The sequence below is a fragment of the Nonomuraea sp. NPDC059007 genome (assembly GCF_042740555.1).
Classification (GTDB): Bacteria; Actinomycetota; Actinomycetes; order Streptosporangiales; family Streptosporangiaceae; genus Nonomuraea.
The window spans coordinates 17,245-74,915 of sequence record NZ_JBHYJD010000048.1 but is presented as its reverse complement, the minus strand read 5'-3'; the positions used below and the strand labels follow the sequence as shown (position 1 = coordinate 74,915).

The following is a 57,671-nucleotide window of genomic DNA, read 5'->3' as shown; positions in this document are numbered from 1 at the left end:
AACGGTACACGGCGCTTTTGGCCGCTCTCGAAGAGCTGTCGACTCGAGGGCCCATGTCGAGTCTGGAGGAAATCACGGCGCAGGTGCGCAACGTCGGATTTCACGATCCGCTGCCGGAGCCGGAGTTGCGGGAGACGCTGGATCAGCTCGCCAAGTGGGGGTTCGCCGAGCCGTTTCGCGACTACACGGCCCCCGTGCGCAACTACCAGGGCCTGATCGTCCGACGGGAGGCCTGGGCGCTGACACGCAAGGGACGCGGCATCGTGGCCGCGGTCCGGGCGGCTGTGGTCGATACGCGACGGGCGCTCCAACTTCCGAGCAGGCTGCTTGACAGCGTCGAGTTGACCATTCGCAAACTCATCGATCATTTGACGGATCAGAGCGGCATCCTGCCCATGGATCTGGACGACGTGCGGACTCGAATTGAGGAGCTGCAGCGGGTCACCGCTGATTTCTACACCGCGTTGGCGCAGATGGTGCAGTCGGACGTGACCGATGACGAACTGTTCGGCGACAACCGGGACCGGGTGATCGAGGCTCTGCGACAGTTCCCGCGCGAATACGGGCGTGCCTTGCGGCGAGTGGAAATTGCGCTGCTCGACCTTCGCGGCGCAGGGCATCGGCGGATCGTCGAGGCGGCCGTCGCACACGCAGGACTGATCGATGTTCGTGACCAGCAGTACTGGGTCGAGGAGCGGGTGCGCTGGATATCGGATCTGGAGGCTTGGTTCGCGCTGGACGGCACCGTTCACCGGCTGATCTCCTCTGCGACCGGGGCAGTGTACACGTTGCTGGTGGCCATCGAGCGCCGCTATTCGGCGCGCCGCCGGGGCTCGGATCTCGGGCTGGACTTCCATGTGCTCGCGCGGAGTCTGTTCAGGCAGCCGAGCGACGAGGAGGCCAGGCGTGTCTTCGCGGCGGCCTTCGGCGACTGGCCGGCATGGCACGCAATGGCAGGATGCCTGGAGGAGGACGTGGCCCACGGCACCGCAGCGGCCGCAGGCGACTCCCCGTATCGAGTCGAAGTGACGTTGCGCGAGCACGAGCGGCAAGGGCGCGCCAGCGGGCGCCCGCGCAAGGTGGCCGACACGTCGGCGGCGCGCGCAGCCGCGGTGACCGAAGCCGCCGCCGAAGCCACCCGGCGACGCCGTCTGGCCGCGTTCCTGGTCACGGATGGAGAGGTAGGGCTGGATCATTTCGCGGGTCTGGAATCGGAGACCGCCGCCGTGCTGCTGCGGGCGATCGAGATCGCGCTCGCACAGTTCAACCCCAGGGAAGGTCGTGGAGTGGTGCCTGTTGACGGCGCGAATGTCCTGGTCGAGGTGCGGCCAGGTGTCGCCGGCCGCACTGTGACGATCGAACTGGCCGAGGGACGGTTGACGGGTCCGGATCTGAGAGTGCGTGTTACCTCCATCGATTCCGGCACCGCGGCTGGAGCGTTCCGTCCGGCGGGCGAGCAGGACGGAATGGTCGCATGAGCGGACTCTATCTCGACGCCGATCTGTGTGAGGCCGCTCGGACCCTGGCCGCGACCGGGCGGCTTCGTGCCGAGTGCGATCCCGAGTACTACCGAGCTGCCGTCAAGGGGCGCCATGATCTGGCCGCGTTCTTCCGGCACCAGTTCGGTTGGACCTTGGAGGTCTTGGAGGTGGCCGAACTGGTCCGTCTCCACAAGCGACGTGTGGATGTTCCCGCCGATCGAGGACCACGGTTGGAGCGTGGACGCGGCGATGGCCCCTTGGCGCCCAAAGACGTGCTCGTATGCGTCGCGCTGGTGTGCGAGCAGCTCTGGCGACGCTCCCGGATGAGCCTGCGGGAACTGCTTCAGGCGATCGCGCACGTCTGCGCATCGGAGGCGCGGCAGGGCACGCTCCCCGAGTTCCAGGTCGTGGCTCCGGACGGTGTCGGTAAGCAGGCGGCACGGCGGAACCGGCAGCACCTTGTGGATGCGCTCAAGCTGCTGGTGGCTGAAGGAACGATCACGGTGGACGCCGACCTCGATCATGCCGTGGACGATGAGGACAGTGATCTGGTGGTCACCGCGGCCCGGGATCGCTTGGCCGCCAAGTTCTCCTCTCTGTCCCCGGTGTTGCTCGGCTTGGACGCGCTCCCGCCCGAGCGGCATGTCGCCGCCCTGTCGGCGCGATCGCTGCTGGATCGGGAGGACGTCACCGATGCGGGTACGCCGCCGAGCTTGGAGGATCGCAGGTTGCGAATGATGCGCCGGCTCGTCGATGACCCGGCGACCGATCCCAGCGACGATCAGACCGAGGGTTCGCCGTACCTGCACACTTTGTCGGGCCGGGAACGCGCCCTGAATGTCATCGGCTCCCTCGGTTACGCAGCCGCGGTCAGGCGGGACTGGTGGCAGGTCACCGACCCGACGGGAGTCGGAACCGGCACCTCGTTCCCGAACGGTCGCCGCACCGAGCGGCAGGCCGCCCTAGCGCTGCTTGCGGCTCTCCCCCACCGCGAGGATCCCATGGCGCCGCTGCCCGTCAGTGAAGTGCTGGGCGTGCTGGAGAAGGCTCGTGAAAAACTGCCGCGGTGGGCTGCGGCCTATTCCGGGCGGCTGTCGGCCCTCGCCCGCGCCGCGGCCGCTGAACTGGTCGCAGTGGGGCTGCTCCGCGAGGACCGGGAAGACCCCGGTATCTGGCACCCAACCCCTGGAATTCACCTGTGGCGAGTACGAGTCCGCCCCAGTGCCACCACCAAGGCTCAGGGCGAACCATCCGATGCCGGGCTCGCGCAGGATCCCCTTCCTCTCACCGCCGAAATCCCAGGAATCCCGTCATGACGAAGACCGAGCATCCAGCACACCTGCTCGCCGCGGGCGACATAGCGACGCTCGGAGTCCCGGGCACCGATGACCGGTGGCAGCCCACGCGGGCCGGCATGGTCAACTCCTGGGCATGGGCCGACGAGACGCTGCTGTTCGCCGATGGATGGCTCGCCCTGGCCGGTCCCAACGGCTCGGGAAAGTCCTTGACCGCGTCCATGCTGATCACCCTGTTGCTCGACGCCGAAACCTCCCAGACGGCTCTGTCGGTTTCGGGTAAGGCAAGCGGGACTCTCACCAGCAGGCACACCGATCGGAACGAGCGCGAGGACCGGACGGGGGCGTGGTGGCTGGAGTACGGCCTGCGCGACAGCGTGAGCGGTCAGACGTCGTACTTGACGACCGGTCTGTGGCTGCGATCGACCGTCAGCGAACTGCAACGTGCGTTCTTCATCGTGCCTGGCCGGGTTGGCCGTGATCTGATCCTGCAGCGCGATCACGAGGCGATCAGGATCGCCGACCTGGCGGAACAACTCGCCACGCTCCAAGGAGAGCTGTTCACCTTGTCGTCGGCCTTGCGCCCGCAGGCGACGGCACATCTGCAATCCGTCGGCGACGAGCGCGGTTACCGGCAGGCCGTCCGGACCCGGTTGTTCGCCCCTCTGGACGAGGTTCAGTTCGAGGCGCTCATCGGTGTGCTTCGGAGCCTGCGTAGCGTCCGTACGGCCGAAGCGATCTCGCCGGTGAAGATGCGTGAGGTCCTCACCGACGCCCTGCCCGCCCTCGAACCCGATCAGCTCAAGCTCATCGCCGAGGCGATGGAACGCATCGCCGAACTTGAGAACCAGCTCGATCGTGCCCGCAGCGAAGCCGGCCTCCTGAAGGACGCGCACCGCCTTTACGGCCGCTATCTCAACGCCGTCAGCCAGCTTCAGGCAGCTGAGCTGTCATCGGCCAACAACGCCTACGACGACCAGACGCGACGCGCCAGGGAGGCGACCGAGCAGCTGAAGGAGACGGAGAGCGCCAAAGCCTCGGCCGAAATCGGGTTGAAGGCGACTCGCACTGCGGTTTCTCGGCTAGAGGGCGAGCTCGGAGCCGCCGACCAGGTTCTCAGCGAACACGCCGGTGCGGAGCTGTCACTCCTGCAGGAAAGAGCCGACGAGTTCACCTTGGCGGCGAGTGAGGCGGACGTACGAGCGGAGCAGGCCACGAACAGCGCATCCGACGCCGCCTACCAGGCTCGGGAGTCAGCCGATTCCGCCTCGGACGCGCAGCGTCACCTTAACGACCTCGCCGACCAGCTACGGCGCGATTCGTCCGCGGCGGGAGCGGAATCGGCTTTCGACCGGCTCTTGGTTGCCCTCCAAAATCTTGCAGTTGGCGAGCCGACGGCTTCGGCTCCTTCGTTGGACCTGCCGCAGCTTTGCGGGACGCCGCTCGCGTGGGTCGAGGCCCGTGTCCGGCAGATTCGCCGAGTTCAAGACGTACTACATAAGCACAGCGAGGCGCAGCACACCGAACAGGCAAGGGCCGAGATCAGGCGCCGTGCGGAGGAGGAAGAGGACAAGGCCCACGGGGCAGCCGAGGATGCCACGCGAGCCGGCCGACAGGCCGAATCCGCGTTCACCGACGAACTCACCGTCTGGTCTGCGACTCTCCGCCACCTCGAGCCCCCGCCCCAGGAGCTCAGTGCTCCCGATCCCATGTCGGCAGATGGGCGCTTGTCACCCGGCAAGGTGAGCGAGTGGCTGGAGCTGGCCGCTGCCAGGACTCGCGACCGTATAGATGTGGCAGGGCACCGCGAACGCGCCACGACCGATGCGGCACTGGCCAGCCAGGCTGCCAAGGTCGCAGCCGACGCCCGGGCCTCACATAGAGCCGAGTTCATCCGCGTGGAGAAGTCCGCTGAACGGCTTCAAGAGGTCGGTGCCGAGATCGAGGCCGAGTCCGTGGTGGACGAGCAGGAATGCTCGCAAGCGTATGAAGATCACGCAGCAGAACGGGCCGCTGCTGAAGCCGAGGTGGCTGCTGCTCGGCAGCGCCGCTCCGATGGTGCGGCCGCTGTCGTCGTCGCCGCAGGCGACTGGCTCACGAAAGCGCACCGCTGGCGGAGTTCTCTGGTGTTCCTCGACCCGGGAAGGATTGCCCTGCCAAGCCCTGCGGCACACATCTCGTCCGCGCAACTCGACGCACTGGATCCCACTGCGATCCGCTTGGCGGCGCACAACGCGTATGCCCACGCGGTCCCTGTTCTTCACGATCGGGTGTCTGCTGCTCAGAACCAGGTGCAGCAGATCGCTGATCACATCGACACCGTCGAGACCAACCTGGCACAGGCTCGGCAGGCAGCCCCTGTTCCGCCCGGGCCTGTGTGGCGGAGCCGGCATCCTGATGACGGCGTCCCGCTGTGGGCCCTGGTCGACTTCGCCGATCATCTGACGCCGCACGATGCCGACCGGCTGGAGGGCGCGCTGCTGGTGTCCGGCCTCCTCGACGCTCTGATCACTCCTGATGGCCGGTTGGCGGCTGGAGACCTCGTCATCACCGCACGGGCACCGGCCGCAGGACGAACACTCGCTGACCTACTCCGTCCCGAAAGCCACCCTGACCTGTCGGTCGGCCAGATCACGCACGTGCTGCGTACCATTCCGGTCGACGCGCATGAAACCAGCCAAGTCCCCGGCACGCTGACCCATGGCGTGCTCACCGCCTCCTGCCCATCCGGCTATCGCGCGGCCTACATTGGGCGGACGGCTCGCGAGCGCGCCCGCCGTCAGCGCGTCAGCGATCTGGAGGAGGAGCTGGCGCGGCTCGAGGGCGACTTCGCCGAGGCCCAAGATGAGCTGACCGCACGGAAACGGGACGTGGAAGCCGCCGCCGAGGAGCGGGACGGCATCCCACCGGACGGTCCTGTCAGCGCCGCCCGCCATCAGCTCGACGAGCTCACCGCAGCCCTCGCCGGCGCCGAGCAGGCGGCCACCCGCCGCACCACTCAAGCCGACCGAACGCTTGCCGAAATCCTGGCAGGTCTGGAGGCCAAATCCGCTCAGCGCTCCGCACGACTGGCCGCGGTGCAACAAGACATGCACCATGCCGAGCAAAGCGCCCTCGCGGCCCATGCCCGGGCCACCGAAGCGGAGATGCAAGCGGCCGAACTCGCCCAGATCGCGGCCGACAGCGATACCGCGCATGCGGAGGCTGCCCGTGCGCAGGAGGAGGCCGATGCTGAACGGTCGGCCTTCCCCCACGTGTCGCTGGCCACCGTGGCAGAGGCACACCAGGCCGAAGATCGTGCTGACGCCACCCTGATCGGAGCGCGCGCCGCCGTCATTGACGCCTGCGAACGACACACACAAGCCACCGACGCCGTCAAAAAGGGACTCCGCACGCTGAACCAGGCGGCGGCTCTGCCCGACGGTTCCCTCTTGCCCACCTCACGGGACACGCTCGACAATCATCTTGAGGCGGTCTCATCCCTGACACGTGTCATCGACGGCTGCTCCGCCGCCGCCCGGCGCTGCGGTGAGCTGATCCAGCTCGCCCAGCGAGATGCCCGCAATGCCGCCGCTCAGCAGACCGCCGCCGCCAAGGCCACCGAGTCCGCCATGAAAGCGGGACTCGCGGCGACGAAAGCAGTCGCGCACGTCGCAAAGATCCGCACGCTGTACGGCACCGAATACCAGGAGTTGCTCGAGGAACGTCAGGATCTGGCCGACCGGCTTCAGAAAGCCAAGAACGCGGTGGAAACGCTGCTTACCGAACGGCAGACCGCTGAGGTGGACGCCGTGCGGGCTCGCTCCACCCTGGAAGGTATCGAACCCCATCGCGCCGAGGCCGAACGTCGCCGAGACCATGCTCTACGTCTGCTCGGCCGCCTGGTCGACGAACGCCTCGCCACGCTGCCGGACGATATGCCGGCCGACGAAGGGGGCCGACCCGCGAACCTGACCACCGGCCTCACCTGGGCCTACCGCTTGCTCGCCGGCAAACCCTCGGGCCCCGAACGCCTGAACACCCTCACTCAGAACCGCAACCGGGCACTCGTCGCGCTGGAGAACAGCGTCCGCACTGCCAGCGCCGCCCTCGCCCGCTTCAACCGCCAGGTCGTCCTCGTCACCGTGGAGGACACCGAATGGCGACGGGCCATCATCGCCGACCCGGACGCCACCCGGGGCGACGACCTCGATCTCGCACTTCAAGCCCTGCACGCGAGCATCGCCCAGCTCGAAGAAGACCTGCGTGACGATGTCAAACAGACCATGAAGACCGGCATGTTCACCAAACTGCGCCGCGACATCCAGGTGCGCCGAGATGCCGCACGCGAGCTGGTCCGGCAGATCCGGGCAACCCTGCGGGAGGTCCGTACCGGGGTGGCCAACGTCGGCGTGCAGGTCGACTGGGATGTCCGCAAGGACGAGGACGCCCAGCACATGATCAGACTCATCACCCAGCCTCCCTCCGAGGCCACCTTCGAGCAGATGTACACGGTCCTGCGGCAGCGGATGGACGAAACGGTCGGCGAACCGTGGCCCGACCGCGTCGCGCACACCTTCGACTATCGGGCCTGGCATGAGTGGGACATCTCCGTCACCCACTCTTCCTTCGGCGACGGCAACAGTGAAGCCTTCCGGAAGGTCTCCTCGCGCTCCAACCCGCTCGAATCGCTGTCTACCGGGGAGCGTCGGCTCGCCACCATGTTGCCGCTTCTGGCCGCCGCGTGGTCGATGTACTCCGGCGACGCCTATCGCGGACCCCGGCTGCTGTCGATCGACGAGATCGACGCCGCCTTCGACGAGCCGAACCTTCGCCAGATTCTCGGGCTGCTTCGATCATGGAACTTCGACGTCCTGGCCACAACGCCGTCCATATCCCCAATGATCAAACGAGAATCCGGCCGCACCATGATCCACGAGGTCATCGCCGCCGGACGGCAACGCATCACTGTCCCCTGGCTGTGGGAAGGACACGGCGATCCGCAACCCCTTACCCTCGAACTGAACAGCCCATCATGAGCCACGGCCTCGACCTGATCGTGCACGATCCCGACTTCGCCCCGCTGTGGGCCGCCCTCCACGACCGCCTATGCTCGGGAGAAGAAGCCAACGCCATCGCCATGCTCAGGGTGCGCCATCTTCCGCCGTCCGCGATCGCCGAACTAAGGTCCTGGTTGGACACCACTACCCGGCGCCGCCGCAGCCGATCGGCGATCCCCATGACCGGCACAACCGCACACGTCCCCATCCGGGAGCTGCTGTCGGTGCTCGAAATCTCTCCACACGAGCTGATCCCACTCACCGAGAAAGCCACCGGCAAGCAGATCGTGAACCGAGCCGCCGCCCGCAGGGACGCCGCTGCGCTGCGCCAGGACCTCTGGGCGTACGCCACCGACCAACTCCCCCGCCTACCACGCTTGGTCGCCCGCATGCGCTCAGCAGGGGTCAGCGACGACGAACCCGCACTCCGCCAACTGATCACCGCCCTAGCCGAAGTCATCAAGAAACTTCCCGCCCAACCTCCCGTCAGCCTGCCCAAACTCGCCCACGACAGCGCCGGCGACCCCCATTACTTCGACCTGAACACCCCCAACGGCGCACGACTGGTCTCGGCCGTCGCCGAATTCACCAGGCAGCCAGAACCCATCCGGCCCGATCTCGTCCGCGCCCTCCTCTCGGACGCTGGCATCGTCGCTGACCGGCTGTCGGCCACAGTTCTCCTATACCGAGTCAAGGTCGTCGGAGACGGCGTTATAGACCGGCGGCTGCGGGAGGCGACGACGCCAGTGGCGGTAACCCTGCTTGATCTCGTCATGCAGCCACCCGTCCTGTCTCAACAGATCCTGACCGTCGTCGAGAATCCGTCCGTTCTCGAAGCGGCCATGGCCTTGGACAGTGACCTTTCCCTCGCCTGCACCAGCGGCCACCTGCGGGGAGTCGATCACGCCCTCCTCCAGCTCGCCTTCGACCAGAACATCGCCCTGCGGTACGCGGGTGACCTCGATGCCGACGGCTTTCAGGTCGCCAACTACATTGCTCAGCACTACGGCGCCGAACTCGTGGCGATGGACGCCGAGATCATCGCCGAGGTTGGACCGACACCCTCCGCGGTGCCACTCGGCCCTCACACTGATCCGACGTTAAAAGCAGCACATGGACTGCCCGAGTACGTCCTCTTCCAGGAACACGACGCCGTTCTCCGGCGCATCTTGACCGACCAGGAGTCGCCCTGAGATCGGAACCGACATGAGCGCTGCACCGCGTCAAGAGCAACCACGACAGCTCCGACCTGTGGTTGACGAGTTTCATACCCGCCGTGAAATCAATCGGGCGGCAATCGGGAGAGCGCCCGACGGTAGCGGCCTGGACCGAACAACAGCTCGCGACCTTCCTGGCCAGCATCGCGCAGAACCGCCTGTACGCCGCTTGGTGGTTGGCTGCACTGCGCCATCTGCAGCGGGCCGAGCCGGGCGGGCTGTGCTGGACGGACATCGACCTGCAGACGGCGGAGCCGACGGTGGCACAGCAGCGGGTGCACGCCGACGGCCAGGTCGTGGTCGGCCCGCATCCGGTGTTCGACGCTCCGGAGCATCCCTATTTACCCTCGACGCAGCCATGCCTGGCGATCTCCACGAGCTCGAAGACTCTTGCCAGATCACCTAGATTCTTAACCGCCTGCGCACGCGAGCAACCTCCTTGGTGAACGCCTTCAATCTACGTTCGTCTACAGATATTTCTAAAGTGATCTCGATATGCCGCGGCGGCGGATTGAGTATCGCGAGCCACGCGGGAATCTCTCCAAATTCCCGAATGACTCGATCCATGAAGAAGAGAATTTGACCTATAGGTTGTCCAAGGATTGCCGATAGCATATCCGCGGCCTGACGAAACTCGTCCGCATAAACTGTTCCTCGGACCTCACTTGCAAGATTGAGAAGGTCTTCGCAAGTGGAGACTATGCGACCAGCGAACTGCACGATGGTACCGACATCACCAGCGAGTCCCGGCGGCCCAAAGGCGCGGACGTTTATGTCGGACGCAAAGATTGCATTTAGTCCTTTCGCTATCAGGAGTTCGTCATTTAATACTCCCTCAAGCTGGGCCAGAGATGACGGCCGGTCTAGATATCTGCCCGTTCGGCGCCCATAACCATTCTGATAGTCACGCCACCTTAGATCTAGAGCGACGCGCCCTTGCAAGAGCACGCCGGCGAAGAGTAGGTATTCCCAGGCGCGTGGCATCTGCTCGATCAGTGCCCGCTGCTCATCCGAGTTTCTGGGCACCCAATTTATTGCCAGCGGCTTCGGCAGAGCGAGCGAGTCCAAGCGCATCATGACATCGTCAAGCTTCTCGGCGACCTCGTTAGCCATAAGATTCGGGAAGAGCTCTCGCAGGCCCTTGAATCGCTGAAGTCTATCCGCAAAATACTCCGGCCCTCGCCAACTTACTTCAATACCAGCGGCATTACCAGCTTGCACCATACTGGCGGCGATATGTTCCGGCATGGGATAGTTCGAAAGGAAGGTCCAGCGCTTTATATCCCAGGCCCGATCTTGCTTGAGCTGGATCGCCTTCTTCAGGTCGCCAGCCATCTTCGTCCTGATCTCGGCGTCAATGCTGCGGTTCTGCGCTCGCTTAAAACAGTGTGCGGCAAACATTCTCCGCTCGGACTTCAAGAAGCCGTCGTTTCCCCTGTCGGGCCGGTCATCATCAATCGGAAGGAAGTCGTCCCCATGCTCTGCCTGCAGAACCGCATTACACAGTCGGACAAAGTCCTGTGGGTTGGTTATGAGCTCAATCTGCGCCTGCAAGTTCACAGGCGGAATTGTACTAACTGAGCCACCAGAGATCTACATCGTTGGGATTTGCGACGCTTGTTCCGCTCGAGAACACGGTTTCGCGCTGCGATCTGGGGTTTTGCTGCGCAAACAGAGCGGCGGCTGCGACCATCGTCAGGCGTTGTTGTCGCTTGTCTACAGGCGGGTGAAGGGCTTGTTCGGCCTGCTGGCGGTGCTGGTACGCGTGATCTGTCCAAGGACGTTGTGGGGGCTTAAGAACTCGAGTACAGCAAACGCAGAGCCCTTCGCCCGGTGGAAGGAAGGGCTCTGAGGCGCCGAATGGCTGGTCCGGGCCACCTGGGATCACGTTCCGTGATCTTGTCGATAGTGGACGCCGTCACCTAGCGTCTGTTGGCTGAGGTGCCCACCTCCAGCTCATGCTGAAACGCCGGTAGCGCTGGGCCCTGACCGCCCTGCCCGACATCGAACCCGTCATTCTGGAGGCCATCAAAGCCTGCCCACCGCCTGGCCACCACTCAAGATTCGGCGCGACGAGCCGCGCTCCATCTCACTCAGGCGAACCGCCTGCGCAACACCCGCCAGCACCAGAACACCTTAATGCCTCTCAGCAGGCTGTCGATCTGTGCGGCGAGCTGGCCCGACTCAACCTGAGTTTCCCCGGCACTCCGGTCACTCGTCCTGAGGCCATCCCCCGATCGAGTGCAAGCCCTGGCTGACGCGTCTGTCGTGGCACAGCGTGAAGGGTGGAGGTGGGACAGATGGCAAAGACTCGTGTGCAAGTCAGCAGGCGATGCGGCTGCGTGAGCGCGGAAACGGGACGTCAGCGAGGGGTGACGTGTCCGCGTCTGCCGTTGGATGACGATCACGACAGCTGGTATTTCGCGGTGCAGGTGCGCGGTCTGGACGGGCAGCGGCAGCGCATCCGCCAGGGTGGCTACGCCGACCCCGAGGAAGCGCAGGCGGCAGGCCGCGCCTTGGCCGCTATCGACCGCGACGGCGCGAGGGCCGGATGCACGCTTGGGCAGTGGCTGGCACGCTGGCTGGTCACCAAGGACGCTCTGCGTCCGTCGACCCGGCAAGGTTACGCCACGCACATCCGCCTCTATCTCATCCCGCAGCTGGGACGGATCCTGCTCCACCAGCTCACCTCCCGCGATGTCAACGGACTGCTCGCGACGCTCGCGTCCCGCCCTTCGCCGACCGGCCGGCAGCTGTCGCCCGCCACCGTGGTGCGGATCCACGCCACCTTGCGAACCGCACTGAACGCCGCGGTCCGCGCCCGGCTGATCCCGGTCAACCCGGCCAACGGCGCCGAACTCCCCCACCCCCGGCGACCGCATCCCGTCGTCTGGACCGCTGGGCGGACGGCCCGGTGGCAGCAGGCTAGAGAGCGACCGGCGGTGGCTGTGTGGACCGCACAACAGCTCGCCACCTTCCTGACCGGCATCGTGCAGGACCACCTGTACGCCGCCTGGTGGCTGGCCGCGCTGCGCGGCCTGCGCCGCGGTGAGCTGGCCGGTCTACGCTGGACGGACGTCGATCTGCAAGGTGCGGAGCTGACGGTGGCGCAGCAGCGAGTACACGCCGACGGCCAGGTCATGGTCGGTCCGCCGAAGAGCGCCGCCAGCTGCCGGGTAGTGGCCCTGGACGCGGAAACCATACAGGTGCTGGCCCGGCACCGCGAGCGCCAAGAGGAACTGGGCGCGACAGCGGATGCAGGCTGGCAGGACTCTGGGTACGTGTTCACCACCGCTACAGGTACGCCACTGCGGCCGGACTATCTCACCGGCCGGTTCCGCCGGCTGGTGGCCGCCTCCGGGCTGCCACCGATCCGGCTGCACGATCTGCGCCATGGCGCCGCCACGCTGGCGCTGGCCGCGCATACCGACCTGAAGGTGGTACAGGCCATGCTGGGGCACGCCAGCATCGTGCTGACCGCCGACACCTACGTCTCGGTGCTCCCGGACGTGGCCCACGAAGCAGCCCGCGAGACAGCCCAGCTGGTGCTGAACGCGGCGTCCGCACTGGGGCGACAGCTCGGGAGCTGACTCAGGATTGCCCCACATTTGCCTCATGCCGCCAACAGACGCGACAGCGTCTGGAGTTTCCGCAGGTGAAGAAGCGCGCCCTGCAGGATTCGAACCTGCGACCGTCGGATTAGAAGGGCCGAGCACGGCGACCTACCCGGTAGGCGTTGCGGGGGAAGTTATCCGGCATGAGAACGAGGCTGACACCTGCGACTCTGACCAGCGCGCGTGCTGAATCGCCCCCACGGCGTGGAGACGAGCACGCAGGCAGCAGGTTCAGCTGGTACTAAACGGATCACCCCACGTGGGGGTGAACCGCAGACCGGCGTCGAGCGCCAGCCCATCCTGTCGAGATCCTCACGCCCGTGGGGGTGAACCGATGTTGCCCGGTCCCCGGCCCGCCACGGTCACGAGATCCCCACGCCCGTGGGGGTGAACCGCAGTGGGGCGCCCGCGCCCCCAAAGAGATCGAGAGATCCCCACGCCTGTGGGGGTGAACCGTCGAGCAGCATCAGCCGCACCCAACCGGCCGCGAGGTCCCCACGTCCGTGGGGGTGAACCGACGCAGTTGTCGCTGCCGAGGTCATCAGTGACGAGACCCCCACGCTTGTGGCGGGAACCGGCGCACAGCCGCTCCGGTTCGTGCGGCTGTGCGAGATCCTACGCCCGTGGGGTGAACCGGACGGTGAGCGGGAGGACGGGGGCGCGTTCCTGAGATCCCCACGCTCGTGGGGGCGAACCGGGTCTAAAGGGCTGCTACTGGAAGCGGACCTCGAGATCCCCGCGCCCATAGGAGTGAACCGGCGAACATGCCCACCCGCATGAAGAAGGTGATGAGATTCCCACGCCCGTGGACGCACCTCGCGCCAACATCGCTCGGATTGAACCATGCACCCGAGGGGCCACGACTCCCGAGTCCGTGCATGTCGATAGGTAGATGCGCAGACGCACCTCAAGGTTTCTGGCCTGCAGGTGATGCTCTTGTCACCCGTCCGGTTGTGGGCTCTCGGTGAGGCTCTGACCCGACCTCAGGGGCGAAGGCCCGATCAGGGGCCGATCCACTCGGATGCAAGGCGGCCTATCGTCCCAAATCGTTTCGCCTCATCTTCCAGGCAGTCATCCTCCTCATACGTGAAATCGCTCTCGCGATGGACGCCTCAACATCGTTTCGCGAAGCTCCTTCGGCCGTACGCACCAAAGCTCCTCCTATGCCTCCTGGCGCTTTAGTTCCGCGCAGCGGGAGCAGCCGTTCTTTCGTCGGGTGACGTGCTTGCGTCCGTCGCCCTTGCTGGCGTTGTTGTGCATGAGCAGCGACGATGGTGGTTCCCAGCCGGGAGGGACGCCGAGACCGTGATGGAGGCCGTCGGCCGGGACCGCGTGCGCGGGGTCCTCGAACGCGGGTCTCGACTTGAGTTCGTCGCCACCATCCCCGTCGCGTTGCCGGAACGAGAGGCCGACGAGGTGCGTGAGCTGTCGCTGCGCGCCTTGCGGGCGATCGGTGCCTACGGCGTCCCGTGTCGACTTCCTCTATGAGGATGACCTGGGACGCCTGTACGCGTTGGAGATCAACACCATGCCCGGCTTCACCTCCCGTTCGGTCTACGTCAGGACGTGGGCCGCGAGCGGTGTCCCCTACCTTGACCTGCTGTGCGGCTTCATCGACCTCGCGTTCGCCAGGAGCGGCCCATGATCCCCATGACGCTGGACACGATCGCGCGGGTCGTCGGTGCCCGCTTGTGCGACGTGCCCGACCGTAGGCGACGGTGACCGCGCCTTCATGCAAGAACTCCATGAACGCCCACCACCGTGGCTCCCGCTGCACCGAGACCCGCGAGCAGCGCTTTCGGCCAGCCCATCCCGTCATTCAGGCACAGTGCCACGGTGATGCCGCCCGCGACCACGGAGCTCAGGAGGATGAGCAGTGTACGCGGCGTGAAGAGCGGTGGCTCGGCGGATGTCAAGAGGCCAAGCACGTTCGGATGGTTATAGGTATTGCCGGGGATGTCCTGCTCTAGGATCCCTTGTTGCACTCCCTGCATCAGGCACATGCGAAGCCGTTCCTCTCTTTGGCATCTGGGGTGACTCCACCAAAGACGACGTATCGCTTGTATGCACTCATGTGTCGCGTTTGTGCAGGTGAGAGCACGACATCCGACTTGTCTGATCGACAACAGGAATCCACCATGGCCAGAACACCGGCGAGCAACAGCGGGAGAAAGCCCGTCGTCCGCAGCGAATACGCGGAACTCCAGCAGTTCTGCGAGTGGTTGTGGCAGCAGATATACGACGTCGGCCTGACCCTTCGCACGCTCGAACCGCTCATGAACCGCGGCAAGGACAGCATCCGCGTCCGAATCAATGGAAGTCAGCGCCCCACGTGGGATTTCGTCGAAGAGCTGATCAGCCACCTGTCGGGCAAGGACAAGAACAAGCAGCGGATATTGCTCGCCAAAGCCCGGGACCTGTGGGAGAAGTCCGATCCACGAACGGCCGCGCCGATGGCCGAGCTGGAAACCTCCGCAAGGCGGATGGATACGTATCGCGCGCAGGCCCAATGCGAGATCGAGCGTCACCAGCAGGTGATCTATGCGTTGATGTATCTGCTGGGGGCCATCAACAGCCAGGCCAAGCGGCTGTGTGGAGAGCACACTCGCATCCAACAGCAGCTTGCGGATGAGCAGGGCAAACGCGAGGCCGCCGAGAGCCGGCTGGCACAACTGCAGGACATCCAGACCCGATTGGACGCGGCCCAGGCCATCGGACAGGAGACAGAGGCCAAGCTGGAGGAGGCGCGCCGACAGAAGCTACTGGCCGAAGAGCTGCGCGACACGGCGACCCGCCGCCAACAGGAGATCCAGCCGCGAACGGACGACGAAGCCTTCGCTGCAGAATCGGTTCCCGAGGAGACCGGCCACCTGTTCATGGGCAGAGACGATCAGCAGGCGGCGGAGCAATACTTGGCTGCCGTTGGCGCGCAACTCGATGACGGAGCCGAGCACCTGCACGATCTCCAGTCTGCTCTCTACGAATCAGACAGTGCCGCGACAACATCAGACAACCCCCAGCCCGACAGCGTCAACTGGCTTCAGGTACGCGAGGCAGACCGCAGGGTCGGCCGCCGGACGCTCCTCCCAGCTAAAGGTGAATCGTCCCCCCGCTCGGTTATCGGCCATTGGCAGGACATCGTTGTCGTGCCGGAGCCCGAGGAGGGCCCCTCGGGCTCCCCGGATCGACGCAAACAGATCCTCGTCGCCTGGGACGACGTCGAGCGCGAGGTGCAACACGCCGCCGACCTGATGGGTATCAACACTCGACGCCAAAGCCGATTGCATTGGCACCGCAGTCTTCGGAGGATCCGCGCGGTCGCGCGTGATCCTCGGTGGTCGGCGATCTCCCAGAGAATCAGCTCGTTGGATATCCGCCGGAAGAGATACGCATGCCGTTCCGCCAATTCCCCAGACGAAGAGGAACTGCACGCGTATACCGATGAAGTCCTGGACGTCTGTGCGCAACTTCGGGCTCTGGCGACCTCACATTCCGAAGCCGTCGCCAAGCGAATGGGGCGACGGGGGCGCTCGCTGTCCGTGATCGCCCGCCGCGGCGCCTGCTGCACCACCATCGTCGCCGCCATTGCCGTGGTCGGCCTGATTCCCACCTCGGCCAAGCTATATCCGCGTCACGACGAGCTCCCCGCGAAGCCCGCGCCCCGGCGCGCCTGCATCAAAGACGACTGTCCCAAGGGGATGGCTGAGGAGTTTCCTCCGGTATGGAGGCTGGCACCCAAGGCAAGCACCACGACCGAGTTCGCGCTTCATCCCGCGGACTTCAGTTTCTCCGCTCCGGCACGGCTCATCGGCGCGCTGAAGATCACCGATGCGTGTCCCGGCGCTCGTGTCGCCTGGAGGATCACGGTCGACAGGGTTCCCGTTGTCATGGGGACGCTGGACGACCACAGACGCGAACAGCCGCTCTGGCATCCGATAGGCGTCCTGAACAGCGGCACGACCGTGTCTGTCGTGGCGGGGCGTGAGGACGGGCGTCCCTGCACGGCGACTATGTCCTGGGAGGCCGCGGGCGTCACCAACATTCCCTCGACCGAGGTCCTTCTGCGCAAGATCGGCTGGGTCGCGGGCTAGGCCGTGTGGGTGCCCGAAACTCGGCCGTGGGGGCTGACCTGGGGTTTGCCGTTCCCGTTCTGGCGGGCATGATCGCTGTTTATGGCGCTGCGGCTGCTTTATCTGATCTTCGTCCGGCTCGTGGGTTGGGTGGTGCTGCTGGCTCGCTCGCAGAGGTCGAAGGACGCGGAGATTCTGGTTTTGCGTCATCAGCTCGCGGTGTTGCGTCGGCAGGTGGCGAGGCCGCGGCCGTCGTGGGCGGATCGGGCGGTGATCAGCGCGCCCGGCCTCCACTCCGGCGCCGCCCGTCCGAGGACTGGGGCGAACGCCCGGATGGTCCGGGAAGCTCTAGCAGGCAACCCCCGGACCATCCGCCTGTGCGTCGCCTTCGCGATAGAGAAGACTAGGGCCGTGGTCAAGTAGCAGCTTGACCGGCCCCGCACGTGCTCCGACCCCAGGTTGGAACATGGTTCTAGCGCCGGATGTCCTGACAGTGATCCTCACTCATCGCACCTGTGGGCAGGAAGAGCCAGGGGTGAACACCCCGCGACTTGTGCCGGTGCGGCGGCGGAGCGCCTTCAATCACGTTCAGCACACGATCACCCACCGTGCTCGTGCTGTCGACCGACCAGGTTGGTGGGACACTGGGCATTTACTGGCCGAGAATCGCCACGCGTTCAGCTTGGCGCTCCAGCGTTCCGGGAGATTGTGTGGTGTTGCCGGGCCATGGGGGCCGAGCTGTAAAACCCAGCCGAGCGCGACCAGCAGGCGGAATCCGCGCACGCGCTCAGCTTCGGCCGGGGTCAGGTCGATGTGGGCCAGGAGCCGGTCGGCGTCCAGGCCGCTGGCCCCATACATGTCCATGCATGGGCGCGAGCCGTGGGGCAGCCGCGCCGACCGTGAAAAGCCAGCGCAGTACGGCACGCGGCTGCGGTGTCCGCGCCCTTTCGGCGGTCGACAGTGCGGGCAATTCACCGCCCGGGCCGCCGGGGACGCTCCTGAGGGGCAGGTCGGCGGGTGACCAAGCTACGCGGCTGTTGTCGTTCCCGTTGGAGGGCGAGCGGCCAGCGGGAGACCTCCCGACCGGCGAGGATCAGTCGGGCGTGCGCCAGTAGGCGAGTCGTTCGCTCGTGCTCTGGACGACGTGTGGCTCGGATACGTCCTGGGGCCAGATCTGCAGGAGATAGCGGTCGATGATGTCGTCTGAGGTGTCCACGTCAGCGGCCTGGTCCATGTTCTGGGCGTGGTAGCGCAGCCGATAGCAGCCCGGTCCCGCGCTCAGGTCAGGCAGTTCATGCGTGTCTCCGTCCCACTCGTGCAGGGATACCTGCCCGGATTCGGATTCGAAGCTGATTTCGACGATGTCTTCGTATCCGTCGATGTCCGCGCCCGGATCGTGGTCGGCCACCGTCACCGAGAAGGCGACCGTCCCGGTGTGTAGTCCGGTGACCAGGAAGGCGCTACCGGCATCGTCGACGCGGATGATCCCGACGGGGTGCACGGGGTGATCGTCGGGTATGCCGTCCGGGCTTTCGGCGTCCTCGGAGTCGTTGACGAGGTAGGCCTGGCCGTAGTGGACGCGCAGGTCGAACGAGGCGGTCTGGATGTCGCTCATGAGCGGTGATCTTACGGTCGGGGGGCGACACTCCCCGGCTGGCCATGGTGGGCCCCCATTCACGGGTGCCGCCGGCGAGCGGTGGCCAAACGCCGGTGGGCGTGCTGGGCGGGGCCGCGGTGCAGGCGTTCGTCGTGGATGTAGGTCAGGGTGGTGCGGGGGTCGGCGTGTCCGAGGCGGGCCTGGACGGCGTCGAGGCCGTGGCCGGAGGTGAGCAGGTCGGTGGCGACGCTGTGCCGGATGGAGTGCAGGGACAGGGTGTGTGGGTCGGGGATACCCGCCGCGCCGAGACGTGTCTCGTTGAGCGTTCCCTATACGGACACTCCGGAGAAGGGATCGTGAGAGCCCGATGAGCGTGATCACCAGAACGTAACTATCGGCTCCCAGAAAACGTGCACGCGATCTGCCCCGTACCGGTTGATGACTGCGGCGGCAAAGGTGGAGTCGCGCGGCGCGACGCCCACTCCAACCTTGTTGATCTCTGGGTTGACGTCGGCCCCCACGATCACGGGGCTCTCCCTCACGCTGCGCCAGAACTCCTCCTCGGAGGCGTATCGGCCAGATTCCCAGAGCGCTTCCCAGCGGGTGATCTGATCCTCGAAGATGATGTCCGCCAGGCGCCGTAGCTCCCGCAAGGTGTAGCGCTGTGCAACCACGTTGAGATGGTCAGGATGGGCGAGCACGGGGCGGACCTGCGCGGCCACCGCAGCGGCGTCACCGATGACGCCGAGACACATCTTCACGCTGCCCTTCGGCTCGGCGGTGTACTCCCACCAGACGCCTCCCAGACGATCAGGATGATCGTCACCCCAGCGCGACAGCTCGGCCATGTCCGACCTCAGCTCCGACCGTTGCCGTAGGGCGGAGTCCGGCCACTCTTGGTACTCCTTCGGCGCAAGCGACGCGCCATCGCCACTCATCTCCCACCTCCAATAGATCCACAGCACCGGTGATGGGCAGGTCGGCCAACAGCGATCTGGACCGGACCTGGCTCAGCTGAGTCCGTCAAGGCCAGCATGCGACTTGAGCCGGCCAACTCCACGGATCTCGGCAGCGGCCAGCCCGGCATGCGAAGCGATCCCGGTGAACGGGGGAGTGAGGCTTGGGCTATGCGCTGGCGGCGGCGTGCCACCGCCGCAAAATGGCGTCGTCGTCGGCGTGGCCGAGCCGGTTTTGTTCCTCGGTGATCGCGAAGGGCAACCAGGCGTCGTAGTCAGGCTCGCCGGGCGCGATGTCGCGCAGGCCATCGATGCGGGTTCCGTCGGGCAGCGTGGCCGTGGTGGGGACGCGGAGCACTCCATCCGGCAGCAAGATCGCGCTCATGTGCAGTGTCTCCCTTCCGTCTCATCGCTCACGTGCTTGTCAGCATAGCTTCCCCCGCGACGCTGGGGGAGAGCACCGATCAGCCGATGCCATAGCGGCCCGACAGCCACGCATAGACCTGCTGGGCCGCGCTCTCCTCCCCTAGGAGCTGGATCAGGCGCCGGGCCCGGCGGGTCAGCAGGCACGCGAAACACTCCGCGAACAGCTCCGCGACATCCTGCCGGTACGGCGGAGCCAGGTGCGCGGCGCGCCGGGCGTGCAACGCCAGCCAGAACGTCTCTTGTGACGCTCTGTCGTCCATGTCGTCGACCGCATGACCCAGCTCGTGGGCGGCGACGCTGACCGAGGGCGAGGGGACGCTCCCCACCCCGATGGCCCGGCGGGCAGGGTCGTAGACCCCGGCGCTGACCTCCCAGGTACCGGCTTGCAGCGGAAGCTCGACCTCGCGCAGATAGGTAAAACCGGGAAGATCGGGAACGGCGCCCGGACCGACGACGATCCCGCCGCTCAGATGGGCGGCCAGCTGCGTAGCCAGGCGGCGGGGAACGGCCGCGATCGTCATGATCGCTAACAGAGATTCCGCGGGCGGGAAGACGCCTGGCTCCCACGCGCGGGTCAGCCGCCCCTCCAAGGGGCCGACGTGCAGCCAGCCGGGCCGTCCTCTGCTGTGGTCGGCCACCCTGTCCCCTTGTCCTGCCACGCTCCTCTGGTGATCACGAACTGTATCGGTCCAGGCCGGGTGATGCCGTCCGTACATCCAGTAGGCCATGCGGCGCCTGCGGGAAAGGGGCCCCGGGGAAGCGGTACAAGGCGCCTCTGACGAGTCCCATGGTGACGTCCAGGCCTGTTGCTTTAGTGGCCGCAGATCCTGGAAGCCTCCGGTCGCCACCTCCACGATCTGGCACGCGCGGCTGAGCCTATGAACCATTTGCCCCAATCATCACTCTCTGTACATTCAATAACTCAATTCTGATCTTGTGGTTTGTCTGCGGAGATAGTTACGATCTGCCCGTTTGGTCTTGGCTCTGAGCCTCCGATGGAGTGGGCGTTGTCCATGTCGGTGAGCAGAGCGACGTCCGGCAACCCCGCTTGTCGGGGCTGCCCCTCGTTGGTTCGGAGTGTGACGGCGCATGCGTCGCTATTCGTCATGGGCTCGTTCCCAGCTTGCCTTGCTGTCGCTGGCCGGGCTGGTGCCCGGTTTGCTGTCATTTCAGGTGCTGCCGGCCGTCGCCAATGATCGTGTCGCTTCGACAACGTCCGCAGATGGACCGATCCAGACGCCCCGGCAGGCGACCGGTACGGCCGCGGGCCTGCCGTCGCTGACTTCTGCCGAGGCGACGCGGACCACCGCGAAGGCGGGCATGCCCGCGCAGGAGGCGGAGCCGCCGAAGGACGCGTTGCCGGAGGAGCAGCGTGAGGGGTTGACGCGCGAGCTGGCCGCGGTGGAGCCGCCGTGCGGGAATGAGCAGCGGTGGCAGTGGGGCGCGTCGTACGCGTACGGTGCGCGGGTGTATTCGGGTGGCCGCATCTGGGCGACCACGATGAACATCCCCGGAAATCTGAACTCGCATCCGCCGCACGAGGATCAGACGGGCTGGCGCCTGATCGGGCCGTGCCCGCCGCCGCCGGCGCCGCAGATGGTATCGATGACGCCGGCCAACGGCGCGTTGCTGCTGACCGAGGAGCCGACGCTCAAGATCAAGGGCTCCACGTGGCAGGGCGCGACGATCAGCTTCCAGTTCGAGGTGTGTGACGGCCCGGCGATGACCGGCTGTGTGACCAAGGACGTGTGCTGCGCCCTGGACGCCGAATGGAAGGTGCCCGACGGGACGCTGTCGTGGGGCCGGCAGTACTGGTGGCGGGTCAAGCTTCACGACGCCTCCACGGTCGGCGGTCAGAACTCCACCACGCCGATCCGGTCGTTCACGGTGGGGGTGCGCCAGCCGACGATCACCTCGCAGCTGGCGACCTCGGGCGTGTCCGGGCAGGAGTTCCACCAGCAGGCCGGTAACTACACCACCAGCTTCACCGATGCTTCGGTGCCGGTGCCGGTGGCCGGCCCGGCGCTGTCGGTGGTGCGCTCCTACAACAGCATGGACACCCGGCGCACCGGCGTGTTCGGGGCGGGCTGGTCCACCCGCTGGGACATGCGCATCACCCCGGAGAACGTTCGCGGCCGGGAGGCAGCGCTGGTCACCTTCGCCGACGGGCGCGAGGTGCGCTTCGCCGACAAGAAGAACGGCAGCTTCCAGCCTCCGCCGGGCCTGTACGCGACGCTGGCCAAGCCTGCCGAGGGCGGCTGGAGGCTGATGGACAAGGCCGCCACCACCTACCTGTTTGATGCCGTCGGCCGGCTCACGAAGATCACCGACAAGCGCGGGCGCGCCCAAACGCTGGAGTACGGTGCCGACGGCAAGCTGGCCAAGGCCACCGGGACCGGCGGCCGGTCCCTGACCTTCACCTGGACCGGCGCCCACGTCACCTCGGTCGCCACCGACCCGGTCGGCGGCGCCCCGCTCACCTGGACCTATGCCTACACCGGCGACGTGCTGGACAAGGTGTGCAATCCGGCCAACGAGTGCACCATCTACGGGCACAATCCCGGGTCGCTGTATCGCAGCGCCGTACTGGACTCCGACCCGATGGGCTACTGGCGGCTGAACGAGGCCTCCGGCACCACGGCCAAGGACCTCGGCTGGGGCGCCGGCGACGCCCGCTACTCCGCCGCCGCGCTCGGCAAGCCGGGCGCCTTGTCCGGCACCCCCGACACCTCGGTCCAGGTGACCAACACCGCCTACGTCGATCTGCCGGCCGACACCGTGCAGAAGGCCGGCGAGTGGGCCACGCTGGAGACCTGGTTCAAGACCACCGCCACCGGCACCCTGATGCGCACCAGCGGCCCGTTCGTACCCGCGCACAAGGTGATGCAGGTCGACGCCGGCGGCAAGCTGGCAGCCTCCTACGAGCCGATCGGCAGCCCTATTGTCTCCGCCGCGCCGGTCAACGACGGCAACTGGCACCATGCCGTGCTGACTATCGCCGGTGACACGCAGACATTGTATGTGGACGGCCAGGTCCAGGGCACGCTGACCGAGCAGGTCTCCAACACCGACTACGTCACCAACCTGGAACTCGGCGGGATCAGCGGGCAGGTCGACGAGGCCGCCGTCTACGACCGGCCCCTGTCCGAGGCCGAGGTCCAGCGCCATTTCGCCGCCCGCGCCGAGGCGCCGCACAAGCTCACCTCGATCACCCTGCCCTCAGGCCGTACCTGGGCGGCCAACGCCTACGACGTCTCCACCGACCGGCTGAAGACCCACACCAGCCAGCACGGCGGCACCTGGACGATCAACGAACCGGTGATCAACCGCAGCACCGGCATGTCCACCGTCACCGTCAAAGACCCCGCAGGCGAGACCATCACCTCGGTCTACGACGCCTGGCGCGGCTACCGACTGGTCTCGCAGACCGACCAGCTCGGCAAGAAGACCAGCTACACCTACGACACCGGCGGCTACCTGTCCAAGGTCGTCGACCCCAACAACGTCACCGTGCAGCGCACCAACGACAAACGCGGCAACGTGCTGACCACCACCACCTGCCGCGCCGCCGGCAACTGCCAGACCCAGCGCACCCAATACCACCTCAACACCGGCGACCAGTTCGACCCCCGCAACGACCGCCCCATCAAGCTCCGCGACCCGCGCTCGGCCAGCGCGACCGACAACACCTACGCCACCACGATCGACTACAACACCTTCGGCGAGCAGACCAAGCTGACCACCCCCGCCACCCCCGACTTCCCGCAAGGCCGCACCGTAGGCCTCACCTACACCGACGGCAGCGAACCCGCGGTCGGTGGTGGCACCACCCCGGCGGGTCTGGCCAAGTCGAAGACCGACCCGCGGGGCAACGCGTGGAGCTACCGCTACACCGCCGCCGGGGACCTGGTCGAGCAGACCTCGCCGGAAGGGCTGGTCACGAAGCTGGAGTACGACGCCGTCGGGCGGCTGGACAACTCGACGCAGGTGTCGGCGGCCTTCCCCGACGGTGTGAAAACCACCGTCACCTACGACGGCGCCGATCGGGTGGCGACCCGCACGGAACCCGCGGTGAAGAACGAGGTCTCCGGCATCACGCACACGAAGAAGACCACGTTCGCTTACGACCCGGACGGCAACACGCTGAGCGAGACCGTCACTGACTTGACCGGCGGCGATGCCGCCCGGTCCACGGTTTCCACCTACGATGGCCAGGGCCGGGCCGAGACGATCACCGACCCTGAAGGCGGCGTGGTCCGGCAAGCGTGGAACACGCTCGGCCAGCTGGCCCGGGTGACCGACGCCCGCGGAACGGTGATCGAGAACGGCTACAGCAAGCGTGGCGAACTCACTACGCGCACGTTGAAGGGGTGGACGGGCAGCCCGGTCAATCCGCAGCCCGCCCAGGACGTGGTGCTGGAGGCCTTCGCCTACGACCCCGGCGGCCGTCTGGCCATGCAAACCGATGCGATGGGCCGCAAGACCTCGTTCACCTACTTCACCGACAACCTGCTGTCGAAGAAGATCGCCGACGACGCGAAACTGAACGGCGTCACGACCGCCCGGGACGTGGTGCTGGAGGAGCACACCTACGATGCCGCGGGCAACCAGGTCAAGCTCGTGGCGGGCGGCGGTCTGGCGACAACCGAGGTCGTCTTCGACGCCGCGAATCTCATCACGTCGCAGACCTTCGATCCGGCCAAGCTCAAGCGCAAGACGGTCTTCACCTACGACGCCAACGGCAACGTCGTCAAGACCAGCCGCAGCGGCGCAGGATCGACCCGCGCCGAAAGCACAGAACACGTCTACAACAAGGACAACAAGCCGACGCGGGAGACCGTCGAGAACGGCGATGTAGACCTGGTCTCCACCCTCACCTACGACGACCGCGGCCTCGTGACGGCGATGACCGACCCGCGGGGCAATGTCGCGGGCGCGTCGGCTGCCGACTTCACCACCACCATGCGCTACGACGCGCTGGGACGCCTGGTCGAAGCGGTCGGGCCACAGGTGGCGGTGGACAAGGCCGGCTCCAGCACCAACGGCAAGCCGACCATCCGGCTCGGATACGACACGGTGGGCGCGACCACGCACAACACGGACGCCGAAGGGCGAACGGTCACCTCCGCTTTCGACAAGGCGGGCCGGCTGACCAGCCAGATCGCGCCCTCCTACACCCCTCCCGGCGGCACGGCAGTCACCCCGACAGTGACCCACACCTACGACGCTGCGGGCCAGCTGATCAAGACCACCGACCCGCGCGGCAACATCTCCTCCTTCGAATACGACCAGCTGGGCCGGCAGGTGCGCAGCACCGACCCCGCGCCCGCCGGGCAGAGCGCGGGCCAGTCGGTGACGGAGTACTCCCTGGCCGGGCAGACGCTGGCGAAGATCGACCCGACCGGAGCGCGCACCGAGGCGACGTATGACGACCTGGGCCGGGCCATCACCGCCACCGTGGTGGAACGCAAGCCGTCCGCGGCGGCGTATACGACGAAGCTGGAGTATAACGACGCCGGCGTGCTGACCAAGGAAATCGCGCCCGGCAACCGGACCACGGGGTTCGCGGTGAACGCGGCCGGTGAGGTCACCACCCAGACCGACCCGGCGACGAACAAGACGGTCATGGACTACGACCTGGCCGGACGCCTGGTCAAGACGACCGACGGCGAGGGCAACGCCACCGTCGCCGAGTACGACCTGGCCGGGCGCCTGATCGGTGCCCAGGACCTCAACGCGACCGGGGCGATGGTCCGCTCCGCCTCGACCGCCTACGACGCTGCGGGCAACCCCGTGTCGGCGACCTCGCCCGAGGGTCACATCACGCGGCAGACCTACGATGCGCTCAACCGGGTCACCTCGCTGATCGAGCCGATCGCAGCCGGCGAGTCGATCACCACGTCGTTCGGCTACGACGCCAGCGGCGCGCGGACCCGGCTGACCGACGGTCGCGGCAACGCCACCTGGACCAGCTACAACACCCTCGGCCTGGCTGAGAGCGTGACCGAGCCGGCCACCGCGGCGCACCCGAACCTGGCCGACCGCACCTGGACCAGTATCTACGACCAGGCGGGCAACCCGACTGCGTCGCTGCTGCCCGGCGGGGTGCGCATCGACCGCACCTTCGACCACCTGAACCGCCCCACCGCCGAAACCGGCACAGGGGGCGGCGCCGCCACAGCGGAGCGCACCTTCAGCTACGACCTGGCCGGGCGCGCCACCGCGATCGGCGACCTGACCGTGGACTACAACGACCGCGGCCTGCCCCTGAACGTGAAGAAGGGCACCGTCCAGCAGACCGGCTACACCTACAACGAGCTCGGCAACCCCTCCCAGCGCGTCGACGCCGCCGGGACTGCCACCTTCACCTGGGACAACGTCGGCCGGCTCGCGACTGCGGTCGACCCGGTCACCGGCCGCACGCTCACCTACGGCTACGACAAGTCCAGCCGCCTCAAGACGCTGACCGGCAAGACCAGCGCCGGCGCCGCCGCCGACTCCCAAACGTTCACCTACGACGCCGTCGACCGTCTCGAAACCCAGACGTTAAAGAACGGCGCGGGCGCCCAGCTGGCGAAGATCACCTACGGGTGGGACAAGGACGACAACCTCACCGCCAAAACCACCGCAGGCACCGCAGGAGCAGGCACCAACACCTACACCTACGACCACGCTGGCCGCCTCACCTCCTGGACCGCCCCTGGCGGCACCAAGACCGACTACGGCTGGGACGCCTCCGGCAACCGCACCAAAGCCGGCACCAAAACCTTCACCTACGACGAACGCAACCGCCTCACCACCGGCGACGGCACCGACTACACCTACACGGCGCGCGGCACCCTCGCCACCGAAACCAAAAACGGTCAGACGACAAACCTGACCTTCGACGCCTTCGACCGCCTGATCGCCGACGGCGAAAGCCTCTACAGCTACGACGCCCTCGACCGCGTCAGCTCCCGCATCCGCGGCGCCGCCAAGCAGACCTTCGCCTACTCCGGCCTCGGCAACGACCTGGCCGCGATCAGCGACACTTTCGGCGGTGTCCAGGGCCGCTACGGCCGTGACCCATCCGGTGCCCTCCTCGGCCAGCAAGAAGGCACAGAACCAGCGGCCGGCACGCTGACCGACCTGCACGGCGACCTCGTCGCCACCTTCACCGGCAGCACGCTGACCACCACCGCCGCCTACGACCCGTTCGGCACCGTCACCGAACGCACCGGCGCCAAGACCAACCTCGGCTACCAAGGCGAATACACCGACCCCGACACCGGCAAAACCAACATGCACGCCCGCTGGTACCAGTCCGGAACCGGTACCTTCACCAGCCGCGACACCGCCACCCTCAACCCCAACCCCTCCGTCCAGGCCAACCGCTACACCTACGCCAACGCCTCACCCCTCACCGGCATCGACCCCACCGGCCACGCCCGCGAATCCACCGGCCTGGACCCCGGCTACGCAGGAGACCCGTGCGGCGCCTCCGGATCGATTCAGCGTTGCGGCGTCGGCGCCACCGATTTCATGCTCGTCGGGGGTTCCGTCGGCGGAGGCGGCGGCAGCGTGGCTTGCAGCGGGGCCGGCCTGGATAAATGCGGTGGTTTCGAGCTCACCGGCATCACGGTGATGACCGAAGAGGAGATGAAGCGGCTCGGTCACCTTCCCAACGGAATGTGGATCGAGGACCTGAAGGGATTTTGGGAAGGATCTAAGAAGATCCGCCAAAAGATCATCGGCATGGCCTACGCAGGTAAGAGCGAGTTGGAAATCCTCTCGGCCTGGGCACAGTACAAGCTCGGCGGAGATATGGGCAGCGCCGGGGGGAAGAATGTCCCGGAGCCCAGCACGTGGGGAATGGCAAAATGCAAGAAAGAGTTGGGCGCTAAGGCCTGTGATGCGATGCAGGCAGCAGCCAAGCTTGCCAGGCAAGCCCTATACTTTGACCAGTACTGCCTCGGAGAGGGAGACGCCCATAATACGGGTTGCAATGGAGCCGCGGTCGCGCTAGGAATCAATAATATTGAATGGGAGATCCTCAAGCAGGCCAGACTCAATCACATTAAGCTTCCGGATCACTGGTTCAACCGGTTTATGATCTCCGTAACCAACTTCTTTTTCGAGGATGCGGACAAGTGCGTAGCGGGAAGCTTCGTATCGTGTGCCCTTTTCCTCTCGAACTTCATTCCGGGCGGGTCTCTAGCCAAGCTGGCGGGTCGCGCCACAGGAAAGCTCGCAGGCCTCTTCAAAAAGTTCGACAACGCCTTCGAGGTCGCAGCCAAGGCATGCAAACATAGCTTTACGCCAGAAACCAGGATCCTTATGGCGGACGGAAGCTATAAGAAGATCTCCGAGATAGAACTCGGTGAACGCGTGGTCGCAACCGACCCGACTACCGGGATCACCGCTGCGCGGGCCGTAGTCGATGTCATCGTCGGCCAGGGCGTGAAGGGCCTCGTCAAGATCGCCTTCGGCGACGAGTCAGCTTCAAAGCCTCAGCGTTCCACAGTTACGGCGACAGATTCGCACCCGTTCTGGGCTGCCGACTCCAAGGAATGGGTCGACGCGGTTGATCTGCAACCTGGCAGATGGCTTCGGTCCACGACCGGGGCCTGGATTCGAGTGCAGAGCGTCGAGCGGTGGACAGCACCGCAACAGGTCTACAATCTATCGGTCGAAGGTATTCATACCTACTACGTGAAAACGGAAGACGCCAGCGTCCTCGTTCACAATTGTGTAACCGTCGACATGAAGATCGTGAACGAAAGCTGGCGGCGTATGGGATTCAATTCCATGCCAGACTTTGGCGACGTTGCATGGGGAGGTCGCAGCAAGGCCGATGCCATGAAACTGGCAACACCGGAACAACTGGCCAAAATGAGAAAGCTTGGTCTAACCAAGGTAGAAGCGGAGCAATGGCGAAACTTCTATCTGAACGTCCATCAGAAGTCGGCCGCGAAGCACGCCAATGATCCAAGCAAAATCAACCCTAGCGCTCGTTCGCGGGCGGAATTGTTTCAGTGGTACATGGACAATCTTTAGAGAGAGACAGTGAAGTTTCATATTAAAACCGACAAGAAGATCACAGTGGCCTTCGAACCCACGGCGGCCGAATACGAGCTTAATGCAGGAGAGAAGATACTTGTTGAGTGGTTCGAAGGGGGGGATGATGGGCAGGTGTCTCTAGAATCCGATGAGTTTGTCATATGGGCGCCCGGCGGTGGGTATACACGTGCTTGGAATTCAAATGGGGTCGAGATTTATATCGGCCCTGAGTCGGGTCCGGAATCTGAATAGCGATGCGCGTCTACCTCATATCGACAAGCCCTTCTTCGAAGCGTCGCATAATGAAGGTGGCTGAGCGAGTGCCGACGTTCACGCGATTCACCTGAGTCGCCGCTTTCCGAGGCCACGGGCGAGCGGAGGTTCGCAACAGGTGCATGCTCGTCGTTGGCGGTTCCGGTGCCGGACGTTCCGGGACGGCGCCCACCGCCGTGCATGTTCAAGAACGTCGTGGCATCGGTGTTCTGTGGGCCTGCGCCTGCCGAAAATTACGTCCGTGCAGTTCAAGCGGCGTGTGAGTATTCGTGGAGGATTCCTCCGAGTCGGTCGTGTCGGCGGATGTTCAGGGCTGTGATGCGCGTCGGGTCGGTGATCGGGTCGGGTGCGGCGCGGAGTGGGGCGGCCTGGTCGAGGGCTTGATGGGTGCGAGGTTCGTTGTAGAAGCGTTCGTACTCGGCCAGGGCGTGGCGTAGGTGGTGTTCGTTCCAGATCAGGTAGCGGTCCAGGAGTTCGCGGCGGCAGGTCTGCACCCACCGTTCCATGATGGAGTTCATCCGTGGCATTCGGATGCCGGTGAGCACGGTCTGGATACCGGTTTCGGCGAGAATCTCGTCCATAAGGACGGGGAACTTGCCGTCCCGGTCGCGGATCAGAAAGCGTACCCTGCAGCGCGCATCCTCCAAGTCCATGACGAGGTTTCTTATCGCTTGAGCGACCCAGGCCGCTGTCGGATGGGCGGTGGTGCCGAGCACACGAATACGTCGGCTGGTGTGCTCGATGACGGCCAGGATGTACTGGCGCTGCCCGGTAAGGGTGACGGTTTCGATGAAGTCGCAGGCCAGGAGCGCGTCGGCTTGTGATCGCAGGAAGTCGGCCCAGGTGGTGGATGCTCGTTCGGGTGCTGGGTTGATGCCTTCCTGCTTGAGGATCTCCCAGACCGTGGACGGCGCGACCTTGAGGCCGAGCGTGGTGAGCTCGCCGTGCACCCGCCGATACCCCCAGGAGGGGTTCTCCCGGACCAAACGCAGCACGAGCATGCGAATGGAGCGGACCGTGGGTGGGCGCCCTCGCCGCTTCGGCCGGCAGGTCCGGGCGTGCCGCTGTTTCACGATCTCGCGGTGCCAGCGCAGGATGGTGTCCGGGCGGACGACAAGCCGGAGCCGACACAAGGCTGCGCGGGGAAGCGAGGTCAGAAGTGCCGCCAGGAAGAGGCGGTCTTCGGGGGTGAATCTCACCCGCACATCGGCGCCGAGCTGCCGTTCCAAGACCATGATCTGGTGGCGTAGAGCGAGAATCTCGGCATCCTTGTCACGATCACTCATCGGCAGTAGCCGCAAGGCGGCGAAGGCGTTCGTGACGGTCAGATAGGCCAGACTAAGAAGCACGAACGATCATCATGCCGCACCCGTGCTCCTCCACGGACGAGCGAGGAGCGCCTACACACCCTGGGGCTTCGCAAGGCCATGACCTGGCCGGAGGGGATTTTCGGCAGGCGCACACTCGTCACCCGTGAAATCAGGCGGCGGCTGTAAGGGCGGTTTCAGTGAGGGGCTGGGCGGCGCCAGACGGTCACGTTCCGTCCTGAGGCGCTGTGGGGCGGCCGGTGGCGGGAGGCATCTAGGAGAGACGTAGATCGCGCTCTTGTCGCGTTCCATGATCGGTTGTTCAATGGCGAGAGGCGTGCGGAACGGTGTCGTGCGCTGTGGCTGCCTTCGGTGAGTCGTCGCCGCATATGTAACAGTATGTGACTATCTGATACAGAATATAGCTCTTGAGGCGATATAAGGCCGAAGTTAAGATTTGCGTGCTTATGTGATCTTTCTCTGAACCTCCGAGGCGGACGAGTGTGGTTCGTGCTGGGTGGTGAGGAGCCGTGTTCGCGCCCGTGTGTCTGGGGTGCCTCGCTGGTTCGGAGTGTGATGGCGTATGGGTCGCAGCGGTGGGCTGACGCGTTTAGGTCGTGCGAAGGCGTGGTGGGCGGCGTTATTGGTGGCGCTGTTGCCGGGTTTGACGTTCACCACGGCGTTACCCGTCTCGGCCGCCGTGGCTTCGGTGGCGGTCGTGGATGGCCAGGTGGTGCCGGATACGCCGGATCAGCAGCCGGGCTCGCCGCTTCCGCTTCCTTCGCTGGTGGATACCGCCGCGACGACGAGCAGGGAGAAGACGGAGCCGTCGGGGCAGGATCCGCGTAAGCGTAAGGGCGGGTTGCCGGCCGAGGGCCGGCATGTGGAGGAGAATCCGCCGCAGGCGGTTGCGAAGAGTGCTGATGGTGAGGCGCGGCTGGCGGCGGTGTTGTGTTCGTCATATCCGGCCTACAACTCTTCCAGCTCGTATGCGGGCTGGTCGCAGGTTTCGTATCAGCTGGGTATCTGGACGAGCCGGGTGGAGGTGCCCCGGTTCAAGCCGCCGGGTTCGACGTATTACGAGATCACCCCGGAGGGTGCGGGGATCGAGCGGCCGTATTGGAACCGGGAGGGGGATTGCTCGGATGCGCCGCCGCCGGACCCAGTGCGGTATCCGCCGACCTTTGATGATGTGTTCCCGGTCGATGAGATGCTGGTGGATTCGCTGACGCCGTTGCTGGTCGCGCACGCCTACGGCAACAACGGCGGCACCTACATCCGGTACACGTTCGAGGTGTGCGACAACGCCGACATGACCGGTGCGAGTTGTTTTACCTCCGGCCAGCTGGCCGCCGATGTCAACACCTGGCGGATACCTGCGGGCAAGCTGGTGTGGGGCAAGGAGTACTGGTGGACCGTCTCGGCACTGGATGTGGTCTGGTCGAAGACGGCCACGACGCCGACGCTGTCGTTCACCACCGGGGTGCGGCAGCCGGCGATCGGCTCGCAGCTGGCCACCTCGGGGGTGGATGGGCAGGAGTTCCATCAGCTGCCTGGTAACTACACGACGTCGTTCACCGACGCGTCGGTTGCTGCCGCGGGGCCGCCGCTGTCGATCGTGCGCTCCTACAACGCGATGGATCCGCGCCGGGACGGCATGTTCGGGGCGGGCTGGTCGACCCGGTTCGACATGAAGATCCAGCCAGAGTCGGTGGCGGCGGTGCCGACGCTGCTGCTGACCAACCCGGACGGGCGGCAGATCCGCTTCGCCGCCAAGGGCGATGGGTCTTATCAGCCGCCGCCGGGCATGTACGCGACGCTGGTGCAAACGTTCAAGGACGTGTGCACGGCGGGCACGTGTGTGAAGGAGCCGTCCGGGTGGCGGCTGATGGACAAGTCGTCGACCTCCTACCTGTTCGACGCCACCGGCCGCCTGACGACGATCACTGACAATCTGGGCCGGGCCCAGGAGTTCGCCTACAACGGTGATGGCAAGCTGGCGAGCGTGACCAGTCCGGGCGGCCGGTCGCTGAGCTTCACCTGGAACGGCGCGCATGTCGCCACCGTCTCCACCCCGCCGGTGAACGGCCAGCCGCTGACGTGGACCTACACCTACCAGGGTGACCAGCTGAAGCAGGTGTGCTCGCCGGTCGCGGCGCCGAACTGTGTCACCTTCGACTACACCGACGGTTCCCTGTATCGCAGCACCGTGCTCAACTCCGACCCGATCGGCTACTGGCGGCTCGGCGAGCAGACCGGCACCACCGCGGCCGACCTGGGCTGGGGCGCAGGCCCGGCCGCCTACTCCGGCGCCACGCTGAAGCAGCCGGGAGCGCTCGCCGGTACCGGCGACACCGCGGTGACCGTCTCGGGCAGTCAGAAGATCGTGCTTCCCGAGCATGCGCTGGCGCGGGTGGAGGACGCGGCCACGTTCGAGACCTGGTTCAAGACCACCCAGTCCGGTGTGCTGCTCGCTACCGGCGCAGCGTCGGAGGCCGGTTCGGGCCGCGTCTACGTCGGCACTGACGGGAAGCTGCGCGGTCAGTTACGCCGTGCGGGCGCGGGTCCGGGATCGCGCCCATCACCTCGGCCAATGTGGTGAACGACGGGCAGTGGCATCACGTGGCGATCACCCTGTCCGCGGGCGAGCAGCGGCTCTACCTGGACGGCCAGCAGGTCGGCACCCTCGCCGGAGCGATCACGGGCGGCTGGTCCGCCGACGCGGAAGTCGGGTTCGGCCAGGTGGTAGGTGGCCAGTGGCCGGCCACCCCCGGTACGGCCGGGTCGACGACGTCGTTCGGGTTCAGGGGTCAGCTGGACGAGGTCGCGGTCTACGCCAAGCCGCTGACGCCGGAGGACGTGCGCCTGCACTTTGAGGCTCGCGCGGCGGCGCCGTACAAGATGACCAAGATCACGCTGCCGTCCGGGCGGGTATGGGCCGCCAACACCTACGACGCGGCGACCGACCGGCTCAAGACGCACACCGACAACAACGGCGGCACCTGGCAGATCAGCACCGTCGACTATGCCAAGTCGACCGGGTTGTCGAAGGTGACGGTGACCGACCCCAACCAGAACACGATCGTCACCACCTACGACGCCTGGCGCGGCTACCGCGTCGTCTCGCGTGCGGACCAGCTGGGGAAGATCACCAAGTACACCTATGACACCGGCGGCTACCCGCGTGATGTCATCGACCCTAACGGCAACGTGTTCGGCCGCCAGTGGACCGCGCGCGGCAACCTGTGGGGCAAGGGATCGTGCCGGAGCAAGAGCCAGATTTGGTGTGAGTGGGAGTGGTTCGGCTACCACGAGAACGCCGCTAACCCGTTCGACCCGCTGAACGACAAGATGCACTCGCGCCTGGACCAGCGATCCTCCAGTGCGCTCGACAACACCTACGCCACGCACTGGTACTACGACGAGTACGGGCAGGTGAAGAACGAGACCTGGCCCAATGTAGTCGGCGATGCGATGTGGGGCATCTCCTACACCTACACCGACGGCACCGAACCCGCCATCGGCGGCGGTACCACCCCCAAGGGCTTGCTCAAGACCCAGCGTGACCCCAAGGGCGGCGAAACCCGCTACGCATACACCGCCGCTGGCGACGTCGCCGAAGAAACCAATCCGATGGGGCTGAAAACCGCCTACACCCATGACGCCCTCGGACGAGTCACCTCGAACTCGGTGATCTCCACAGCCCACCCGGACGGAGTGAAGACCACCTTCACCTACGACGGTCTCAGCCGTGTGGCCACCCAGACCGGGCCTGGTGTGCGCAACGAGATCAGCAACGCCACCCACACGACACAGGCTAGGCACATCTACGACGCCGACGGTAACAAGCGCACCGAGACGATCGCGGACCTGACCGGCGGTGACCTTGAGCGCACCACCACTTACACCTACGACGCTCAAGGCCGCCGGGAGACAACCACTGATCCGCAGGGCGGCATCGTGCGCACCATATGGAACAGCCTGGGCCAGCTCACTCGAACAACCGACGCTCGCGGAACTGTCGTCGAGAGCGGCTATTCCAAGCGCGGAGAGTTGCTCACGCGCACGCTCAGAGGCTGGACTGGCAGCCCCGTCGCACCGCAGCCCGCCAAGGACGTGGTGTTGGAATCGTACTCCTATGATCCTGCGGGGCGCCTGGCCTCCAAGGCTGACGCAATGGGCCGCAAGACGTCCTACACCTACTTCGACGACAACCTGCCCTCCCAGCTCATCGCCGATGACGTCAAACTCAACGGCTCCACCACGCCACGCGACATCGTCCTGGAGTCCCGCACTTATGATTTGGCCGCCAATCTGACCAAGAAGGTCACCGGTGGCGGCAAGGTAACCTCCGAACAGACCGTGGACGCGGCCAATCGCGTCACCTCCACCACGTTCGATCCGGCCGAACTGCAGCGCAAGACCACCTTCGACTACGACCTGGCCAACAACCCCATCAAGGTCACCCGAACGGGAGCCGGCCAGCCTCGAACTGAGATCACCGAGTACACCTACAACCCGATCAACCAGCCGACGCGGGAGGCCGTCAAGAACGGCGATCACGATCTGGTTGCCACGGTGACCTACGACGAGCGCGGTTTGGTCAGCGCCGTCACTGACCCTCGGGGGAACGTGGCCGGTGCGACAGCGGCGGACTTCACCTCCACGATGCGCTACGACGTGCTGGGGCGTCTGGTCGAGGCGGTGGGGCCGCAGGTGGCGGTCGACAAGGCTGGATCTAGCACCTCGGCGAAGCCGACCGCCCGGATTGGTTACAACGCTGTGGGAGCCGAAACGCACAAGACCGATGCAGAAGGCCGGACACTCACTTCGGTCTTCGATAAGGCTGGCCGACTGACCGGCCAGATCGCACCGTCCTACATTCCACCTGGCGGGACGGTGGTGACGCCCACTACCGCACACACGTATGACGCGGCTGGCCAGCTGACCTCGACCACCGATCCGCGCGGGAATGTCCGCTCTTTCGAGTACGACCAACTCGGCCGTCAGGTGCGCATCACCGACCCGGCGCCTGCAGGGCAGATCGCTGGTAGGAGCGTCATCGAGTACGACCTGGTAGGAGAGAAGCTGGCCACGGTCGACCCGACAGGGGCGCGGACCGAGGCCACCTACGATGACCTAGGCCGGGCAATCACCGCGACGCAGGTGGAACGCACCCCCACCGCCGTCGCCTACACCACGAAGCAGGAATACAACGACGCTGGCGCGCTGACCAAGAAGATCGCCCCTGGAAACCGCACCACCACCCGCACCGTGAACGCGGCGGGCGAAGTCACTGCGCAGACCGACCCGGCCGCCAACAAGGTGGTGATGGGCTACGACCTGGCCGGTCGCCTGATCAAGACTACCGACCCGGAAGGCAACGCCACCCTCACCGACTACGATCTGGCTGGTCGCCAGGTCGGCGCTCAGGATCTCAATGCCAGCGGCGCAGTAGTGCGCAGTTCCAGCACCACCTACGACCCAGCCGGTAACCCGATCAGCGCCACCTCACCCGAAGGCCGCATCACCAGGCAAACCTACGACGCGCTCAACCGAGTCACCTCGTTGATTGAGCCGCTCTCCGTGACCGAGTCGATCACCACGTCATTCGGCTACGACGCCACCGGCGCGCGCACTCGGCAGACCGATGGCCGCGGAAATGCCACCTGGACCACTTACAACAGCCTCGGCCTTGCCGAATCGGTCAGCGAGCCCTCGACGACCGCGCACCCGAACCTGGCAGAGCGCAGCTGGACCAGTATCTACGACCAGGCCGGAAACCCGGTAGCGTCGCTACAGCCAGGCGGGGTGCGTATCAACCGCACCTTCGACCATCTGGGACGCCTCACCGCCGAGACCGGTACGGGCGGCGGCGCAGCCAGTGCCGAGCGCACCTTCGGCTACGATCTCGCTGGCCGCGCTACGGCGATCGGCGACCTGAGCATCGACTACAACGACCGCAACCTGCCTCTTTCGCTGAAAAAGGGCACCGTCCAGCAGGCTAGCTATACCTACAGCGAGCTCGGCACTCCCAGCCAGCGTATCGATGCCGCTGGGACGGCCAGCTTCACCTGGGACAACGTCGGCCGGCTCTCCACGGCGGTCGATCCGGTCACCGGCCGGACGTTAACCTACGGCTACGACAAGGCTAGCCGCCTCACGTCGATGACCGGCAAGACCAGCACCGGCGCCGCCAGCGACAGCCAGACCTATATCTACGACGCCGTCGACCGCCTCGAGTCCCAGACGTTGAAGAACGGCGCGGGCGCCCAGCTGGCGAAGATCACCTACGGGTGGGACAAGGACGACAACCTCACCTCCAAGACCACCGTGGGCACTGCCGGTGCGGGAACCAACACCTACACCTACGACCACGCTGGCCGCCTGACCTCCTGGACCGCCCCCGGCGGAGCCAAGACCGACTACGGATGGGACGCCTCCGGCAACCGCATCAAAGCCGGTACCAAGACCTTCACCTACGACGAACGCAACCGCCTCACCAGCGGCGACGGCACCGACTACACCTACACGGCGCGTGGCACCCTGGCCACCGAAACCAAGGCTGGCACCACCACTCAGTTGACCTTCGATGCATTCGACCGGCTCGTCGCCGACGGCGACAGCCTCTACGGCTACGACGCGCTCAACCGCGTCACCTCCCGCACCCGCGGCACCGCCAAGCATGCCTTCTCCTATTCCGGCCTCGGCAACGACCTGGCCGCCATCGCCGACACCAGCGGCGCCATCCAGGCCAAGTACGGCCGTGACCCCTTCGGCGACCTGCTCGGCCTGCATGAAGGTACCAGCCCGGCCGCTGGCGCCTTCACCGATCTGCACCGCGACCTCGTCGCCACCTTCACCACCACCGCGCTGGCCGCCAGTACCGCCTACGACCCCTTCGGCGCCGTCACAGCACAGACGGGCGCCAAGACCAACCTCGGCTACCAGCGCGCTTACATCGACCCCGACACCGGCAAGACCAACATGCACGCCCGCTGGTACCAACCCGGTACCGGCACCTTCACCAGCCGCGACACCGCCACCCTCAACCCCAACCCCTCCGTCCAAGCCAACCGCTACACCTACGCCAACGCCTCACCCCTCACCGGCATCGACCCCACCGGCCACGCCACCGCGTCCACCGGCCTCCAACACAACGTCGAAGGCATCTCAAGGGACGAACTCTGCCGCACCCCCAGTCAGTTTTATCGATGCGAAGAGATTCTTATGGGCGATAGCGATATCCTCGCCTACACGGGCACCGGTGTGCCGAGCGGCGGAGGTTACGTCTGCAGCGGAAGCATCTGCTCGGAAACGTTCACCGGTCAGCAATGGTGGTCAGGATATATTCAATCTCCTGAATATATTCTTAGCCTGCCTGATTGGGATGAAGGCGAAGCTGCGCGTATAGGAGTAGTTCCCACAGGTCTTGGCAAGGGGCGTCCGGCCCCGAAGGGGTATTGGAAGGCGTCGGCTGCGAAGCGCCAGATGTTTGCCGACGCATACGACCCCAGCAGGAGCCAGAAAGAGCTCGAGAGGCTGTGGAGCAGCATTCTTTCGGGCGGTGCATCAGGAGGCGGTTCGTCCTACGGGCCGGACAATGGATGTGGGGGCTATAAGGACTGCAGCCCTGAACTTGAGTTCCAGGCATGCGCGCGCAAATATGGGGCGAAGCAATGCCAAGAAAAGAATTGGCGGAAGGGGAAATGGTATAGGCATCAACTCATCGTCGGCGTATGGATTACCGAGACTGCCGAGATGCCCGAGAGTATCAAACGCGACCTCCTTGAGTTGCTCTACAGTCAGGGAGGATTTCCGCGAATGGATCATAAACTAAAATACAAGGTTCAGTACCGCGACACTCTCGATATATGGGTGAGAACCGATTATCTTGAGGTATGCGCCAAGTACAGTTCGTCGGGCGCGTGCGCCAAATATGACACACTTACACGCAAGAGGTATATGTATAGAGAGATGCGAGAATATAAGGGGTGGATTGACATATCCTTCAGGTGGGCTTTCACGAACGAACGAAAGAACTATCTCACTCCTGTCATTACGCGGAGATATTGGGGCAACTGGGTACTAGGATATCCCGGTGATGAATACAAAGACGTGAGAGGTGTGTGCACCTGGGAAATGTCCATCAGGGGTGTCTGCTGAAATAGTGCAAATATATGTCGAGGATCCTATATATGGCCAACAATTGTTACGGCATGACTTGATTCATCCCTTCGATACCCCACTGGAAGGCGCATGCCTCGAAAGCGGTTACGCAGAATATTTCTAGCCACATCAATGATAGTCGTCTTTGTTGCACTCGAAATCCTCTTATTCGTTGTCTTTAGCCGACATATTATCGAACCTCTACAAAGAGGGAAGGATGCGGGCGACGTCCCGCTCTATGTGGCGGACCTGGTTAGTGTAATTTGCTATCGATTCGCTACGATGATGACAGTGCTTGGACTGTCAACCTTCGCTTCATATCGGCCGCGCGACATGTTCATGGGCATCATTCCAATATACGGCGAAATATTGGTGGGCCTCATGTGCTGGCGTCTGGCGTTCTATCCTTTCGTTGACTGGCAGCCCAGGCAAGAAGAACTTGCGCGACTGCACACCGATGTTGCCAGGAGCGATAGTGAATCACTCCCGCTGCGTAGGCGAGTGTCACGGGCCAACCGGCGACCCCGGTACTAAATCTGAGTTTGTTATGTTGAGTGAGCTCTTTCGATCCTGGCAGCTCAGATGGAGATGGGTCCGCGTGGAACGGTGGCGGACGAGAGGAAGCTCGCGATAAGACAGCGGTCGACTAAGATGCGATGCCCACACTGGGAATCGTTGCTGTCCTGCCGTGCCTCGATTCTGCAGTACAATCACACTGCGCCTGCCGAAAATTATGTGTAGTTTTCAAACTCGCATGTACGATCTGGGCTGGTGTTTCTTCGGGTTGGTCAGGTGGCGCGATGGTATTCGTTGATAGCTCCGCTGAGCACTCTGCGGTGCTGAATCCGGCCTTCCAGCGGCATCACGCAGTCCTCGTCCTGATCAGGTGGGCGTTGTTGGCGGGACTGGTGCGGGCGGTAGTCTCTCGTTGTCAGGCTTCGCTTCTGGTGCCCCCGACATCGGAGTGGGGGTTGTTCCGGACGGCGCCTACGCATCAAGGCTTGGAGAGGTACTCCGACAAGGGGAAGCGATCATGGAGCCCTTCTCATCCTCGGGTGAGCTCGTAGTTCTGTAGGACGGCGATGGCCTTGCAGAGCTGACCGGCCTTGCGTGGGCAGCAGGGGAGCTTGCGGAGGATGCGCCAGGTCTTGAGCTGTGCATTCGCGCGTTGGCCGGGGCCGCGTAGGCGAGCATGTGCGCGGTTGGCCTGCTTCTGGGAGTCTGGCTTGTTCTTTCCCTTGTATGGTGTGCCGATCGGTCCTTCGGCGCCTTGGTAGCCCTTGTCTGCGAGGACGATTCAGTCGGCCTTGACCCGGTCAGTGTGGACGAGCATGCCGTCCAGCACCAGGTAGTGCAACCCGTCACGAGCAGATTGGCGTAGGGCCTGGTGGTGCTTGGGAGCTCTGGCTCTCAGCTGGGCGAGGGTCTCTTCCACGTACCGCCAGGAGGTGGTCAGCGACACCCTAAACCCCGCGCCCAACTCGGCGAACGTCTCGCCTTTGCGCAGGTAGACCAGCACCAGCAGGGCCTGCTGGCCGGGGTGAGCCGCCGCCACACCGAGCTGATCGCCTTGCGGGTGCCGCCTGATGATCCCCGCGACGTAGTTCAGCGTTGAACGCGACAAATCGATCGCAACACGGTAGAACAGCATCCGAGACCCTGGTGTTGGCGGATGGATTGTGGTGATCAACCCGTCTACCAGGGGCTTCTCTATGTGATCAGACGAACGGCAGAGCCGCGATCATGATGAGACCCGCAGGCTCCGGCGGAGGATGAAAAGGGTTCAAAGGGAGCTTGAATCGCCCCGAGTTTGATGGAGACCTCAGCGGTTGATTGCTACGGGTTCGTTGGAGTGGTGTTGAGCGTAGTAGAGCGCCTCGAACTCCTGCGGCGGTAGGTGCCCGATGGCTGAGTGCAGGCGGGTGGCGTTGAACCAGGCGACCCATTCGGCGGTGGCCAGTTCCACCTCCGACAGGCTGCGCCACGGACCGCGGGGCTTGATCAGCTCGGTCTTGAACAGGCCGATCTGCGATTCCATCAGGGCGTTGTCGAGCGCGTCGCCGACGGTGCCGATGGAGGCGTCTGTCAATGGCCTGTGAGCTCGGCTCAGGCGCATTTTGTGTGGTGGAGTTACTGTCTGTGATTAGTGTGCGTGGAGGATGAGTTTGCGGAGAAGATCTAGGTTTGCCCGGCCGTAGCGACTGCGCTTGAGGGCTTTCACGCGTGTCACGTTGCCCTCAACTGGGCCGGATGAATAGGGCAGCGAGAGACCGTTGGTGACGGCGCTTTGGTCGGCGCGCAGGCTGCGGGCTAGGGAATGCAGGCGGGGTATGGGGCCGGCGTCGACCTGAGCCAGCCAGGGTTTGAGCGCGGTTTGCCCGGTTCGGTTGGCCATCATCTGGGCGAATGTGGTGACGTGCCGGTCAAGGGCGGCCAGTTGTGGGCTGCGTTTCAGGATGGTGGCGAGTCGTTGTTTCTCCTCGTCGGTGAGATGGTCGGGATGGCTGGTGATCCATCGGGTGACCTCGCGGACGGTTGGGTTGAGGACGGGCGAGGTCCGGTGCGGGGCGCCGCTTCGGAAGGGTTCGAAGGTAGGGGAGTGTCAACTTAACGGCTGATCTTGGTTATTGAAGTGTTCAGAGGTTGGCAGGGGTAAGACGGTCTTCGAAGGCGATCTGGAAGGCGTTCAAGGGCGCTTTCCAGCGCATGGTCCATCTCTTGCGGCCCTGCCCTGTGGGATCCAGGCTCATCAGGGCCATGAACACGCACTTCAGGGCGGCGGTCTCGTTCGGGAAGTGGCCGCGGGCTCGGACGGCCTTACGGATGCGGGCGTTGACGCTTTCGATGGCGTTGGTGGAGCAGATCACCTTGCGGATCTCGACGTCGAAGGCCAGGAACGGCACGAACTCGGCCCAGCTGGTCTCCCACAGGCGCACGATCGCTGGGTACTTCTTCCCCCAGGACTCCGAAAACTCATAGAACCGCTCCAGCGCCGCCTCCTCGGTCGCGGCGGTGTAGACGGGCTTGAGCGCACGCGCGATCTTGTCCCAGTCCTGCCGGGCGGCGTAGCGGAACGAGTTGCGCAGCAGGTGGATCACGCAAGTCTGCACGATCGTGCGGGGCCAGAGCGCCTCCACCGTTTGAGGCAGGCCCTTGAGCCCGTCGCAGACCAGCATGAGCACATCGTCGACACCGCGGTTCTTTAGCTCGGTCAGGACCGCCGGCCAGTGCTTGGCGCCCTCACCGCCGTCGCCGGCCCAGATGCCCAAGATGTCGCGGTGCCCCTCGGCGGTGACGGCCATGACGAGGTAGATGGGCCGGTTAGCGACGTGACCGTCCCGGATCTTGACGTTGATCGCGTCCACGAACAGGACCGGGTAGACGCGATCGAGCGGCCGGTTCTGCCATTCGGCCATCCCGTCCATGACCTTGTCGGTGATGGTAGAGATGGTCTGCTTGGACACGTTCGCCCCGTAGACCTCGGCCAGATGCGCGGAGATCTCTCCGTGAGTCAGCCCCTTGGCCGACAGGGACAAGACCATCTCGTCCACGCCGGACAGCCGGCGCTGCCGCTTGCGCACCAGCTGGGGCTCGAAGGTGCCCGCCACATCGCGCGGCACCCGCACCTCCACCGGCCCGACGTCGGTCACCACAGATGCCCCTATGGATGTCAAGCTCGTCGGGGCGCCATGATGATCTTGTGGATTTCGCGGGCGATGTAGCGTTTGAGGCAGCGGATCGCTTCGCGCCTGGTCTTTCCCTCGGCCTGTCGCCGGATGATGTAGCCGCGGGTGCGGGTGCACCAGCGCAGGCGGGCAATGACGATGGCGTAGAGGGCGGAGTTGGCTCGGCGGTCGCCGCCGCGGTTGAGGCGGTGGCGTTGGGTTTTGCCTGAGGACGCCTCGATGGGGCTGACGCCGCAGAGCGCGGCGAAGGAGGCCTCGCTGGCAAGCCGTTCGGGATTGTCGCCTGCGACGATGAGCAGTGCGGCGGCGGTGTCAGGACCGACTCCGTAGCAGTCGAGTAGCTGCGGCCGGTGGCTGTTGATCGCTTCGGTGATCTGCGTGTTCAGCTCGTTGATCTCGTCGGTGAGATGGATGATCCGCTGGGCCAGCGACCGCAGGGTGTGGGCTGCGGCGGCCCTGGCCGTGGTGATCGGGCTCGGGGTGAGGCCGGCGCAGCAGCGGATGAGTTTGGCGTTGCTGAGGCCGGTCAGTTGCTCGCGTAGGACCGGGTCGGCGCGGACCAGGACGGCCTTGAGCTGGTTGATGGCCTGGGCTCGGGACTTGGTCGCTGATTCTTTGGCGGTCTTGAACAGGCGGATCATCTCAACAGGGCCGTCGCTGGTCTTCGCGGTCGCGGTGGCGCGGCCGGAGAGCACGGCGCGGGCTGCGGTCTCGGCGTCGATCGCGTCGGTCTTGCCCCGGCGGCGGCGTTCGGCCTTGTCGGGTTGGTTGACCTCGAGGACCTGGATGCCGGCGGCGTGCAGGTGCCGGGTGAGTGCGGTGCCGTAGGAGCTGGTGCCTTCGACGCCGGCGCGCCGCAGGATACCGAGTCCGCTGGCCCAGGTCAGCAGGTCGTGGTATCCGGCCGTGGTGGTCGGGAAGCTACGGCTGCCGAGGGGCCGGCCGCTGACGGTGATGACGGCTGCGACGTGGGTGTCCTTGTGTGTGTCGACTCCCAGGACCACGCTCTCGTCGTCGTGGTGATGACTGGAGGTGGCGTCGTTGGGCATGCTGGGCATGGTTGGCCTGGCTCCTGATGGCTCGGGACGTGGGCTGGCCGACGCCGGGCCGAGGCGGAGCGGTCAGGACTGTGATGGCGCTCTTGTTCGCAGCAAGGCCCCTATCGGGACATGCCCGTCCGGACCGGCGGCAGCAAGCACCGCCACGGACAGTGGCCGACAGATCAAACGCAAGGCACATGGCCAGTCGTAACGCGGGTCAGACCACCGCCCGAGGCGGCACCCCTTTATCCTCACAGTCGTATCGGGTGGCCACGGCTCGGAAGTTCTTCAGTCGGTTGATCGCCCGTTCGACGACGTTGCGCGCTTTGTACCCTTCGGCGTCGAAGCCGGTGGGCCGTCCCCCGGCCGAGCCGCGCTGGTCACGAGGTTAGAAGACCCGGCGTCGGGCGGGGCTTTGCGCGGGCAGGAACTTTTCCAGGCGATCGCCCCGGTTGGACGCGACCACGCGGGCGACCTTGACGGCCCGCCGCAGGCGGGCAGTGCACGTCCCCAGCGTCGAGTTCCTCGCGGAACGACCACCGCCGCGGGCCCGTCGTTGCTCTGCCGCCGCCCGACTTCCAGTCTCGGGTCCCTGATCAGGGCTCCCGCGTATCTGTCCGCCGCGTTTACACTTGGCTTCCTCTGCGCCGCGTCATGATCCCGCACGGGGGGCTCTTGTGTCCGATGAAATCGCTGAACCGCACTCGCTTCCCCTTCTCCACAGGACCGCGCAACAAGTGGCGCTCGAGTACCGGAAGCGTCACCGGGGGTTCATGCTGGCTCCGTTGATCGGGGCCGCAATCGCCGGGATCAAGGCGACATTGGAATGGGGCTGGCTGGGTACCGTTGGCATGCTTGGCCTCGCTGTGATCACGCTCTCGGTCATCGTGGCTACCCGGAAAATCTCAGCTGTTCGGCTACGTGCCCGCTTTCGCGATCCTTCAGCTTTCGCGGTCGCGTTCTGGCCACTCGATCCCGGCTACTACCGGCGTTTTGGAGCCAAGCAGTGGCGTCAGCGGTCTTACCGGGCACTGCTGGTGATCAGCCGTGTCCAGCTCGCCTTCCTGCCCGACGAAAAGGGCCGCCGCAAGGGGCGGAATGATTTCTCCCTGCCGCTGACAGGCATCCGCAACATCGTCGTGAGCCCCGGCGTCCTCCGCCCAGGCACGATGGCCTTCGTCGGGTTGGACAGTGGTCGCGTGCTTCATTTCCACGTTCTCGACCGTGGCGTGCCGTTCATCGCGGCCCTGCGCGCCGTCGGAGTCGTGGTGCTTGAAGAACATCAGAGCGAAAGCCACGGTTAGGGCGGCGCCTCACGGAGGAGATCCCGGGGCGCCGCACGCTGCCCAGAGGTCTCGTCCGTACGATGCTGAAGGTGCGCCTGCGGTTCGCTCTCGATCAGCGGTAGGGGTGCCGGTAGGCGTCTCGGGCCCGCTCGGCCACTTCGGGCGGCATGACTTCCTCGTCGGCGGCGTTGACCGCCATCAGGATGTGCAGGCGTTGCTCGGGCGTCATCGGTGCCCACTCCTCGTCCGGGAGCCCGCCATGCTCAAACGCGTCGTCGCTCTCATGCACTGATCCAGGGTGCCTGGCCCTGCAGCCCGGTGGAGGCGGGACGCCGATAGGTCCGGATAGGTCGCCTCTTTGCTCGGTTTCTGGCCTGGCGTTGTCGGCTGGTGGACGACCAGCACTCGCGACTTTGCGTGCCCAGGATTGTGCCGAGCGGCGGGCGCTTACCCCGCCGAGGTGAGCTGAAGGCGTTGCAGCGCGGTGATGCCCAGCGCCTCGATCTCCGGAAATCTCCGCCTTGCTGTTCGCAGGGCCCGCTGAATCTGGTGAGGCAGCCGCAGAGCTTCCGCCGTCAGGATCGACTGCCTGAGAGCGGTCGTCGTGGCTGAATCGTCCGCGACCAGGCTGAATGCGTCAGCTACGGTCACCTGTTCAATGGCTCGCCATTGAGGAGCAACCCCGCCGACATCCGGCGCGTCCGCTTCCGCCAGGTGAACGGCTTGCCGCACTCGTCCGGTGGCGAGCAGCCCGCGTAGGTGGACCTCTCGGACGACGAACAAATTGACCAGTGGCGTCTCCTGGGCGGAGTCCATGAAGCGATGAAGGTCCCTGATGGCTGCGTCGAAGCCTGCTGTGTCGCCGAGTTCTGCGAGTGTCCGGGCGAGCGGGATGAGCACAGTCCCGCGTTCGGTTGCGGGCGCGACGTCTGCTGCCTGCTGCAGCCGTACCGCGGCTGCGGTCTTCCTCTTCACCTTGCGTAGCTCGTTGCCGTGGGCGCGAAGCGCCCGGGTGAGGAGGACGGCGTCATCCAGCACGCCAGCGATGTTCAGTGCGCGCCCAGTCCACCGCGCTGCTGCTGCCAGGCTTTCCTCCGGCAGGATGTCGCCGAGGGCCACGCCCAGCACGACGCGCGCCTGCGTGAGAAGGTGCGCAACGTAGCGATCTGAGTGTCCCGCCGTCAGACGGTTCTCCAACCTCCAGACCAGAGGCCACAGTTCGTTGATGGCCTCGGCACTGTGCCCGGCCTCGCGGGCGAGCGCGGACAGGCGGACGGTGGATTCCCCAAATTTGATCATCGCGGCGAAGTCAGCGTCTGCTTGGTCGGTGACGCCGAGCGCGTGCGCAGGCAGGCCCAGATGTTCAGCAAGGCGGCGAAGCGCGTCCACATCCGTGAGCGCGCGCTGGCCGTTCTCCAGCCTGACGATGTACGTCCGGTCGTATTGCAGTTCTTCCGCGAGGTCGGCCTGGGAGGTCCGGGTCGCCTTGCGGTAGGCGCGGAGTATCTCGCCGAGGTGACCCCGCGACAGCGCCGCCTGAGCTTCAGGGGACGTCCAGAGCCACAGCGGCGCGGCGCAGGCCTGGTGCGGCAACCGAGCTCCCGCCACGACGTGGCATGCCGGGCACAGCGGTGAGGCCTTCCATGACTCATCGATAGCTGCCCCACACGCTGTGCAGTGCATGGCTACCTCACAGGTTCCTGAAGCCGCTCGAACCAGTCGAAGATCGACCGCTTGTAGCCTTCGGGCATCGGCAGGTCGGCGATCTCGTCCTTGGCGAACATGCCGACTTCCTTGTGCTCGTGGCTGAGGACTGGGGCGGCGTCGGTGTCGATCGTGGCGCCGTACGTCACGATCAGCACGTCCACGCCCTCGCGGATGTGGTACTGCCAGGAGTCGAGGATCGGGCCGACTCTGGCCTTCCAGCCGGCCTCCTCGCTGATCTCCTGCGCGAGTCTGGCTGGCGGGTCCTCGCCCAGTTCCAGTTTTCCGCCGGGCAATTCCCATTCGTCGCGTTCATTGCGAAGGAGTAGAACGTGCTCATCTCGGACAATTACTCCCTTTACCGACACGGGGAAAGCGTGTGGGCGGTAAGTCATTGACGGGGACCTTTCCGACGCGGAGGCGGCTGTGTTTGGAACCTAACACGCTGCATGACCTCGCGTCGGGCCTCCTGGGGCGGTGTGACAATCTGTCACTTGTCTCCGGTCGAGAACCTCATTCAGGCTGATGCCGAGTTCCTCACCGGAAGGAAAATCCCACAATGGCGAGCCGATCTAAGGGTCTGTCCGCGCATGCAGATCTAGCGACCGTCAATGCTCTTCTGCGGCGTGACGGCCTGGTCATGTTCGAAGGCGTCCATGGGCGGGCTGACGTGGTTCGCCTCGCGCGCCGGCTGGTGGTGCCCTGGCAGCATCGCGATGCCGAACCCGATGGTGTGACGGTCATCAGCGACCGCGGTCCCATGGCGGGGCAGCCGGGCTTCGCTGGTTTCGGCGCGGGGGAGCTCAGCCCTCACACGGAAGCGTCGGCTCTGGCGGTGCCTCCCAGGATGCTCCTCCTGATGTGCGGTTCACCCGCCGCTCGTGGAGGGGAGTCGCTCGTGGTCGATGGCGCTGCTGTTTTCCGTGACCTCTCTTCGGATCCCGACGTGATCGCCAGGTTGCGCCAACCGCGTAGCGTCCAGTTCGCACCCGGCCGTTGGGGGTCGATCTTCGCCAACACCGCAGACGGCAACATGGCCCTGCGTCTGCGCCTTGATGATCTCGCACATTTCACCGAACCGGTCCACGCGGTGTTGCCTACGCTGATCGGAGCCATCCGTCGGCACCAGCGCCTCTTGCCGCTCAAGACCGGCGACGGATTCCTCCTCGACAACCGGCGCATGCTCCATGGCCGGAGATCATTTACCGGCCAGGCGGCGCGAGTGATGTACCGGGTCTTGGGCGACCCCACAGCGGACATCACGCTGCCCACAGGCTTCACGGTCTGCGGTCTCGCCCTCGCCGCCCCGGCCTGCTGAGGTGCCTATGCCATCCGATCACGCAGCCCCTGACGCGCCGATGATCGTCAAGGTAGGTGCCGCCCGCGGGTACAACGAGCTCCTGGGCGGCAAGGACGGTCTCGGGAGCCGTGCGGTACTCGCCGCTCTCAGCGAGCTGCTGCCGAAGCTGTCCGTTGCGGCCAAGGCGAACGCGGCGTTCGTGCACCGCGCGGTGGGGGCGGCGGCCGCCGCAGGCGTCCGCCAGTACCTCGACTTGGGATGTGGTCTTCCGGCCCCGGGCGGCCGTACCGTTCTTGCCAGCGCGCGCGAGCACCAGCCGGATGCCCGGGTCGTCTACGTGGACAACGACCCGTCCGTGATGGCCAACGCGCGAGCGATCTTCGCCGTACCGGGATCCACCTCCTGCGTGGAGGCCGACGCCCGCGACGTGCCGCGGGTCGTGGCGGCGGCCGGCGAATTGCTGGACTTCAACCAGCCGACCGCAATCATCATGGCTGCGCTGATCCATTTCTGGCCCGATGACCAGGACCCGCGCGACATCGTGCGCGAATACCTGGCCGCTTTCGAGTCTGGGTTCCTGATTCTCTCCGTCGCCTGTGACGACCTGCTGTCTGCGGAGGTCAGAGCCAAGGCTCTTGAGCTTTACGCCCAGCTGGCACCGATCTACCCGTTCAGCTCCGCCGCGATCCTCAAGCTCTTGGAAGGGCTCGACATCGAGGAGCCTGGCCTGGTCGAGGCGTCCAAGTGGCGGCCGGATTCCCCGCTGGAGCTCGATGTCGGCGACGCCCAGTTCCTCGCCGCGATGGCAAGGTTCAGCGGCGGCGGGCCCGGCGCGTAGTCCCCGGCCGGGGGAGCAAAGCGGTCCCCTGGGCGGTCACGGCGGGGCCCGAACATCGCGAGCGATGATCTAGTCCGGCCGTCCGGCGGGCCGAGCACGCCCCGATAGGCAAGCTCGGCCCGCCACCCCGAACCCCTGACCCTCAACCTGGAGGAGGCCCCACCATGAGCGCGCCTCAGCTCGTGCAGGGCAGCAGCAGCCTGAGTGACGCGAGAGCCCAGCTTCTGGCAGAGGACGTCGAACGCTGGTGCCGCCGGCGCTGGCTGGTGATGTGGCAGCCGTACAGCCGCGCGTTCGCCGGGTATCCGATGTACGACCACGCCATCGCCGTGCCCGTGGAAGCCAAGAGCGCCCGCAAGCTGTGGCGCCGCATCATCGACGTCGACCAGGCGCTGGCTGAGCAGGCGACGGCCGAGATCGCCGTCCTGCGTCAGCCCGCCGTCGGCTATGTGCCCGCCAGCTTCCTGCGGGAGGTGCTCGGGTGATCAGGCGAGACGCGGCGGGGCAGACGGCCCCGCGGACAGGCGGGAGTGCTACGCCGCGTCTCGGCGCTGGCCAATGCTGTGGCCAGCGCCCCACGGGCTCGCTGTCCGCGACGAGATCATCCACGCTCGCGGACAGCGAGAGCCACTTACGAGCCGCCCGCCGCGTGGGGGTGCGGGCGGCCCGCTCCGGGAAGATCGGCTTTCCCTCGGAACCTGGGTGCAGGTTGTGCTGTGGCGACGACGGCACAGCGCGCGCAGATGCCTGGTCGGCGCCGGTGACCCCCAATCACCGGAGTCCCGGGGGCAGCCGTCATGTCCCGGGCGCGTCAGCCAGCCGAGGCGGCCAGATCCGCGGCCGCCGACCCCGCCAAGGGGCCGGGAAGTGGCTGGGATGAGGAGGCCGCCCCCGCCGCCGCCACCCCAGCCACACAACGGTGCCGACGCTCCCCGCTGGCCCCCGGCGCGCAGCATCAAGTTCGGCCAGCGGAACGGCACCAGCCCGCACACGTGGGAGATCTGGATATGGAACGGCCTCATCCACCAGGAATGCTCCGCCTCGGAGCGCTCGGACATGCGCTACTGCCAGCTCGTCCATCTGCCACGCGGCATGACGCAGGAAGAGTGGCTCGCCAGGCGTATCGCCGAGCTGGAGGCGCTCGGCTGGGTTTTGCGTGGGGAGTGCGAGGTGAAGCTCACGTGACGAAGCATCCGGTGACGGGGGACCGGGCCGAAGCAGGGACGCGAGCCGGCGGGAGCCTGCCACGCACGGCCGGTTCGCGTCCCCCCGACGTTGAGGAGGTGTGGGCCGGGGCGGGTACGCCTGCCATATCGTTCTCGGCTCCCCGGCCTGCGTCGCCTCCCCGATCTCGTGGCCTGGGTGATGACCCGCTCTGCCCAGGCCGCGATCGCACTCCCGGTCCGCCGACGCACCGCGCGTCTGCAAGCGCGCACGGCGGCCCGGTCGAGAGGGGAGGGCGACGGCGCCGCCTCGCCGCCCTCCCCACACCAACCGGCCCGGCCCCTTCTGGTCGACGCCGATGCTGGCATCCACCGTCAGAGAGAGATCAGTCCACCGTGAGGAGACGGACATGACTGTGATCCACGCCCCGGCACCGCGCCCCTGGGGGCTGAGCCGGGCAACGGACCCCGCTACGCAGGAAGACCCCGTATGGGTCTCTACGCGGCTCGACCCGGAAACTCAGCGCACGACCTTCCTTGACAAGGATGGGGCGGCCGTCGACGTCTTCGACGCCACCAAACAGACCGCCCTGACGATCTCCTACTCCAAGCCGCATGATGGCGCCGAGAACGCCCCCGAGCGGGCCGACGACTCCCCCAACGACCCAGGATCTGACTAGCTGTGTCCTCATCCCGCGAGGTGATCATGGTCGTCACCTGCCAGGAGGACGCCACCGCGGACCTCGTCATCGGCGCGCTCAACACCCGAGACGCGATGGTGGCGCGTGTCGATCCTGCCGACATCGGCGAGACGCTGACCTTCGGCGCGCAGATCGGCGCCGGTACGGGCCAATGGACGGGACACCTGCATACGCCCAGCCGCCAGATCGCGCTGGAGGACGTCCGGGCCGTCTACCACCGGCGGCCCGGAACCTGGCGCTTCCATCATCTCGACCCGCAAGCCCGCGCGTTCGCGATGGCAGAGGCGCGCTACGGCCTGAAAGGGCTGCTGGCCAGCCTGTCCGACTGCCTGTACGTCAACCACCCGGCCCGCAACGAGTGGGCCGAGCACAAACCGGCCCAGCTGCAGGCGGCCTGCCGGGTGGGCCTGGACGTGCCCGCCACGTTGATCACCAACGAGCGGGAGGCTACGGTCTGGTTCGGCCGCGACCACGACCCCATGGTGTACAAGTCGCTGCGCGGGGTGCCGTACACCCCTGACGGGCGGGTCGGGGCCATCTGGACCCAGCGGGTCGGGCCAGCAGAGGTGGACGACACCGTCGCGCTCACCGCCCACCTCTTCCAGGCCGAGATCGCCAAGGCCGGCGACGCGCGCGTGACCGTGGTCGGCCCGCACATGTTCGCCAGTGAGATCACCAGCCCGAGCGGGGAACTGGACTGGCGGCGCGGCGACTGGGCGGCCCTGAAACATACGCCCATCCAGGTACCCTCGCCTGTGGCGTCCGCGATGCACGCCTACCTCGACCACTTCGGCCTGGTGTTCGGCTGCTTCGACTTCGCGCTGGAGGAACCCGAGTCCGACACCGGTGAGTGTCGGTGGGTGTTCCTGGAGTGCAACCCCAACGGCCAGTGGGGATGGCTCCCGGACGCCGGTGCCATCGCCGAGGCCATCGCCGACACGCTGCTGAAAGGGCAATCCGCATGATCGATGCATCCCCGCTGCGCAAGAAGCTGGCCGCGTCCATCGCCTCCCCAGGCTGGACGGCGGCGCTCGAAGCCGTGCCGCGTGAGCTGTTCGTCGGCGATGCCCTGTTCCAGTACCAGGACGCTGGCGGTTGGACGCCCGTGAGCCGCTCAGAGATGCCTGAGGAGGAGTGGCTGGCACTGGTCTACACCGACGAGACGTGGGTGACTCAGGTCGACGGGGTCATGGCCCGCGACGCCGCTGGGCCCATGGGCATCCGGCGGCCTACCTCCTCCTCCACCCTGCCCAGCCTGGTCGTGCAGATGCTCGACGTGGCCGGCATCGGCGAAGGCGGTAGCGTGCTGGAGATCGGCACCGGGACCGGCTATTCCACGGCCCTCATGTGCCACCGCCTGGGCGAGCAGGCGGTGACATCCGTCGAGACCGACCCTGAAGTCGCTGGCCGAGCCAGTGCCGCGCTCGAAGCCGCAGGCTTCGCCCCGACGCTTGTCCTGGGGGACGGGCTCGCCGGATACCCGGCGAGAGCACTCTACGACCGGCTCATCGCCACCTGCGCGGTCAGAACCATCCCGCCAGCCTGGCTGACACAAGTGCGGACGGGCGGCACCATCACGGCGCCGATGCTCGGCTGGGCGGAAGGCGCGGCCTTCGCGCACCTGACCGTCACCGACGCTGGTGAGGCACGCGGACGGTTCGTCAACGACGACGTCTACTTCATGCCCGCCCGGCCGCACGCCGCCCCTCCCCGCGGCGACATGTACATAGGCCGGGGAGAGGCCAGGCCAACGGACCTCAACCCGAAGATCGTCAAGGACAGTGCCGCGCTGTTCACGGTGCAACTCGCCATACCCGGCGCCATCCTCGGGTGGCTGGACAGCACGCTGACGCTCCGCGACCCCCGCACCGGCGCGCAGGCCGACATCAGCGACGCCCCGGGCGGAGGCTGGATCGTCCACCAAGACGGCCCCGTACGGCTGTGGGACGCGGTGGAGAAGGTGATCGAGCTCTGGCGCGGGGCAGGCTCCCCGCACCAGTCCGGGTTCGGGCTGACCGCGACACTCGAACGGCAATGGGTGTGGCTGGGCGAGCCAAACGGGCCCTCGTGGACTCTACCGGCGCACCCTCAACCGTAGAGCTGCTCTCGCCACTGACCCGTCGAAGGAGAACCCCGCACCGTGGATCAGCTATGGACGGCCGCACCGCTCGTGGCTCTCGACCTGGAGGGCACCGGCGGCCAGGACCGCGATCGCGAGAAGATCCTGGAGATCGCGGTCGTCCCGCTGGCCGCCGGCCGTCCAGAGATAGGCGGAGTGTGGGAGACGACCGTCAACCCCGGGCGCTCCATCGCGCCCCGGCCGTGGATCTCTCCAGACCTGACCGGCACCATCCTGCTGACGGCGCCGCCCCTCGAAGATGTCACCGACGACATCACCACACGTGTGCACAAGCAGATCCTCATCGGCCACAACATCGGTGTGGACTGGCGGCTCTTGCAGCGCCACCTGCCCGACCTGGAAGCCGTCGCGCTGATCGACACCGCCCGCCTGTACAAGCACCTGCGCCCGGCAGCTGAACGATGGAGCCTCAGCAGGCTGATCACGCAGTACGGCCTGTCTGACCAGGTGCGCGCCCTCGCTCCCAAACGCACCCCGCACCGCGCGCTGTGGGACGCCGTCGCGGCCGCGCTCCTGCTCCCCGCCCTGGTGCAGGACCTGCCCGGCGGCGCCGCCACCACGCTGGCCGAACTGGAGCGCATCGCCGGCCTGCGGCAGCAACCGGCGGCCGGGCAGACAACGCTGGAATTCTGACGCCTGCTTGAGCTCATAGGCCTTGTCCTGGACAACGAGATGCCCCGAGCCCTGCGCCGCCACGAGCTTTCCTCGGCCCGAATAGGGCGCGTACGGCCAACTTTGCCGACGCCGCAGGGCCTGACGGCGGCGGCAAAAGCCACCCTGCCCAAGACCTCACATGATGGAGTGTGCAATGAGACAGATCGACCCGGGCGTAGCGGTCGGCCGATCGGTGTCATTACCGGCGCCGCTGACGGCGGCCGTGGTGATCCTCCTGGCGCTCGCCTATCCCGGCCCAGTGACCACCTGGTGGGCCGCGCTCGGTCCCGATGTGCCCGCGATCAGCGCGGTGCTGACGGCCTACTATCTGGCCCAGGTCATGATCTTAGGAACCTTTCTGGCGGGCTGGTGCCTGCCAGGAAAGCCGATCATGGTCAGGGTCGGCATCGTGGCGGCCAGCGCGATCATCACCGTGTTGGCGGTCACCGTCCCGAACCTGGTCACCTACGGCCTGTACTACATGGCCTCGGCCGGGATGTGCCTCTTCGTGGCCGGCCAGCAACTCGGCCGGGCACCGCTGTGGCCACCGCGCGGACGCGACCTGCCGCTGACGCTCGCGCCTCTCCCACTCATCTTGGCGAGCACCGGCGGGGTCGTCGCGCTCGCGACATGGCTGGGCATCCGGCTCACGGGGCAGACGACGCAATCTGAGGCGGGTGGCCTGGTGGGCGCGGTGGCGCACATCGACACCTACGCCGAGCGGCTGATTCGCTCCCTCTGGACAGGGGCCGGCGAGGAGGTGGCCGCGGTGCTGCTGGTGACCAGCCTGGCCCGCCGCAACGTGCCCGTCGTGTGGGTGTATCTGATCCCCGCGATAGTGCGCGCCAGCTACCACGCACAGTTCTCCTGGGCTGCTGTCGCACTCGTCATTTTGGGCGTCGGCATGGTCTCCCTGTGGCGGCGCTGGGAGCGGCTGCTGCCGCTGGTCGCCGCGCACACGCTGTGGGATGCGCTCGGGCAGCGCTACCCGTGGACCCTCCTGATCCTGGTGGGGGTGGGCCTGTTGATCACCGTCGGCTTCTGCGCCCGACCGGCCGTGCGCTGGCTATGGCGGCGAGCTAAACGCCGCGTGACCGCACCTATCGGCCGACCCGACCGACCTTCAGCCGAGCGCTCCGACCTCGATGCTCCTGCGTCCTCCGGCCAGGTGATGTCATGACGCCTCGGCAGAAGTACGCCCGCATCGCCCACGGAGCCGCAATGCTGTCTTCCGTATGGCTTCCGATCAGGCCCCCGACGAGCCCCGGGTACTGCACCCTCGTGAAGATGCTGGCGCGTGCCACCGTCTCCCTGGCCATGCACCTTATCCATACCCTCCTGATCCATACCCTCCTGTTCTAGCGGACGCAACCGGGCTTGGCGGAGTCGCAACAGCCAGGAGAGCTCGTGCTCCGCCGGGCACACCTATTCTGAGCGAACTCGCCGCATGGCCGAGACCGAGCAGGTCACACGCGATGCCCGACTCCCAGACAGGGCACGCCCGACCTAGCAACCACCCACACGCCGCAGCTGCGGACCCCAGACTCCCAGCCACAGGCTGACCGCCTCCAGGAACAGGCCCGGCCCGGAATCCGTGGCCGTGAGACCGCAAGCGCTGAGCGCCGTCCCACGGCCACCGCCCTGGAGCCCGGCAGGAAGACACGACGTCATGGACCTCCCCCTCCAGGCCCTGACGGCGGTTGAGCGCGCTCGCTGGCCAGCCCGAGACGCCAGTTGACGAAGCTGGCGTCGGGCGGAGTGGCCTTCGCCGGGCGGTCGGCGGGCACTCCTACCTCTGGACTGAGCGAGGCACCTGGCGGTCCACCTCGGTGATCAGGTTTCGCACGTGGGGGGCTCGACGGGCGTAGGGGGCCGGCTCGGAGCGGATCTCGGCGAACAGGGTCTTGCAGCGGACCGAGGTCAGCTCGGGCAGCCGTTGGAGTGCGAGGTGCCCGGTGTGCACGGCCTGGTCAAGGTCGCCGGTGCGGACGTAGGCCAGGCACAGCCAGGCGCCGTGCCGTACGGCAGAACGCTGGTGTACCTCGGAGGCGTCCAGGGCGCGGGCGCGCAGCAGCGTCTCGGCGTCGCGCACGAGCAGGTTCCGGCGGCGGGCGAGCATGACCATGGCGCGCCCGCTGATCGCGTCCAGCTTGGTCGGGGTGAGATACCCAGCCCATGCCTGGTCCTGGTCCTGGTCTTGGTCGGCGTCGTCGATCAGGGCGAGGGCATGGTCTCGGGCGCGTTAGAGGCTGGCAGGTGTACGAACGTCTCCTTGCCTGACTAGGGCGCAGCTGGGGGGCGGGTGAGGTGAGGCTCTGGTGGCGACGGCGGTGATCTCACCCGTCCTCGTGTAGGGCGCGCTGGTCTCGTGCGGGGTAGGTGGCCAGCGTTTCGGCGGTGAGCAGGTGGACCGGCTGGGTGCCGTAGATGCGGGCCAGCAGTCGGAGTGTGGAGATGGAGGGTCGGCGGGCTGCCTGGGGCCAGGTCTCATGCTCGTAGAGGCGGGACTCGCGCAGTCCGGCTCCGGTGGTGCCGGCGAGCCGGTGAAAGGCTTCGATGGTTTGGGCGGCGGTGAGTCCGGCGGCGTAGCGGTGGAGGCGGAGTGGGGTGGCGGGGTGGTCGAGGGCGAGGATGAGGGCGATCTGGTCGTGGGTGAAGCCGTGCTGGCGCAGGTAGCGGCTGCGGCGTCGGCAGTCGAGGAGTGTCTGGTATCCGGTGCCGGACATGGCCTGATGCCCCTTCCGTTGGCGCGTGGGTGCGCGCGGCGGCCCCGTGCGCCGGGGTCGGGGGACGGTAGGCGGACTGCGGCGAGGGGCTCCAGTCTGGGTGTGGGGTGGTCGACGTGCCGGTCGCGGTGGGGGCGACGGGCATGGCGGCGGGTGTTGCCGCAGGCCGGGGCGGTGTCGGCGTCGGGGGTCGGGTTGGGGGTGTGATTCGGGCGTGAAGGTGGGTGATCGTGCTGGCCGCTCCCGGCATCGGGCCGGGACGCGGACCGGAAGGGACACCTGTCATGAACACCCACACGCAGCACACGAGCCAGCCGAGCAACCTCCTCGCCCCGTCGGCTTTCCCCCTCCGGCGGGAGCCGGTCGGCGAGGAGTTCCCGGATCTGGCGCCGGGTCTGATGATGTCCACACTCCGCGCCGTGCGTTTGTGGGGCGGGATGGCGTGGCGGCGGGCTTTCCCCGGACGCGGTGACCAGTCCGCTCTGGCCCGCCGCATGGTGGGCCAGCTGCTGGCGGACACCGGGCGGGTGGAGGATGCGGTGTGGGTGACGGCCGAGTTGGTCAGCAACGCGCTGCGGCACACCTGCTCGGGCCGGGAACGGGGCTTCTTCGTGGTCGAGGTGCTGCTCGGGGCGGCGTCGGTGCGGATCGTGGTCTACGACTTGGGCGGCGGCCCGGTCCCGGACTTCTCACGGGCGCCCGGCGCGCTGCCGGAGGCTGAGGAGGGGCGGGGCCTGGCCGGGGTGGCCAAGCTCGCGGTCCGGACCGGGGCGGCGGGTGATGAGGTGACCGGGCATGCGGTCTGGGCCGAACTGGCCCTGGCCGAGCAAGTGACCGGATCGGCCTCGGACGCCACGGCGGCTGGTGCAACGGCCGAGCGCGATGTGGACGTGCCGGAGACGGGCGGCGTCCGGGAACTACTTGCGGCCGATAGATCTGATGCCAGCAGTCGGCAGGAGGGTGTGCGCCTGGACCCTTGCGCGGCTCTGCGGGAGGCGAGCTGAGGCGGGCGGCGGACCAGGTGTCCGCGTTCGGGCAGGAGCCGTGGGCGCAGGAGGCGCTCGCCGCCTTGCGCAGGGATTGGCCTGACTGGGCGTTTCTGGTGGTGCGTTACTGGTGGCTGGCGTTGCGTGGCAAGCGGGTGGTGATCAGCGCGAGCGGGCCGCGCGAGTTGCGGTACGCTCTGCCGCCCCTCCTGCCGGAGCGGCCCGAGCGGGGTTCGGCCGAGGCGGGTCCGGCGTCCGGCTCGGGTTCGCCTGGCCCGGTTGAGCGTGGCGTGCCCGAGCCGGGCCCGGTGAGGCTGCCGACGCTGGCCGAGCTGCTGCGCGGGGCGCCTGGCGTGAGCTGGACCAGGGCGAACACGCCGCCCTCGACCACGGTGTCCGCGTCCGGCGCGGGCGCGCACGCGGGTGGGGGCGATGGTGGCGGTGCGGGGCTGTGCGGCCCGTTGACGGCCGATGCGCCGCCGCTGGGGGTGATGGCGGCGGAACGGTCGGTGACGGGCACGTGGGCCGTTGGGCGCGTGGTCGGGGTGCGGGTGTCGTGGTGGCAGGCCGGGTGGTGGCCGTGGGGCCGGGGCCGCGACCGGTCGCGACCGGGATCACCAGTGGGGGAAGACGCTGCTTCGGCGAGCCGGGCCGGGCCTGCGGTAGGTGGTCGGCGTCGTCACGGCCGTGCCCGGCCGAGGCCCGTAGCAGCCGCTCGGCCGATCGCGGCCTGAAGTCCGTGAAGGGGGTTGGGGTCGTGTCCCGGTGCGGGGGCCGGGACGGGGCTTGACATCGGGGGCGCAGGTGGGCGTTGATACCGGTCCGTCCGCCCGCCCGTCCGGTGCGGAGGGGGTGCCGGGTGGGCGGGCCCAGGGGTGGGGTGGCCAGCGGGGGGGGGCGAGGGGGAACCACCCCAAAATATACCCAAACCGTGGGGCGGATTGTGGACGCGGGGTGGAAAAAT

At 66.3% G+C, this 57,671-nt stretch carries 39 protein-coding genes and 5 pseudogenes (1 of these 44 running past the window's edge); 24 read left to right on the top strand and 20 right to left on the bottom strand.

Features of this window, described 5'->3' with window-relative positions; genetic code table 11:
• The 5 genes from ACFWY5_RS46690 to ACFWY5_RS46670 form a co-directional block, all read left to right on the top strand.
• Positions 1–1,478, top strand: the 3' portion of a protein-coding gene (locus tag ACFWY5_RS46690) for a DUF2397 family protein (RefSeq protein WP_379638725.1). Its footprint begins 82 nt before the window's first position; the window shows 1,478 of its 1,560 coding nt (coding positions 83–1,560); its start codon lies beyond the left edge, outside the window; it ends in the stop codon at positions 1,476–1,478.
• On the top strand, positions 1,475–2,797 hold the full coding sequence (locus ACFWY5_RS46685; RefSeq protein WP_379638724.1) for a DUF2398 family protein: 1,323 nt from the start codon (positions 1,475–1,477) through the stop codon (positions 2,795–2,797). The genes ACFWY5_RS46690 and ACFWY5_RS46685 overlap by 4 nt, the downstream gene beginning before the upstream one ends.
• Positions 2,794–7,794, top strand: coding sequence for an SbcC/MukB-like Walker B domain-containing protein (locus tag ACFWY5_RS46680; protein ID WP_379638723.1), 5,001 nt, complete (start codon positions 2,794–2,796; stop codon positions 7,792–7,794). The genes ACFWY5_RS46685 and ACFWY5_RS46680 overlap by 4 nt, the downstream gene beginning before the upstream one ends.
• Complete coding sequence (locus tag ACFWY5_RS46675; RefSeq protein WP_379638722.1) at positions 7,791–9,008, top strand: TIGR02679 domain-containing protein; 1,218 nt, start codon at positions 7,791–7,793, stop codon at positions 9,006–9,008. Before ACFWY5_RS46680 ends, ACFWY5_RS46675 begins: the two co-directional genes overlap by 4 nt.
• Before the next feature lie 83 nt (positions 9,009–9,091).
• A complete protein-coding gene (locus ACFWY5_RS46670) occupies positions 9,092–9,478 on the top strand; it encodes a hypothetical protein (protein ID WP_379638721.1) in 387 nt (128 codons plus the stop codon).
• On the opposite strand, the gene ACFWY5_RS46665 is transcribed toward ACFWY5_RS46670, so the two are convergent.
• Positions 9,435–10,592, bottom strand: a complete 1,158-nt coding sequence (locus tag ACFWY5_RS46665; RefSeq protein ID WP_379638720.1) for a hypothetical protein — start codon at positions 10,590–10,592, stop codon at positions 9,435–9,437. The two genes, ACFWY5_RS46670 and ACFWY5_RS46665, sit on opposite strands and share 44 nt — an antisense overlap.
• 833 nt (positions 10,593–11,425) lie before the next feature.
• On the opposite strand from ACFWY5_RS46665, the gene ACFWY5_RS46660 reads away from it, so the two are divergent.
• Both ACFWY5_RS46660 and ACFWY5_RS46655 read left to right on the top strand, forming a co-directional pair.
• A complete protein-coding gene (locus tag ACFWY5_RS46660) occupies positions 11,426–12,622 on the top strand; it encodes a tyrosine-type recombinase/integrase (protein WP_379638719.1) in 1,197 nt (398 codons plus the stop codon).
• Positions 12,623–14,099: 1,477 nt separating this feature from the next.
• Positions 14,100–14,291, top strand: coding sequence for a hypothetical protein (locus ACFWY5_RS46655; protein WP_379638718.1), 192 nt, complete (start codon positions 14,100–14,102; stop codon positions 14,289–14,291).
• 85 nt (positions 14,292–14,376) lie between these two features.
• On the opposite strand, the gene ACFWY5_RS46650 is transcribed toward ACFWY5_RS46655, so the two are convergent.
• A complete protein-coding gene (locus ACFWY5_RS46650) occupies positions 14,377–14,649 on the bottom strand; it encodes a hypothetical protein (RefSeq protein ID WP_379638717.1) in 273 nt (90 codons plus the stop codon).
• Positions 14,650–14,784: 135 nt separating this feature from the next.
• Between ACFWY5_RS46650 and ACFWY5_RS46645 the strand changes: the two genes are divergently transcribed.
• Both ACFWY5_RS46645 and ACFWY5_RS46640 read left to right on the top strand, forming a co-directional pair.
• The gene (locus ACFWY5_RS46645) at positions 14,785–16,737 is read left to right on the top strand and encodes a hypothetical protein (protein WP_379638716.1); all 1,953 of its coding nucleotides are present in this window, start codon (positions 14,785–14,787) and stop codon (positions 16,735–16,737) included.
• 81 nt (positions 16,738–16,818) lie between these two features.
• Positions 16,819–17,139, top strand: coding sequence for a hypothetical protein (locus ACFWY5_RS46640; RefSeq protein WP_379638715.1), 321 nt, complete (start codon positions 16,819–16,821; stop codon positions 17,137–17,139).
• 670 nt (positions 17,140–17,809) lie between these two features.
• On the opposite strand, the gene ACFWY5_RS46635 is transcribed toward ACFWY5_RS46640, so the two are convergent.
• From ACFWY5_RS46635 to ACFWY5_RS46615, 5 genes are all read right to left on the bottom strand, one after another.
• The gene (locus tag ACFWY5_RS46635; RefSeq protein ID WP_379638714.1) at positions 17,810–18,331 is read right to left on the bottom strand and encodes a hypothetical protein; all 522 of its coding nucleotides are present in this window, start codon (positions 18,329–18,331) and stop codon (positions 17,810–17,812) included.
• Positions 18,332–18,390: 59 nt separating this feature from the next.
• A complete protein-coding gene (locus ACFWY5_RS46630; protein WP_379638731.1) occupies positions 18,391–18,606 on the bottom strand; it encodes a tyrosine-type recombinase/integrase in 216 nt (71 codons plus the stop codon).
• 84 nt (positions 18,607–18,690) lie between these two features.
• The gene (locus tag ACFWY5_RS46625; RefSeq protein WP_379626505.1) at positions 18,691–19,161 is read right to left on the bottom strand and encodes a hypothetical protein; all 471 of its coding nucleotides are present in this window, start codon (positions 19,159–19,161) and stop codon (positions 18,691–18,693) included.
• 277 nt (positions 19,162–19,438) lie between these two features.
• On the bottom strand, positions 19,439–19,654 hold the full coding sequence (locus ACFWY5_RS46620) for a hypothetical protein (RefSeq protein WP_379626507.1): 216 nt from the start codon (positions 19,652–19,654) through the stop codon (positions 19,439–19,441).
• Positions 19,655–19,733: 79 nt separating this feature from the next.
• Positions 19,734–20,354 (bottom strand): hypothetical protein, encoded by a 621-nt coding sequence (locus tag ACFWY5_RS46615; protein ID WP_379638713.1) that lies wholly within the window; start codon positions 20,352–20,354, stop codon positions 19,734–19,736.
• A gap of 430 nt (positions 20,355–20,784) precedes the next feature.
• Between ACFWY5_RS46615 and ACFWY5_RS46610 the strand changes: the two genes are divergently transcribed.
• Positions 20,785–28,731: a polymorphic toxin-type HINT domain-containing protein gene (locus tag ACFWY5_RS46610; protein WP_379638712.1), complete on the top strand. Its 7,947-nt coding sequence runs from the start codon at positions 20,785–20,787 to the stop codon at positions 28,729–28,731.
• Positions 28,732–28,740: 9 nt separating this feature from the next.
• Entirely contained in the window at positions 28,741–28,986 is a 246-nt protein-coding gene (locus ACFWY5_RS46605) for a hypothetical protein (RefSeq protein WP_379626513.1), read from the top strand.
• Positions 28,987–29,255: 269 nt separating this feature from the next.
• Here the strand turns inward: ACFWY5_RS46605 and ACFWY5_RS46600 are convergent, their stop codons facing one another.
• Positions 29,256–30,356 (bottom strand): integrase core domain-containing protein, encoded by a 1,101-nt coding sequence (locus tag ACFWY5_RS46600; RefSeq protein WP_379626515.1) that lies wholly within the window; start codon positions 30,354–30,356, stop codon positions 29,256–29,258.
• Between the two features lie 541 nt (positions 30,357–30,897).
• On the opposite strand from ACFWY5_RS46600, the gene ACFWY5_RS46595 reads away from it, so the two are divergent.
• Both ACFWY5_RS46595 and ACFWY5_RS46590 read left to right on the top strand, forming a co-directional pair.
• Complete coding sequence (locus ACFWY5_RS46595) at positions 30,898–32,916, top strand: DUF6531 domain-containing protein (protein ID WP_379638711.1); 2,019 nt, start codon at positions 30,898–30,900, stop codon at positions 32,914–32,916.
• Positions 32,917–32,936: 20 nt separating this feature from the next.
• A complete protein-coding gene (locus tag ACFWY5_RS46590; protein WP_379638710.1) occupies positions 32,937–38,480 on the top strand; it encodes an RHS repeat-associated core domain-containing protein in 5,544 nt (1,847 codons plus the stop codon).
• A 1,048-nt stretch (positions 38,481–39,528) separates the two neighbouring features.
• Here the strand turns inward: ACFWY5_RS46590 and ACFWY5_RS46585 are convergent.
• The 6 genes and pseudogenes from ACFWY5_RS46585 to ACFWY5_RS46560 form a co-directional block, all read right to left on the bottom strand.
• Positions 39,529–40,134: pseudogene (locus ACFWY5_RS46585) on the bottom strand (transposase family protein).
• 171 nt (positions 40,135–40,305) lie between these two features.
• A pseudogene (locus tag ACFWY5_RS46580) lies at positions 40,306–40,560 on the bottom strand (integrase core domain-containing protein); the annotation flags it as partial.
• 66 nt (positions 40,561–40,626) lie between these two features.
• Positions 40,627–40,998: pseudogene (locus ACFWY5_RS46575) on the bottom strand (transposase); the annotation flags it as partial.
• A 121-nt stretch (positions 40,999–41,119) separates the two neighbouring features.
• Positions 41,120–42,130: pseudogene (locus tag ACFWY5_RS46570) on the bottom strand (IS256 family transposase); the annotation flags it as partial.
• 23 nt (positions 42,131–42,153) lie between these two features.
• A complete protein-coding gene (locus ACFWY5_RS46565; protein WP_379638709.1) occupies positions 42,154–43,218 on the bottom strand; it encodes an IS110 family transposase in 1,065 nt (354 codons plus the stop codon).
• 247 nt (positions 43,219–43,465) lie between these two features.
• A pseudogene (locus ACFWY5_RS46560) lies at positions 43,466–43,594 on the bottom strand (IS5/IS1182 family transposase); the annotation flags it as partial.
• A gap of 292 nt (positions 43,595–43,886) precedes the next feature.
• On the opposite strand from ACFWY5_RS46560, the gene ACFWY5_RS46555 reads away from it, so the two are divergent.
• The gene (locus ACFWY5_RS46555; RefSeq protein WP_379626522.1) at positions 43,887–44,513 is read left to right on the top strand and encodes a hypothetical protein; all 627 of its coding nucleotides are present in this window, start codon (positions 43,887–43,889) and stop codon (positions 44,511–44,513) included.
• Between the two features lie 94 nt (positions 44,514–44,607).
• Here the strand turns inward: ACFWY5_RS46555 and ACFWY5_RS46550 are convergent, their stop codons facing one another.
• From ACFWY5_RS46550 to ACFWY5_RS46540, 3 genes are all read right to left on the bottom strand, one after another.
• On the bottom strand, positions 44,608–44,784 hold the full coding sequence (locus tag ACFWY5_RS46550; RefSeq protein ID WP_379626524.1) for a hypothetical protein: 177 nt from the start codon (positions 44,782–44,784) through the stop codon (positions 44,608–44,610).
• A gap of 158 nt (positions 44,785–44,942) precedes the next feature.
• On the bottom strand, positions 44,943–46,088 hold the full coding sequence (locus ACFWY5_RS46545) for a helix-turn-helix domain-containing protein (RefSeq protein ID WP_379638708.1): 1,146 nt from the start codon (positions 46,086–46,088) through the stop codon (positions 44,943–44,945).
• Between the two features lie 92 nt (positions 46,089–46,180).
• Complete coding sequence (locus tag ACFWY5_RS46540; protein WP_379638707.1) at positions 46,181–46,594, bottom strand: NUDIX domain-containing protein; 414 nt, start codon at positions 46,592–46,594, stop codon at positions 46,181–46,183.
• Between the two features lie 164 nt (positions 46,595–46,758).
• On the opposite strand from ACFWY5_RS46540, the gene ACFWY5_RS46535 reads away from it, so the two are divergent.
• The 9 genes from ACFWY5_RS46535 to ACFWY5_RS46495 all read left to right on the top strand — a co-directional run bounded on the left by ACFWY5_RS46535 (position 46,759) and on the right by ACFWY5_RS46495 (position 54,175).
• Positions 46,759–47,517, top strand: coding sequence for a TauD/TfdA family dioxygenase (locus ACFWY5_RS46535; protein WP_379628324.1), 759 nt, complete (start codon positions 46,759–46,761; stop codon positions 47,515–47,517).
• A gap of 40 nt (positions 47,518–47,557) precedes the next feature.
• On the top strand, positions 47,558–48,337 hold the full coding sequence (locus ACFWY5_RS46530; RefSeq protein ID WP_379638706.1) for an SAM-dependent methyltransferase: 780 nt from the start codon (positions 47,558–47,560) through the stop codon (positions 48,335–48,337).
• Positions 48,338–48,501: 164 nt separating this feature from the next.
• Entirely contained in the window at positions 48,502–48,822 is a 321-nt protein-coding gene (locus ACFWY5_RS46525; RefSeq protein ID WP_379638705.1) for a hypothetical protein, read from the top strand.
• A 391-nt stretch (positions 48,823–49,213) separates the two neighbouring features.
• Complete coding sequence (locus ACFWY5_RS46520; RefSeq protein WP_379627845.1) at positions 49,214–49,522, top strand: hypothetical protein; 309 nt, start codon at positions 49,214–49,216, stop codon at positions 49,520–49,522.
• A 388-nt stretch (positions 49,523–49,910) separates the two neighbouring features.
• The gene (tgmA, locus tag ACFWY5_RS46515) at positions 49,911–50,180 is read left to right on the top strand and encodes a putative ATP-grasp-modified RiPP (protein ID WP_379627843.1); all 270 of its coding nucleotides are present in this window, start codon (positions 49,911–49,913) and stop codon (positions 50,178–50,180) included.
• 2 nt (positions 50,181–50,182) lie between these two features.
• On the top strand, positions 50,183–51,166 hold the full coding sequence (gene tgmB / locus ACFWY5_RS46510; protein WP_379627841.1) for an ATP-grasp ribosomal peptide maturase: 984 nt from the start codon (positions 50,183–50,185) through the stop codon (positions 51,164–51,166).
• A complete protein-coding gene (gene tgmC / locus ACFWY5_RS46505; RefSeq protein ID WP_379627839.1) occupies positions 51,163–52,299 on the top strand; it encodes an ATP-grasp peptide maturase system methyltransferase in 1,137 nt (378 codons plus the stop codon). The genes tgmB and tgmC overlap by 4 nt, the downstream gene beginning before the upstream one ends.
• Before the next feature lie 42 nt (positions 52,300–52,341).
• Positions 52,342–52,974 (top strand): 3'-5' exonuclease, encoded by a 633-nt coding sequence (locus ACFWY5_RS46500; RefSeq protein WP_379638704.1) that lies wholly within the window; start codon positions 52,342–52,344, stop codon positions 52,972–52,974.
• A gap of 175 nt (positions 52,975–53,149) precedes the next feature.
• The gene (locus tag ACFWY5_RS46495; protein WP_379627835.1) at positions 53,150–54,175 is read left to right on the top strand and encodes a CPBP family intramembrane glutamic endopeptidase; all 1,026 of its coding nucleotides are present in this window, start codon (positions 53,150–53,152) and stop codon (positions 54,173–54,175) included.
• 609 nt (positions 54,176–54,784) lie between these two features.
• On the opposite strand, the gene ACFWY5_RS46490 is transcribed toward ACFWY5_RS46495, so the two are convergent.
• Together ACFWY5_RS46490 and ACFWY5_RS46485 are read right to left on the bottom strand one after the other, a co-directional pair.
• The gene (locus ACFWY5_RS46490; RefSeq protein WP_379627833.1) at positions 54,785–55,120 is read right to left on the bottom strand and encodes a hypothetical protein; all 336 of its coding nucleotides are present in this window, start codon (positions 55,118–55,120) and stop codon (positions 54,785–54,787) included.
• A gap of 211 nt (positions 55,121–55,331) precedes the next feature.
• A complete protein-coding gene (locus tag ACFWY5_RS46485) occupies positions 55,332–55,721 on the bottom strand; it encodes a hypothetical protein (protein ID WP_379627831.1) in 390 nt (129 codons plus the stop codon).
• 284 nt (positions 55,722–56,005) lie between these two features.
• Here ACFWY5_RS46485 and ACFWY5_RS46480 point away from each other — a divergent pair, with 284 nt between their 5' ends.
• Positions 56,006–56,725: an ATP-binding protein gene (locus ACFWY5_RS46480; protein WP_379627828.1), complete on the top strand. Its 720-nt coding sequence runs from the start codon at positions 56,006–56,008 to the stop codon at positions 56,723–56,725.
• Between the two features lie 106 nt (positions 56,726–56,831).
• On the opposite strand, the gene ACFWY5_RS46475 is transcribed toward ACFWY5_RS46480, so the two are convergent.
• Positions 56,832–57,227: a hypothetical protein gene (locus tag ACFWY5_RS46475; protein ID WP_379627826.1), complete on the bottom strand. Its 396-nt coding sequence runs from the start codon at positions 57,225–57,227 to the stop codon at positions 56,832–56,834.
• Positions 57,228–57,671 lie beyond the last annotated feature (444 nt).

Coding starts and splice junctions, on each gene's coding strand:
- ACFWY5_RS46685 (WP_379638724.1), top strand. CDS start 1,475: ATGAGCGGACTCTATCTCGACGCCGATCTGTGTGAGGCCGCTCGGACC.
- ACFWY5_RS46680 (WP_379638723.1), top strand. CDS start 2,794: ATGACGAAGACCGAGCATCCAGCACACCTGCTCGCCGCGGGCGACATA.
- ACFWY5_RS46675 (WP_379638722.1), top strand. CDS start 7,791: ATGAGCCACGGCCTCGACCTGATCGTGCACGATCCCGACTTCGCCCCG.
- ACFWY5_RS46650 (WP_379638717.1), bottom strand. CDS start 14,649: ATGTGCCTGATGCAGGGAGTGCAACAAGGGATCCTAGAGCAGGACATC.
- ACFWY5_RS46645 (WP_379638716.1), top strand. CDS start 14,785: ATGGCCAGAACACCGGCGAGCAACAGCGGGAGAAAGCCCGTCGTCCGC.
- ACFWY5_RS46640 (WP_379638715.1), top strand. CDS start 16,819: ATGGCGCTGCGGCTGCTTTATCTGATCTTCGTCCGGCTCGTGGGTTGG.
- ACFWY5_RS46635 (WP_379638714.1), bottom strand. CDS start 18,331: ATGAGCGACATCCAGACCGCCTCGTTCGACCTGCGCGTCCACTACGGC.
- ACFWY5_RS46625 (WP_379626505.1), bottom strand. CDS start 19,161: ATGGCCGAGCTGTCGCGCTGGGGTGACGATCATCCTGATCGTCTGGGA.
- ACFWY5_RS46620 (WP_379626507.1), bottom strand. CDS start 19,654: ATGAGCGCGATCTTGCTGCCGGATGGAGTGCTCCGCGTCCCCACCACG.
- ACFWY5_RS46610 (WP_379638712.1), top strand. CDS start 20,785: ATGCGTCGCTATTCGTCATGGGCTCGTTCCCAGCTTGCCTTGCTGTCG.
- ACFWY5_RS46595 (WP_379638711.1), top strand. CDS start 30,898: ATGGGTCGCAGCGGTGGGCTGACGCGTTTAGGTCGTGCGAAGGCGTGG.
- ACFWY5_RS46565 (WP_379638709.1), bottom strand. CDS start 43,218: ATGCCCAACGACGCCACCTCCAGTCATCACCACGACGACGAGAGCGTG.
- ACFWY5_RS46540 (WP_379638707.1), bottom strand. CDS start 46,594: ATGACTTACCGCCCACACGCTTTCCCCGTGTCGGTAAAGGGAGTAATT.
- ACFWY5_RS46535 (WP_379628324.1), top strand. CDS start 46,759: ATGGCGAGCCGATCTAAGGGTCTGTCCGCGCATGCAGATCTAGCGACC.
- ACFWY5_RS46530 (WP_379638706.1), top strand. CDS start 47,558: ATGATCGTCAAGGTAGGTGCCGCCCGCGGGTACAACGAGCTCCTGGGC.
- ACFWY5_RS46525 (WP_379638705.1), top strand. CDS start 48,502: ATGAGCGCGCCTCAGCTCGTGCAGGGCAGCAGCAGCCTGAGTGACGCG.
- ACFWY5_RS46520 (WP_379627845.1), top strand. CDS start 49,214: ATGAGGAGGCCGCCCCCGCCGCCGCCACCCCAGCCACACAACGGTGCC.
- tgmA (WP_379627843.1), top strand. CDS start 49,911: ATGACTGTGATCCACGCCCCGGCACCGCGCCCCTGGGGGCTGAGCCGG.
- tgmC (WP_379627839.1), top strand. CDS start 51,163: ATGATCGATGCATCCCCGCTGCGCAAGAAGCTGGCCGCGTCCATCGCC.
- ACFWY5_RS46495 (WP_379627835.1), top strand. CDS start 53,150: ATGAGACAGATCGACCCGGGCGTAGCGGTCGGCCGATCGGTGTCATTA.
- ACFWY5_RS46490 (WP_379627833.1), bottom strand. CDS start 55,120: ATGGTCATGCTCGCCCGCCGCCGGAACCTGCTCGTGCGCGACGCCGAG.
- ACFWY5_RS46485 (WP_379627831.1), bottom strand. CDS start 55,721: ATGTCCGGCACCGGATACCAGACACTCCTCGACTGCCGACGCCGCAGC.
- ACFWY5_RS46480 (WP_379627828.1), top strand. CDS start 56,006: ATGAACACCCACACGCAGCACACGAGCCAGCCGAGCAACCTCCTCGCC.